56 protein-coding genes (1 of these 56 only partly in view) are annotated in these 54,697 nt (G+C 65.4%); 27 read left to right on the top strand and 29 right to left on the bottom strand.

Annotated elements, in window-relative coordinates; genetic code table 11:
* From AC0L3X_RS19845 to AC0L3X_RS19835, 3 genes are all read right to left on the bottom strand, one after another.
* A protein-coding gene (locus AC0L3X_RS19845) for a hypothetical protein (RefSeq protein ID WP_063985628.1) crosses the window boundary here: on the bottom strand, positions 1 to 716 show its 5' portion. It extends 496 nt beyond the left edge of the window; the window shows 716 of its 1,212 coding nt (coding positions 1–716); the start codon lies at positions 714 to 716; the stop codon falls past the left edge of the window.
* A gap of 143 nt (positions 717 to 859) precedes the next feature.
* Positions 860 to 2,491, bottom strand: coding sequence for a chaperonin GroEL (gene groL / locus AC0L3X_RS19840; protein ID WP_063985627.1), 1,632 nt, complete (start codon positions 2,489 to 2,491; stop codon positions 860 to 862).
* A 108-nt stretch (positions 2,492 to 2,599) separates the two neighbouring features.
* Positions 2,600 to 2,896: a co-chaperone GroES gene (locus AC0L3X_RS19835; protein WP_014491914.1), complete on the bottom strand. Its 297-nt coding sequence runs from the start codon at positions 2,894 to 2,896 to the stop codon at positions 2,600 to 2,602.
* A gap of 329 nt (positions 2,897 to 3,225) precedes the next feature.
* On the opposite strand from AC0L3X_RS19835, the gene AC0L3X_RS19830 reads away from it, so the two are divergent.
* On the top strand, positions 3,226 to 3,747 hold the full coding sequence (locus AC0L3X_RS19830) for a hypothetical protein (RefSeq protein WP_063985626.1): 522 nt from the start codon (positions 3,226 to 3,228) through the stop codon (positions 3,745 to 3,747).
* Positions 3,748 to 3,936: 189 nt separating this feature from the next.
* On the opposite strand, the gene AC0L3X_RS19825 is transcribed toward AC0L3X_RS19830, so the two are convergent.
* A complete protein-coding gene (locus tag AC0L3X_RS19825) occupies positions 3,937 to 4,716 on the bottom strand; it encodes a protein phosphatase CheZ (protein WP_063985625.1) in 780 nt (259 codons plus the stop codon).
* A 314-nt stretch (positions 4,717 to 5,030) separates the two neighbouring features.
* Here AC0L3X_RS19825 and AC0L3X_RS19820 point away from each other — a divergent pair, with 314 nt between their 5' ends.
* Positions 5,031 to 5,846: a L,D-transpeptidase family protein gene (locus tag AC0L3X_RS19820; protein ID WP_354132200.1), complete on the top strand. Its 816-nt coding sequence runs from the start codon at positions 5,031 to 5,033 to the stop codon at positions 5,844 to 5,846.
* Positions 5,847 to 5,919: 73 nt separating this feature from the next.
* Here the strand turns inward: AC0L3X_RS19820 and AC0L3X_RS19815 are convergent, their stop codons facing one another.
* The 6 genes from AC0L3X_RS19815 to AC0L3X_RS19790 all read right to left on the bottom strand — a co-directional run bounded on the left by AC0L3X_RS19815 (position 5,920) and on the right by AC0L3X_RS19790 (position 11,441).
* Positions 5,920 to 6,795 carry a DUF2076 domain-containing protein gene (locus AC0L3X_RS19815; protein ID WP_063985623.1) on the bottom strand — a complete coding sequence of 292 codons (876 nt, stop codon included), beginning with the start codon at positions 6,793 to 6,795 and terminating at the stop codon, positions 5,920 to 5,922.
* A gap of 125 nt (positions 6,796 to 6,920) precedes the next feature.
* Complete coding sequence (locus AC0L3X_RS19810; protein WP_063985622.1) at positions 6,921 to 7,766, bottom strand: ChbG/HpnK family deacetylase; 846 nt, start codon at positions 7,764 to 7,766, stop codon at positions 6,921 to 6,923.
* Complete coding sequence (locus tag AC0L3X_RS19805; RefSeq protein WP_063985621.1) at positions 7,763 to 8,809, bottom strand: glycosyltransferase family 2 protein; 1,047 nt, start codon at positions 8,807 to 8,809, stop codon at positions 7,763 to 7,765. Before AC0L3X_RS19805 ends, AC0L3X_RS19810 begins: the two co-directional genes overlap by 4 nt.
* 85 nt (positions 8,810 to 8,894) lie before the next feature.
* A complete protein-coding gene (gene hisG, locus AC0L3X_RS19800; RefSeq protein WP_063985620.1) occupies positions 8,895 to 9,872 on the bottom strand; it encodes an ATP phosphoribosyltransferase in 978 nt (325 codons plus the stop codon).
* A gap of 3 nt (positions 9,873 to 9,875) precedes the next feature.
* Positions 9,876 to 11,027, bottom strand: coding sequence for an ATP phosphoribosyltransferase regulatory subunit (locus tag AC0L3X_RS19795; RefSeq protein ID WP_028157923.1), 1,152 nt, complete (start codon positions 11,025 to 11,027; stop codon positions 9,876 to 9,878).
* A 195-nt stretch (positions 11,028 to 11,222) separates the two neighbouring features.
* On the bottom strand, positions 11,223 to 11,441 hold the full coding sequence (locus AC0L3X_RS19790) for a hypothetical protein (RefSeq protein WP_354099992.1): 219 nt from the start codon (positions 11,439 to 11,441) through the stop codon (positions 11,223 to 11,225).
* A 254-nt stretch (positions 11,442 to 11,695) separates the two neighbouring features.
* Between AC0L3X_RS19790 and AC0L3X_RS19785 the strand changes: the two genes are divergently transcribed.
* Positions 11,696 to 12,148, top strand: coding sequence for a hypothetical protein (locus AC0L3X_RS19785; RefSeq protein WP_223153845.1), 453 nt, complete (start codon positions 11,696 to 11,698; stop codon positions 12,146 to 12,148).
* A 172-nt stretch (positions 12,149 to 12,320) separates the two neighbouring features.
* Positions 12,321 to 13,169 (top strand): helix-turn-helix domain-containing protein, encoded by an 849-nt coding sequence (locus AC0L3X_RS19780; RefSeq protein ID WP_223153846.1) that lies wholly within the window; start codon positions 12,321 to 12,323, stop codon positions 13,167 to 13,169.
* Positions 13,170 to 13,225: 56 nt separating this feature from the next.
* Here AC0L3X_RS19780 and AC0L3X_RS19775 read toward each other — a convergent pair whose 3' ends face one another.
* The gene (locus tag AC0L3X_RS19775; protein WP_063985618.1) at positions 13,226 to 13,990 is read right to left on the bottom strand and encodes a 16S rRNA (uracil(1498)-N(3))-methyltransferase; all 765 of its coding nucleotides are present in this window, start codon (positions 13,988 to 13,990) and stop codon (positions 13,226 to 13,228) included.
* Between the two features lie 211 nt (positions 13,991 to 14,201).
* Between AC0L3X_RS19775 and AC0L3X_RS19770 the strand changes: the two genes are divergently transcribed.
* Both AC0L3X_RS19770 and ubiA read left to right on the top strand, forming a co-directional pair.
* Positions 14,202 to 14,861 (top strand): hypothetical protein, encoded by a 660-nt coding sequence (locus AC0L3X_RS19770; RefSeq protein WP_063985617.1) that lies wholly within the window; start codon positions 14,202 to 14,204, stop codon positions 14,859 to 14,861.
* Positions 14,858 to 15,790, top strand: a complete 933-nt coding sequence (ubiA, locus tag AC0L3X_RS19765; RefSeq protein ID WP_063985616.1) for a 4-hydroxybenzoate octaprenyltransferase — start codon at positions 14,858 to 14,860, stop codon at positions 15,788 to 15,790. The genes AC0L3X_RS19770 and ubiA overlap by 4 nt, the downstream gene beginning before the upstream one ends.
* Before the next feature lie 113 nt (positions 15,791 to 15,903).
* On the opposite strand, the gene AC0L3X_RS19760 is transcribed toward ubiA, so the two are convergent.
* Positions 15,904 to 16,422, bottom strand: a complete 519-nt coding sequence (locus AC0L3X_RS19760) for a DUF6101 family protein (RefSeq protein ID WP_063985615.1) — start codon at positions 16,420 to 16,422, stop codon at positions 15,904 to 15,906.
* 276 nt (positions 16,423 to 16,698) lie between these two features.
* On the opposite strand from AC0L3X_RS19760, the gene AC0L3X_RS19755 reads away from it, so the two are divergent.
* The 9 genes from AC0L3X_RS19755 to AC0L3X_RS19715 all read left to right on the top strand — a co-directional run bounded on the left by AC0L3X_RS19755 (position 16,699) and on the right by AC0L3X_RS19715 (position 24,269).
* Positions 16,699 to 18,102: a TldD/PmbA family protein gene (locus tag AC0L3X_RS19755; RefSeq protein WP_063985614.1), complete on the top strand. Its 1,404-nt coding sequence runs from the start codon at positions 16,699 to 16,701 to the stop codon at positions 18,100 to 18,102.
* Positions 18,089 to 18,907, top strand: a complete 819-nt coding sequence (locus tag AC0L3X_RS19750) for a 3'(2'),5'-bisphosphate nucleotidase CysQ (protein WP_063985613.1) — start codon at positions 18,089 to 18,091, stop codon at positions 18,905 to 18,907. The genes AC0L3X_RS19755 and AC0L3X_RS19750 overlap by 14 nt, the downstream gene beginning before the upstream one ends.
* Positions 18,908 to 18,967: 60 nt before the next feature.
* Entirely contained in the window at positions 18,968 to 19,210 is a 243-nt protein-coding gene (locus AC0L3X_RS19745; protein ID WP_063985612.1) for a DUF4170 domain-containing protein, read from the top strand.
* The gene (locus tag AC0L3X_RS19740; RefSeq protein WP_063985611.1) at positions 19,207 to 19,920 is read left to right on the top strand and encodes a lysophospholipid acyltransferase family protein; all 714 of its coding nucleotides are present in this window, start codon (positions 19,207 to 19,209) and stop codon (positions 19,918 to 19,920) included. The genes AC0L3X_RS19745 and AC0L3X_RS19740 overlap by 4 nt, the downstream gene beginning before the upstream one ends.
* Positions 19,913 to 21,217 (top strand): 3-deoxy-D-manno-octulosonic acid transferase, encoded by a 1,305-nt coding sequence (locus tag AC0L3X_RS19735; protein ID WP_063985610.1) that lies wholly within the window; start codon positions 19,913 to 19,915, stop codon positions 21,215 to 21,217. Before AC0L3X_RS19740 ends, AC0L3X_RS19735 begins: the two co-directional genes overlap by 8 nt.
* Positions 21,210 to 22,226: a tetraacyldisaccharide 4'-kinase gene (gene lpxK, locus AC0L3X_RS19730; protein ID WP_231143640.1), complete on the top strand. Its 1,017-nt coding sequence runs from the start codon at positions 21,210 to 21,212 to the stop codon at positions 22,224 to 22,226. Before AC0L3X_RS19735 ends, lpxK begins: the two co-directional genes overlap by 8 nt.
* 302 nt (positions 22,227 to 22,528) lie before the next feature.
* Complete coding sequence (locus AC0L3X_RS19725; RefSeq protein WP_063985608.1) at positions 22,529 to 22,864, top strand: GYD domain-containing protein; 336 nt, start codon at positions 22,529 to 22,531, stop codon at positions 22,862 to 22,864.
* Positions 22,865 to 23,249: 385 nt separating this feature from the next.
* Positions 23,250 to 23,420, top strand: a complete 171-nt coding sequence (locus AC0L3X_RS19720) for a hypothetical protein (protein WP_166083903.1) — start codon at positions 23,250 to 23,252, stop codon at positions 23,418 to 23,420.
* A gap of 534 nt (positions 23,421 to 23,954) precedes the next feature.
* Complete coding sequence (locus AC0L3X_RS19715) at positions 23,955 to 24,269, top strand: hypothetical protein (RefSeq protein WP_063986703.1); 315 nt, start codon at positions 23,955 to 23,957, stop codon at positions 24,267 to 24,269.
* A gap of 16 nt (positions 24,270 to 24,285) precedes the next feature.
* Here the strand turns inward: AC0L3X_RS19715 and AC0L3X_RS19710 are convergent, their stop codons facing one another.
* The gene (locus tag AC0L3X_RS19710; protein ID WP_014491939.1) at positions 24,286 to 24,513 is read right to left on the bottom strand and encodes a DUF2093 domain-containing protein; all 228 of its coding nucleotides are present in this window, start codon (positions 24,511 to 24,513) and stop codon (positions 24,286 to 24,288) included.
* A 194-nt stretch (positions 24,514 to 24,707) separates the two neighbouring features.
* Between AC0L3X_RS19710 and AC0L3X_RS19705 the strand changes: the two genes are divergently transcribed.
* Together AC0L3X_RS19705 and AC0L3X_RS19700 are read left to right on the top strand one after the other, a co-directional pair.
* Positions 24,708 to 25,532: a dienelactone hydrolase family protein gene (locus AC0L3X_RS19705; protein WP_063985607.1), complete on the top strand. Its 825-nt coding sequence runs from the start codon at positions 24,708 to 24,710 to the stop codon at positions 25,530 to 25,532.
* 224 nt (positions 25,533 to 25,756) lie between these two features.
* The gene (locus AC0L3X_RS19700; protein ID WP_008130160.1) at positions 25,757 to 25,906 is read left to right on the top strand and encodes a hypothetical protein; all 150 of its coding nucleotides are present in this window, start codon (positions 25,757 to 25,759) and stop codon (positions 25,904 to 25,906) included.
* A gap of 180 nt (positions 25,907 to 26,086) precedes the next feature.
* Here AC0L3X_RS19700 and xseA read toward each other — a convergent pair whose 3' ends face one another.
* On the bottom strand, positions 26,087 to 27,727 hold the full coding sequence (xseA, locus tag AC0L3X_RS19695) for an exodeoxyribonuclease VII large subunit (protein ID WP_084795308.1): 1,641 nt from the start codon (positions 27,725 to 27,727) through the stop codon (positions 26,087 to 26,089).
* Between the two features lie 118 nt (positions 27,728 to 27,845).
* Here xseA and AC0L3X_RS19690 point away from each other — a divergent pair, with 118 nt between their 5' ends.
* The 5 genes from AC0L3X_RS19690 (at position 27,846) to AC0L3X_RS19670 (ending at position 32,420) form a co-directional block, all read left to right on the top strand.
* Entirely contained in the window at positions 27,846 to 28,856 is a 1,011-nt protein-coding gene (locus AC0L3X_RS19690; protein ID WP_063985605.1) for an alpha/beta hydrolase, read from the top strand.
* Positions 28,853 to 29,407, top strand: coding sequence for a hypothetical protein (locus AC0L3X_RS19685; protein WP_063985604.1), 555 nt, complete (start codon positions 28,853 to 28,855; stop codon positions 29,405 to 29,407). Before AC0L3X_RS19690 ends, AC0L3X_RS19685 begins: the two co-directional genes overlap by 4 nt.
* A 3-nt stretch (positions 29,408 to 29,410) precedes the next feature.
* Positions 29,411 to 29,710 carry a winged helix-turn-helix domain-containing protein gene (locus AC0L3X_RS19680; RefSeq protein ID WP_063985603.1) on the top strand — a complete coding sequence of 100 codons (300 nt, stop codon included), beginning with the start codon at positions 29,411 to 29,413 and terminating at the stop codon, positions 29,708 to 29,710.
* Between the two features lie 308 nt (positions 29,711 to 30,018).
* Positions 30,019 to 31,302 carry a phosphoribosylamine--glycine ligase gene (gene purD / locus AC0L3X_RS19675; RefSeq protein WP_063985602.1) on the top strand — a complete coding sequence of 428 codons (1,284 nt, stop codon included), beginning with the start codon at positions 30,019 to 30,021 and terminating at the stop codon, positions 31,300 to 31,302.
* Positions 31,303 to 31,517: 215 nt separating this feature from the next.
* Positions 31,518 to 32,420, top strand: coding sequence for an alpha/beta fold hydrolase (locus AC0L3X_RS19670; protein ID WP_063986702.1), 903 nt, complete (start codon positions 31,518 to 31,520; stop codon positions 32,418 to 32,420).
* A gap of 142 nt (positions 32,421 to 32,562) precedes the next feature.
* Here the strand turns inward: AC0L3X_RS19670 and AC0L3X_RS19665 are convergent, their stop codons facing one another.
* Entirely contained in the window at positions 32,563 to 33,021 is a 459-nt protein-coding gene (locus AC0L3X_RS19665) for a nucleoside deaminase (protein WP_038945284.1), read from the bottom strand.
* A 119-nt stretch (positions 33,022 to 33,140) separates the two neighbouring features.
* On the opposite strand from AC0L3X_RS19665, the gene AC0L3X_RS19660 reads away from it, so the two are divergent.
* Complete coding sequence (locus tag AC0L3X_RS19660; RefSeq protein WP_231143639.1) at positions 33,141 to 35,300, top strand: pseudouridine synthase; 2,160 nt, start codon at positions 33,141 to 33,143, stop codon at positions 35,298 to 35,300.
* Positions 35,301 to 35,855, top strand: a complete 555-nt coding sequence (rsmD, locus tag AC0L3X_RS19655; protein ID WP_063985600.1) for a 16S rRNA (guanine(966)-N(2))-methyltransferase RsmD — start codon at positions 35,301 to 35,303, stop codon at positions 35,853 to 35,855.
* 103 nt (positions 35,856 to 35,958) lie between these two features.
* Here the strand turns inward: rsmD and mutL are convergent, their stop codons facing one another.
* Positions 35,959 to 37,770, bottom strand: coding sequence for a DNA mismatch repair endonuclease MutL (mutL, locus tag AC0L3X_RS19650; protein WP_063985599.1), 1,812 nt, complete (start codon positions 37,768 to 37,770; stop codon positions 35,959 to 35,961).
* A 242-nt stretch (positions 37,771 to 38,012) separates the two neighbouring features.
* Here mutL and AC0L3X_RS19645 point away from each other — a divergent pair, with 242 nt between their 5' ends.
* Positions 38,013 to 38,330, top strand: coding sequence for a ribbon-helix-helix domain-containing protein (locus AC0L3X_RS19645; RefSeq protein WP_063985598.1), 318 nt, complete (start codon positions 38,013 to 38,015; stop codon positions 38,328 to 38,330).
* A 229-nt stretch (positions 38,331 to 38,559) separates the two neighbouring features.
* On the opposite strand, the gene AC0L3X_RS19640 is transcribed toward AC0L3X_RS19645, so the two are convergent.
* Genes AC0L3X_RS19640 through AC0L3X_RS19625 form a run of 4 tightly spaced genes read right to left on the bottom strand, consistent with a single transcriptional unit; the run spans position 38,560 to position 41,534 of the window.
* Positions 38,560 to 40,128, bottom strand: a complete 1,569-nt coding sequence (locus AC0L3X_RS19640; RefSeq protein ID WP_063985597.1) for a GMC family oxidoreductase — start codon at positions 40,126 to 40,128, stop codon at positions 38,560 to 38,562.
* Positions 40,129 to 40,157: 29 nt separating this feature from the next.
* Entirely contained in the window at positions 40,158 to 40,706 is a 549-nt protein-coding gene (locus AC0L3X_RS19635) for a gluconate 2-dehydrogenase subunit 3 family protein (protein ID WP_354132203.1), read from the bottom strand.
* Between the two features lie 45 nt (positions 40,707 to 40,751).
* Positions 40,752 to 41,147, bottom strand: coding sequence for a VOC family protein (locus tag AC0L3X_RS19630; RefSeq protein ID WP_063985595.1), 396 nt, complete (start codon positions 41,145 to 41,147; stop codon positions 40,752 to 40,754).
* Positions 41,148 to 41,534 (bottom strand): c-type cytochrome, encoded by a 387-nt coding sequence (locus AC0L3X_RS19625; RefSeq protein WP_084795402.1) that lies wholly within the window; start codon positions 41,532 to 41,534, stop codon positions 41,148 to 41,150.
* A 195-nt stretch (positions 41,535 to 41,729) separates the two neighbouring features.
* Here AC0L3X_RS19625 and AC0L3X_RS19620 point away from each other — a divergent pair, with 195 nt between their 5' ends.
* Complete coding sequence (locus AC0L3X_RS19620) at positions 41,730 to 42,143, top strand: hypothetical protein (protein WP_245328492.1); 414 nt, start codon at positions 41,730 to 41,732, stop codon at positions 42,141 to 42,143.
* Between the two features lie 69 nt (positions 42,144 to 42,212).
* Here the strand turns inward: AC0L3X_RS19620 and arfB are convergent, their stop codons facing one another.
* The 7 genes from arfB to AC0L3X_RS19585 form a co-directional block, all read right to left on the bottom strand.
* Complete coding sequence (gene arfB, locus AC0L3X_RS19615) at positions 42,213 to 42,632, bottom strand: alternative ribosome rescue aminoacyl-tRNA hydrolase ArfB (RefSeq protein WP_063985592.1); 420 nt, start codon at positions 42,630 to 42,632, stop codon at positions 42,213 to 42,215.
* A 116-nt stretch (positions 42,633 to 42,748) separates the two neighbouring features.
* The gene (locus tag AC0L3X_RS19610) at positions 42,749 to 44,104 is read right to left on the bottom strand and encodes a M16 family metallopeptidase (protein WP_063985591.1); all 1,356 of its coding nucleotides are present in this window, start codon (positions 44,102 to 44,104) and stop codon (positions 42,749 to 42,751) included.
* On the bottom strand, positions 44,101 to 45,495 hold the full coding sequence (locus AC0L3X_RS19605) for a M16 family metallopeptidase (RefSeq protein ID WP_371496566.1): 1,395 nt from the start codon (positions 45,493 to 45,495) through the stop codon (positions 44,101 to 44,103). Before AC0L3X_RS19605 ends, AC0L3X_RS19610 begins: the two co-directional genes overlap by 4 nt.
* 204 nt (positions 45,496 to 45,699) lie before the next feature.
* Positions 45,700 to 46,422 carry a hypothetical protein gene (locus tag AC0L3X_RS19600; protein ID WP_063985590.1) on the bottom strand — a complete coding sequence of 241 codons (723 nt, stop codon included), beginning with the start codon at positions 46,420 to 46,422 and terminating at the stop codon, positions 45,700 to 45,702.
* A 106-nt stretch (positions 46,423 to 46,528) separates the two neighbouring features.
* Complete coding sequence (gene lspA / locus AC0L3X_RS19595) at positions 46,529 to 47,023, bottom strand: signal peptidase II (RefSeq protein WP_063985589.1); 495 nt, start codon at positions 47,021 to 47,023, stop codon at positions 46,529 to 46,531.
* A gap of 9 nt (positions 47,024 to 47,032) precedes the next feature.
* Positions 47,033 to 50,032, bottom strand: coding sequence for an isoleucine--tRNA ligase (gene ileS, locus AC0L3X_RS19590; protein WP_063985588.1), 3,000 nt, complete (start codon positions 50,030 to 50,032; stop codon positions 47,033 to 47,035).
* Between the two features lie 218 nt (positions 50,033 to 50,250).
* The gene (locus tag AC0L3X_RS19585) at positions 50,251 to 51,222 is read right to left on the bottom strand and encodes a bifunctional riboflavin kinase/FAD synthetase (RefSeq protein WP_063985587.1); all 972 of its coding nucleotides are present in this window, start codon (positions 51,220 to 51,222) and stop codon (positions 50,251 to 50,253) included.
* Positions 51,223 to 51,453: 231 nt separating this feature from the next.
* Between AC0L3X_RS19585 and AC0L3X_RS19580 the strand changes: the two genes are divergently transcribed.
* On the top strand, positions 51,454 to 51,849 hold the full coding sequence (locus AC0L3X_RS19580; RefSeq protein WP_007596883.1) for a response regulator: 396 nt from the start codon (positions 51,454 to 51,456) through the stop codon (positions 51,847 to 51,849).
* A 208-nt stretch (positions 51,850 to 52,057) separates the two neighbouring features.
* Here AC0L3X_RS19580 and AC0L3X_RS19575 read toward each other — a convergent pair whose 3' ends face one another.
* On the bottom strand, positions 52,058 to 52,912 hold the full coding sequence (locus AC0L3X_RS19575) for a TIGR01459 family HAD-type hydrolase (RefSeq protein ID WP_063985586.1): 855 nt from the start codon (positions 52,910 to 52,912) through the stop codon (positions 52,058 to 52,060).
* Positions 52,913 to 52,927: 15 nt separating this feature from the next.
* The gene (locus AC0L3X_RS19570; protein ID WP_063985585.1) at positions 52,928 to 54,403 is read right to left on the bottom strand and encodes an EAL domain-containing protein; all 1,476 of its coding nucleotides are present in this window, start codon (positions 54,401 to 54,403) and stop codon (positions 52,928 to 52,930) included.
* Between the last annotated feature and the right edge of the window lie 294 nt (positions 54,404 to 54,697).

The following is a 54,697-nucleotide window of genomic DNA, read 5'->3' as shown; positions in this document are numbered from 1 at the left end:
GCCTTGAACTTCGCCAGCAGCGCGCCGGCGCGTTCCGGATCGACCGACATGTTGATGGTCTGCTCGCCGGCACGCAGCGCGTCGCAGCCGACGGTCAGGCTCGCCAGCGTCACCTCGACGTCCTGGCCCTTCAGGCTCTTCAGGAACTCGGTCGCCGCATCCAGCTTGACCTTGACCGCGATCGCTTCCGGAGAGACGTCGGTGAAATCCTTCGGCTGCGGCGTGATGCCGTCGTCGGAGGTCTGGTTGTCCTGAAATTCCTTCTCGCTGAGATCGGAATTGTCGGGCGAGGTGACCTCGGTCACGGCCTGGCCGATCGCGATCTGGCCGCGGAACTCGAACGTGTCGCCGGACTGTTTGCGCAGCAGCTTGACGGTGACGGGCGCCTTCTCGCCGAGGCTCTGCGTCGTGCCCGTCAGGTTCTGGCCCGCGACCTGGAGATTGACGACGAAGCGGTCCTTGCGGTCGGAATTCTTTGCGACGGGATAGCAGACGTCGAGCACGGCCGCCGTCACCGTCTTGCCCTGCCGCGTCTCCTTCAGGATCACGTCGGCATTGCCGTCCATCAGGCCGTCGATCGAGGTGAAATAGCGGGTCTCCGTCCCGCCCGGCGCCGCGGCCTTCGGCGACAGCTTCATCTGGGCCGATGCGACATCGGGCGAGACGGCAAGCAGGGCCGCCAAAAGGGCTGTCGAACAAACCAGAAGCGCACGCATCGATGAATCCTCGCGCAATCGAATCGGCGCGCCACCGTAGTGGGTTTTGGCCGCCGGTTGAATTGGAAAGCAGAAGGGGCAGGGTCGGCAAAAAAGAAGGCCGCCCGGAGGCGGCCTTCGCAACATTGTAACGGAACGGAGGCTTAGAAGCCGCCCATGCCGCCGCCGCCCGGCATGGCGGGCGGAGCTTCCTTCTTCGGCGTTTCGGCGACCATGGCCTCGGTGGTCACCAGCAGGCCGGCCACGGACGAGGCGTCCTGCAGCGCGGTGCGGACCACCTTGGCGGGATCGATGATGCCCTTCTCGACCATGTCGACATAGTCCTCGTTCTGGGCGTCGAAGCCGAAGGTCTCGGACTTGTTCTCCAGGATCTTGCCGACCACGATCGAGCCTTCCACGCCCGCGTTCTCGGAGATCTGGCGGATCGGGGCTTCCAGCGCCTTCAGCACGATGTTGATGCCGGCCTGGACGTCGGCATTGGCGTTGGTGAGACGGCCCACCGCCTTCTTGGCGCGCAGCAGCGCGACGCCGCCGCCGGGGACGATGCCTTCCTGCACCGCGGCGCGGGTGGCGTTGAGCGCGTCCTCGACGCGGTCCTTCTTCTCCTTGACCTCGATCTCGGTCGCGCCGCCGACGCGGATCACCGCGACGCCGCCGGCGAGCTTGGCGAGGCGCTCCTGGAGCTTCTCACGGTCGTAGTCCGAGGTGGTCTCCTCGATCTGGGCCTTGATCTGGCCGACGCGGGCCTCGATCTCCGGCTTCTTGCCGGCGCCCTTGACGATCGTGGTGTTCTCCTTGTCGATCACGACCTTGCCGGCGCGACCGAGCATCTTCACCGTGACGTTCTCGAGCTTCATGCCGAGGTCCTCGGAGATGAGCTGGCCGCCGGTGAGGATCGCGAGGTCCTCGAGCATGGCCTTGCGGCGGTCGCCGAAGCCCGGCGCCTTGACGGCGGCGACCTTCAGGCCGCCACGCAGGCGGTTGACGACCAGGGTGGCCAGCGCCTCGCCCTCGACGTCCTCGGCGATGATGACGAGCGGCTTGCCCGACTGCACCACGGCTTCCAGCACCGGCAGCATGGCCTGCAGGCCGGACAGCTTCTTCTCGTGCAGGAGGATGTAGGCGTCCTCGAGCTCGGCGGTCATCTTCTCGGCGTTGGTGACGAAGTAGGGCGACAGATAGCCGCGGTCGAACTTCATGCCCTCGACGATGTCGACCTCGGTGTCGAGTGACTTGTTCTCCTCGACGGTGATGACGCCCTCGTTGCCGACCTTCTGCATCGCCTGGGCGATCATCTTGCCGATGGCGGCATCGCCGTTGGCCGAGATGGTGCCGACCTGGGCGACCTCGGAGGAGGCGGCGACCGGCTTGGCGCGCTTTTCAATGTCCTTGATCACCGCTGCAACCGCGATGTCGATGCCGCGCTTGAGGTCCATCGGGTTCATGCCGGCGGCAACCGCCTTGGCGCCTTCGCGCACGATGGCCTGGGCCAGCACGGTCGCGGTGGTGGTGCCGTCGCCGGCGAGGTCGTTGGTCTTGGAGGCGACCTCACGCAGCATCTGGGCGCCCATGTTCTCGAACTTGTCCTCGAGCTCGATCTCCTTGGCGACGGTGACGCCGTCCTTGGTGATGCGGGGCGCGCCGAAGCTCTTCTCGATGACGACGTTGCGGCCCTTCGGACCGAGCGTCACCTTGACGGCGTTGGCGAGAATGTCGACGCCGCGCAGCATGCGATCGCGCGCGTCTCCGGAAAACTTGACGTCTTTGGCAGCCATTTCTTCAATCCCTCGTGTTTCGTGATGTGTTTGCCGCTTGCGGAATGACCGAATGCCCGGATCGCGCGATCCGGGCATGACATTCAGCGGCTGTTCAGGCTGACGGCCTTAGGCCATGACGCCCATGATGTCCGACTCCTTCATGATCAGGAGCTCTTCGTTGTCGATCTTGACCTCGGTGCCCGACCACTTGCCGAACAGCACGCGGTCGCCGACCTTGAGGTCGATCGGGATCAGCTTGCCGGCCTCGTCGCGGCCGCCGGGGCCGACGGCGACGACCTCGCCCTGGGACGGCTTTTCCTTGGCGGTGTCCGGAATGATGATGCCGCCCTTGGTCTTTTCCTCGGCGTCGATACGTTTGACCACGACACGGTCATGCAGCGGACGAAATTTGGATTTAGCCATGACGTTTCCCTTTGGAGGCTCGCTTCGGAAGGAATGGAAGTGGGTAGGGGCGGCGTCCGTCCACCCTCTTGCCGAGGATCGAACGGCGCGCTTAGCAATCGGGCTTTCCGAGTGCTAATAGTGCGCCCGGAAATATGGCTTGGCCGCGATCCTGTCAAGCAAGGGTGGTTAAGCGATTGGTGAGGCGGATATAGGATCGTGTCTAGAGAAACTTATTGGTCGCGCTGGCGTATAAAGGACGTCATTGCTCCGACAGCGGTTTTGCGCTTGGCTGCAGGAGGGATGCGGTCGGGGTCTCATTTGGGGGACGGTTTGCTCGGGGGAATGTCATGATCAGGTCAGCTCACGCACGCACGGTTGCCAATCTGGCGGCCGCCTCCTGCCTGGCGCTGCTGCTTGGCGCCTGCGGCGGCGGTATGAGCCTGCCGTCGTTCTCGTCGTCTTCGCCGCCGCCCGAGGCTGAGCCCGGCACCGGCCCGGAAATGCCGGCGAGCATCCGCGCCGACGAGATCGTCGGCCGCTGGGGTCTCGCCTCGTTCCAGAACCCGGCCGACCGCGCCCGCACCGAGGCCGCGGCCCGGGCGCAGTGCAAGAATCCCTACGTGATCACCGCCGGTTCCTCCGGCGGCGTGATCATGCATCTCGCCGACCAGGCGACGCCGCAGGAGCTGCGGCTGAAGGGCTCGCCCAGCGGCAAGAACTACATCGGCCCGGCGGGTCCCACCCCCGGCGAGCAGGACCGCGAGATCGTCTCCTTCGACGGCCGCGTCCTGATCACCCGCTTCATCGACAAGGACGCCGCCACCCGCTACGGCAACATGGTCTACGTCCGCTGCGCGCCAAGGGCGTAGTTTCTCCTTCGTCATGCCCCGGCTTGACCGGGGCATCCAGTACGCCGCGGCCTCTCGGCTCAATCACCGCCGCCTCTGGAATACTGGATCGCCCGGTCAAGGCCGGGCGATGACAGTGGAGGGGATGGCCCCAAAAACAAAAACGCCGGCTCTCGCCGGCGTTTTGTTTTTCCGTAATGCCGCGCCCGATCAGTCGAACAGCGCGTCGATGTCGTCCTGCGAGGCGTGGCCGACGTCGCCGGCGAGCTTGGGGCCGTTGAGGAGCTTTTCGTCGTCGCTGCGGGTGTCGGCCGGCGCGGGCACATGGGCCTTGATCGCGTCGACGCCGCCCCAGATCTCCATCATCGCATTGATGTGCTGCTCGATGAACTTCATCGTGGTCATGACCTTGCTGATGCGCTGGCCGGTCAGGTCCTGGAAGTTGCAGGCTTCGAAGATCGAGATGACGCGTTCCTGGATGTCGTCGGCGAGCCGCTTCTGCTGGTCGGCCGATTGCACCTTGGACATCGCGCTGGCCGCCTGGTCGATCGATTCGGCGGCTTCGAGGATCTGCTGGGTCGCCTGCTCGGTGCCGCCGACGACCGCGCCGAGCTCGCCATTGACCTTGGCCATCTCGCCGCCGTCGAAGCTCTTGCCGTGCAGCGTCGCGATCTCGCGCTTGGTGCGGTCGATGGCGTCGTGGATGAGGTCGAGCTCGACCTTCAGCTTCTCGCACTGCTCGATCTGCGCCCGGTAAGTATCGAGCATGGTACGAGCTTCGGAGAGCTCGTGGGCGGTGGAAGCGTCGATCGCCGCCATGGCCGCGCTGCCGGACAAGGGCACGGTGCCCTTCGCCATCTGTGCGCGGATCGCACGCAGCTCCGCCATGATCTCGTTATGCATCGGCGCAGCCTCCTCAATCATTTCGGGGCTGGGCATCTCGCCGACAATAGCCTCCTCGACACGAAAACGTTTGCGGTGAATAGCCATCAGGAACTCCCCCCACCTCACTCACGCGTCTTTGTAGACAGAAGCAATTTAACACGAGGTTCACAGCGGGAACTGTTGCGCGGCCGCACGCGACGGCGCGAAAAGAAGCGATTAACCATGGGCCTGCGGCGTTCATGGAAAATAAACGCTGATCGCCAAATTGCACCCTCGCTCGCGACGTGGTGAATCGAAACGGCTGATACGTTTACCAAACAAAACGGCTTTTGCTCTTTATTGACCACGTCGCGGTCGCCGGTCAGCCATCGGCTCTGCACGACGCATGGGATCTAGACGAAACAGTACAGAGTACGTCGATGTTCAAGAAAATGTCTGTCGCGCTGCTCGGCAGCGCTTGCACCTTCATTGCCGGCGCGAACAGCGCCAGCGCCTTCGACAATAGTGTGCCGAACGATCCGCCCGCGGTGCTCTACCAGCCGCAGGTGCAGCCGGCGCCGGTGCGTGTCGCCTCCAATGCGAATATGGGCGGCGGCTTCATCGAGTTCCTGTTCGGTGACGGTCCCGGCCGCGGCCCGGCCTACGCGCCGCGGCAGCCGGTTTATCAGCAGCAGCCCGGCTATTACGACCAGCGCCGCCTGCCACCGATGGGCGAGCCGCAGATGCAGGGTGGATATCAGCAAGGCGCAGGTCTCCAGCAGGAGGCGGTCGATCCGCGCCAGCGTCCGTTCGATCCGAGATTCGAGAAGCAATCCGTCGACTATAGCGGCAAGGAAACTGCCGGCACCATCGTGGTCGATACGCCGAACAAGTTCCTCTATCTGATCGAGGGCAACGGCCGGGCGATGCGCTACGGCATCGGCGTCGGCCGTCCCGGCTTCACCTGGTCCGGCGTGAAGTCGATCACGGCCAAGCGCGAATGGCCGGACTGGACGCCGCCGGCGGAAATGATCGCGCGCCGGCCCGACCTGCCGCGGCACATGGAAGGCGGCCCGGAAAACCCGCTGGGCGCGCGGGCGATGTATCTTGGCTCGACGCTCTACCGCATCCACGGCTCCAACGAGCCCTGGACCATCGGCACCAACGTCTCCTCAGGCTGCATCCGCATGCGTAACGAGGACGTCATCGACCTCTACGGCCGCGTCAATGTCGGCACCAAGGTCGTGGTGATGTGATCGTCTGACGCTCGACATGAAAACGGCCGCCTCCCGGGCGGCCGTTTTTGTTTGTCGCGCTGATCGGGCAGCCTCACGCGTAGTCGCTGCCGCCATCGTCTCCGCCGCCGAAATCGCTGTCGTCGTCGGCTACGTCCATATTGCCGTTGTCGTGGTCGTTGTCGTCGTAGTTCTGATCGTTGTTGTTGTTGTCCCGGTCGTTCGACGCCTGGTCGGTGAAGCCCTGGCGGGAACCGTCGTCGCGGTCGCGGTTGGAGCCGATGTCGTTGAGACCGGCATCGCGCGCGAGCGAGCCGCCGGACTGGTCACTGCCGCCCCAGGGACTTCCACCAGCGCTGCGGTCGCCGAGCGCGTTGGTGTCGCCGAAGGCCTGCTGGTGCGATCCGCCCATCATGCCGCGGATGCTGGAGAGCAGCAGCGAGCCGCCGACGACGCCGGCCGCGGCTGCCGCCGCGGTGCCGAGGAACGAGCCGCCGCCACCGCCCATCGGCGGAGCGCCATAGCCCTGACCCGGAGCTTGACCGGGACCTTGACCTGGGCCTTGGCCGTAGGCCTGTCCATAAGGAGGCGGCGCGCCGTAACCGGGCTGCGTCTGCGGCATCGCCTGACCGGTGTTCCAGACCGGCCGCGCGTCACGCGGCGGCACGTTCGGAACCGAGCCGCGCGAGGGGCCTCCGCCGAACAGCGAGTCGCGCATGGTATCGAGGAAGCCGCCGGACTGCGCCTGCTCGGGCGCATGGGCCGCTTCCAGCTCCTGGATGCGGTTATGAGCACGCTTCAGCGCTTCGTCCTGCAATAGCGTGGTCTGCACCAGTGCGTAGACCGCGCCGGGCGCCTTGCGCAGCCCGTCGGAGATCGCGGCGATCGCGTCGGGATCCCGCGGTGCATTTTCCAGTTTCGAAAGCCGGTCGAAAAGCTCGTCGACGAGCTGGCGTTCCTGCGGCGTCATGATCAGTCTCCCTCGCTCAAACCAAGCGCGAGGCAGATGTAGGGTTCCATTGTGGCCCCAACAGTGCCGGCCGGATTAAATTTCGGTATGCGACAAGCTGCCCAGCGGCTTGCTTTCCGCCGGTTTCACCCCAGCGTGACGCCGCTGTCGGCCAGCAGGCGCGCAAACCCATCGCCTGAAAGATAAGCATGCTCGCGTTCGCGGACGTCGGTCATCGGATCGAGGCCGGTGAGGACATCGTCGACGAAGCCGGGGTGGCACATCACGAGGCCGCCATCGGGGAGGCCTTCCAGAAACTGCCGCATCAGCGCGCCGAAATCGGCCTCGCGCGTAAAATCATAGGCGCCGGCAAAGCCGGGATTGAAGCCGAGGCCGGCGCTGGCGGCGCGGCGGCGGAATTGCGCGCTCAGGATATCGAGCACCATGGCTTTTGGTGAGGCCAGCCGCTGCACGAGCGGCAGGTCGCGCCCGCCCTGGCGGACCCAGGCTTTCGGCGCGGCTTCGCTGACCGCATCGACAAAGCCGTCACGCACCTGCGGATACAGCTGCACATGCTGGTGGCCGTCGACGAAGTCGGGCGCGCGCCCGAATGCTTCCGCGAACGCCGCCAGCTGCGCCTTGACCTCATTGCGAAAGAATTCGCGGTCGAGCCGGCGCGCAAGGCCGGCGCGCAGCAGCTTCGGGAACGGCACGAACATGTCGCCGTCCAGCGGTCGGAAATGCATGGTGAGCGGCCGGAACGGCGCCGACAATGTCACGTGCAAGCCGATCGCGCAGCGCGGGCTCGCTTTCGCCGCCGTCTGGAGCGCCTCGATCTCGCCGCGCTCGATCGCCGGTCCCACCATCATCACCGAGGTGGCATTGAGACGCCCGCGTTCGATCAGGTCGCGGATGGCCCGATTGACGCCCGGGCTGATGCCGTAATCGTCGGCGCAGAGCCAGATCCGCCGCAGGCCCGCGGCCGCGCTCATTCGGCGGCCGTCCTCTTCGAGGCGTCGTCGGCCTTCCCGGTCTCGAAATGCTTTTCGCTGTGCTCGGCGACGAAGTAGATCGGGCGCGCCTTCAGCTCGGACAGGATCTTGCCGATATATTCGCCGACGATGCCGATCATGATGAGCTGCACGCCGCCGATGGTCATCAGGCCGATCACGAGCGAGGGATAGCCGGGCACCTGCTTGCCCGTGGTCCAGACTTCCCAGAGGATCGAGAGGCCGAACAGGAAGGCGCCGCCGGCGAGGATCACGCCGAGCAGGCTGGCGAAGCGCAGCGGTGCCACCGAGAACGAGGTCACCCCTTCGATCGAAAGACCGAGCAGGCGCGCGGCGCTGAAGGTCGTCACGCCATGGGTGCGCGGCGCGGGCTCGTAATCGACGCGGATCTGGCGGAAGCCGATCCAGCTCGCGAGGCCCTTGAAGAAGCGGTTGCGCTCCGGCAGCTGCCTGAGCGCTGCGACCGCGCGCGGCGACAGCAGGCGGAAGTCGCCGGCGTCTTCGGGGATCTTCTGGCGCGCGCCCCAATTGATCAGCGAATAGAACCCGCGCACGGCGACGCGGCGCAGGAAGGGCTCGTTGTCGCGATGCGCCTTGGCGGTATAGACGACGTCATAGCCGTCCTCGATCCAGTGCCGCACCAGCTGCTCGACCAGGGCCGGCGGATGCTGGCCGTCGCCGTCCATGAACATCACGGCGCCGAGCCGGGCATGGTCGAGGCCGGCCATCAGCGCGGCTTCCTTGCCGAAATTGCGCGACAGCGACACCACCTGAACGTCGACCGCGTCGGCCGGCAGCGACCGGGCGATCGAGAGCGTCGCGTCCGCGCTGCCGTCGTCGACATAGACGACTTCGCAACGCAAGCGATAGCGCTGCTGCAAGGTCTTGGCGAGATCGCAAATGCGCTGGTGCAGGGCGGCGAGGCCCGCCGCCTCGTTGTAGACGGGGACGACAATCGACAACCCCTTCGCGGCGGCACTGGCCGCGGTGGTCGTCATGCCGGAAACGTCAGAGCCCAGCGTCATTGATCAAGGTTCCAGAGGCGTCCATGGTTCTCAACAGCATATGGTAGCTGCCGTTTGCTGTCGCTACGCTGAACGGACCTGAGGCTCACTGCCGCAGGAATGCCTCGAGCTTGGCGAACAGCGGGTTCTCCCGGTCGAACACATAGTCGAGCGAAACCACCGAGACGGTCTCGGCGCCATGCTCGCGCAGGAAGCTCGCCAGCGCATAGAGCTGACCCGGCGGACAGTGCAGCGTCAGCATGCCCGACGAGGTCGGCCCGCCGAACGGGGCTTCGACACCGAAGCGCTCGTGGGCTTCGCCGAGCAGGGCGGCGTCGCATTGCTGGAAGCGGGTGCGGACCTCGCGGTATTTGTTGGCCCGCGCCCTTGCTGCGATGTGATCGAGGATGACGCGCGCGGTCTCCCGCGCCTGCGGCGACCAGTCGGCATCCTTCGAGGCGACCAGATTGGCCTGGCTGCGCAGGATCACGCCGTCGTCGAGCACCCGCAAGCCATTGGCGGCGAGCGTCGCGCCGGTCGTGGTGATGTCGACGATCAGCTCGGCGCTGCCGGCCGCCGGCGCGCCTTCGGTCGCGCCCGCGCTTTCGACGATGCGGTAATCGGTGATGCCGTGGCTCTGGAAGAAGGTGCGGGTGAGGTTGATGAACTTGGTCGCGACCCGCATCCGCATGTGATGCTGCTCGCGGAAGCCGGTGGTGACGTCGTCGAGGTCGGCCATGGTGCGGACGTCGATCCACGCCTGCGGCACCGCGACGACGACGTCGGCATAGCCGAAGCCGAGCCCGTCGATCAGGGACACGCGCTTGTCGGCATCCGCGATGTTCTCGCGCACCAGGTCTTCGCCGGTGACGCCGAGATGCGCGAAGCCGCGCGACAGTTGCGATGCGATCTCGCTCGCCGAGAGATAGGCGACCTCGACATTGTCGAGGCCCGCGAGCGTGCCGCGATAGTCGCGCGCGCCGCCGGCCTTCGACAGCTTGAGCCCGGCGCGGGCGAAGAACGCCTCGGTGTTTTCCTGCAGGCGGCCCTTGGAGGGAACGGCCAGGACGAATGGCGCGCTCATGACTTAAGCTCCCACCTTGCGACCGATCCGGGTCAGCGCGTCGACCCAGACCGAGAAGCCGACCGCGGGGATCGGCTCGGCCGATCCGAGCTGGGTCATCAGCCCGTCATAGCGGCCGCCGGCGACCAGCGGCTCGGCGCCGTTGCCCCTGTGATGCAGCTCGAATTCGAAGCCGGTGTAATAGTCGAGGCCGCGTCCGAACGCGGTCGAAAAGCGCGTCTGCTTCACGTCGATGCCGCGCGCGGCCATGAAGCCGACCCGGCTTTCGAACTGGTCGACGGCGGCGCTGAGGTCGAGCTTCGCGTCCGTGGTGAGCGCGCGGAGCTCGGCGACGGCATCGTCGGGATTGCCTGCGATCGACAGGAAGCGCTTGAGCACGGCGATCGCCTCGCGCGGCAGCGCGCCGCCCTTCAGCGTCGACTGCTCGAGGAAACGGTCGGCGATCTCGGCCGTGGTGCGGCCCCCGACATTGGTGGTGCCGGCGATCGACATCAGATCGGTGACGAAGGCGAGCGCCGCCTTGCGGTCGGAGCCGGCGAGCGCGGCCAGCACACCCTCATATTCGCTGCGGGTCGCGGTGGTCGCGGCCGCCAGCTTCTCCAGATCTTTTTCCAGGCTGATCTTGCGGTTGAAATCCTTGACCAGGCGGCGGCGCCAGACCGGATAGAGGTCGAGCGCATCGAGCAGGGCGTTGAACAGCGCCACGTCGCCGGTGCGAATCTCGACATCGCGGACACCGAAGGCTGCGGTCGCTTCCAGCGCCAGCGCCAGCATCTCGGCGTCGGCCGCGGCGCGGTCCTGGCGGCCGAACGATTCGATGCCGGCCTGCAGAAATTCGCTGGCCTGGCCGCTGCGGTAGCGGAACACCGGGCCGAGATAGCTGAACCCGGCCGGCTGGCCCGCGCGGCTCGAGGTGAGGTAGTCGCGGGCGACGGGAATGGTCAGGTCCGGGCGCAGGCAAAGCTCTTCGCCGGACAGGTCCGTCGTCAGGTACAGGCTCTTGCGGATGTCCTCGCCGGAGAGGTCCAGGAACGGCTCGGCCGGTTGCAGGATCGCGGGCTCGGCCCTGACATAGCCGGCCTGCGCGAACGACAAGAGCAGCGTGTCCGCCCAGGCGGCGGAGCCGGCAGCATTTGAGGTGGCAGTCGCGGTCATAACAGGGGTCCATCGTCCCGGTGGAACCGGGCAGGGCGAAAGAAGGGAGGCGAATTGGCGCAGGCCTTAGCATGGCGCGAAAGCGGTTTCGACCTCCAAAGGATCAATCGCTTAACGGCTTTGGAGGCGGGACGCAGCGATCTGTCAGAAAGTATTTTAGGTATTTTAATACCTAGGGCGGGAGGGGCCTGGCTTTCACTCAGTTTGGCCAGGGAGATCTCTGGGCGCATCGCCAAGCGATGCATCGGTCGAGGCGAAGGCAATCCCTGCGGTTTCGGACGCGGCGTGATCTGCGAGCTCCTCGGCAAGCTCGAGAATTCTCTGCCTCCTGCTCGGGTCCCTTATGCCGAGAAATGCCTTGATGAGCCCTAGCTCCTCGCGTCGCCGCCTGTCCGATGCAACATCGTCGTCCATGGCCATGTCGTCCTGCGCGACAGCCTCATTGCCCGTCGCTGATTCCTGTCCGGGCATGCGACTCAATGCAGCAACCGCAAGCTCAACGTCACATTGAGAAATTGAGGAGGACAGGCAAGTCGTCGCATACTCATATTGGGTATGGCGGATGACCCGTTCGCTGCTGCCTTCGCTTACAATGTGAATGTTGGTTTCGATTCATGCGCAATGCATCAGATGCTATCCGGACGGTCTCGCGACACACGCTGGCCTATATGCTGTTTTCGATCAGCGAGCTGTTCCGGCACTACGACGAATTCGATCCGCTGGACCTATTGATCGTTCATGCGATTCTCAACGCAAACGTGATCAATGTGATGAACGATCCGTCGCTGGACGAGAGATTCTCCAGCATTCACGCGGTCGAGCCGGATGCGATCAAGCAAGGGGTGTCCCGCGCGGCGCTCTCTCGCTTCCTCAGCCTGCCGCTCGAGACGGTTCGCCGTCGCGTGACGGGACTTAAGAGACGAAAGATTCTCGCCGAAACCAAGGCCGGGCTCATCGTGACCGAGCAGAACGCATTCAGGTTTGGAAACAATCACGAACTGCAGAAGACTAATATGCTGCTGCTCACAAAACTGCTTCGCGATCTCAAGCGCGCCGGCATCAACGGGCCGGATGATCTGCGTGCCCCCAAGGGCGCTGCATCGACAAGGAAGGCGAAGTAAGCGGCAGGATATGGATCAAAGCCTTCTCGATACTGCTCGCGATGGAACGCAAAGAACAGCATTAGACGGCTTGCTGTCGTTTCAGGGCCTCAAGCCATCCGCGGCTCTCGAGCTCCGATCGTACGACATCGATCATTTCGGAGAGAGTGAGAGATATGCCGGCGCATCCAGCATGCCGCTGTCGGCGGGGGCGACTGCAATCAAGCGTGCCCAGCTCAGCCTGCCGGTCCTGACGCTGTCTCTGGTGAAGACCTTCCCGCGGATCATCCGCGGTTATGATCTGGCGCACGCCATCGCGGTGGCGGTGCCGATGGACCATGTGACCTCCACCCGCATCAACGGGCAATCAATTGGCAGCTCCATACTCGTTCTCAAGGGGAGATCCGATTGCCTGGTCTATGAGCCGGCGGGGCGTTTGTGGGCTGTCGCCTATTTCAGCCCGCCCGAGCGCGAGCCCTGGTCTCAGCTGGATGACGGCTATCATTTGCTGAGTCCGGCATCGGAAGTACTTGCCTCCCTGCATGGCTCGATTTCCACGACGCTTGAAACCGCGGCACATGATCCAGACTTCCTGAACGAGCCGACGTCGCGAACGGCGGTCGAACAATCCCTGTTCGCCGCAATGGATGCTGCCATTCGGTCCAACGTGAAGCGCGGGCCCATGCACTCCACGACGGACAGCTATCAGCGGATCGTCGCAGAGATGGAACGATTGATCCGCCACGATCTCGCGATCTGGCACAAGACGACCGAACTGGCAGAGCGGGTGGGAGTGTCCGTTCGGACCCTCCAGAGTGCGACGCAGGCCATCTGCGGCATGAGCCCTCATCGCTACAGCCGGGTCTTGCGCCTCTGGTCGGTACGAAAGCAGCTGCGCACCGGCCCGGCTCGTCGCAGTGTGAAGGCCTGCGCAATCGGCCATGGCTTCTGGCATCTGAGCGAGTTCGCAGCGAGCTATAGGGCGGCTTTCGGAGAGCTGCCGTCCGAGACCCTGCATCGGTCGAAGCGAGAGGTCATCTAAAGCGCGAACCTGTAGAGCCGCCGCGCGTGAATCGACCTTAGGTTCGCCTGACTAGGTTAGGTGCCGCCCCAGTCGCCCAGCACCGCCTGCACCAGCGCCAGCGCCGCCACCGCGGCCGTGTCGGCCCGCATGATTCGGGGTCCCAGCGCCAGCCGCAGGATTTTCGGCTGCCGCAACAGCAGGGCGCGCTCCTCCTCGGCAAAGCCGCCTTCGGGGCCGATCAGCACGTCGATGCCAACGCTGCCTTGGTCATGTCCGGCTTCGCGCGCGTCTTGCAGGCTCTGAATGGGGTTTTGGACCTCCGCCGCTTCATCGCAGAAGATGAGCAGCCGGTCGGCAGGGCGCTGACTGAGATACCGGTCCAGCGGCACCGGCTCGGCGACCGTGGCGATGCTGAGGATGCCGCATTGCTCGGCGGCCTCGACGACATTGGCGCGCATCCGCTCGGTGTTGACCCGGGAGGCCTGGGTGAAGCGGGTCAGGACCGGCTGAAGCGTGGCAGCGCCCATTTCGATGGCCTTCTGGACCATGTAGTCCAGCCGGGCATGCTTGAGCGGGGCAAAGACGTAGGTGAGGTCAGCGAGCCGGTCCTGGGGCCGGGCCTGCTGGAGGATGACGAGGCCGTCCGGCCGCTTGCGGCCTTCGATCGCGGCCTGCCACTCGCCGTCGCGGCCGTTGAACGCCAAAACCTCGGCCCCGGCGGTAAGCCGCAGCACATTGCCGAGATAATTGCTCTGGTCGCGGTCGAGCGGAACCCTGGCGTCCTGGGCAAGGGGGACATCGACAAACAGGCGGGGGGCACGAAAATCGTGGGAGGGCATCGTTCAAAGGTCCAATTTGCCGCCGTTATTAACCGAAAGCCGCCATTTCGGGGGTAAATATTGCCAAATCGGTGCGTCGGCGCGCCGCGCTCTTGCCCTATTCGACGGGTTGTTAAGGGCCGGCGGGAATCGTAAAATCGCGAGCACGCTGGTTGCGCTTCAATTGGGAAGACGCCAAGCCCCGTAAGCTCCTGCCGGAGAGACTGCCTTGATGATCCGTCATTTGATGGTTCCGATCACTGCCGCCATGGTCACCTTGGGCGCCGCGGGTGCCCACGCGCAGGGCTTCCCTGCGCCGCTGCCTGGCCAAGCCCCAACCAGTTCCGCGTTTCCGCCCGTGAACGGCTCGGCGCCGAGCGCTTCGGTCGGTGCAGCGCCCCAAGGATCGTTTCCCGTGAACGGCGCCGCGCCCGTCGGTGGCGCAGGTGCCTTCAGCGCCGCCCCGCCGACGCAAGGCGGTCCCGGCGAGGACTGCATGAAAACCTTCATGCCGCTGCGCGAGGAAGCCGAGAAGCGCGGCAAGCTGATCAAGGCCGCGAGCGATCGTCACGCCTCGCCGGACGAAGCCTGCAAGCTGATTCGCAATTTCAGCCAGGCTGAGACCAAGATGATCAAGTACATCGAGGTCAACGCTTCGAAGTGCGGGATTCCGGCGCAGGTCAGCGCGCAGATGAAGGACGGCCACAAGAACACCGAGGCCATGGCGACGAAGGTCTGCAACGTCGCGCAGCAGATGCAGAACCAGCCGCGCGGTCCGGCCGGTCCGTCGCTGAGCGAGGTGCTGGGCTCGGGCTCGGCGCCTGAAGCCAATGCCGGCAAGAAGGGCGGCAGCACCTTCGATACGCTCAACGGCAACGTCCTCACCCGATGAGTGATACATCCGCCCGCGTTGCCGATTCCACCGGCAACTGGGTCGATACGCTTGCGCCGCAATGGGCGCGGCCTTATTTGCGCTTGTCCCGCTTCGATCGTCCGATCGGCTCCTGGCTCCTGTTGATGCCGTGCTGGTGGTCGGCGGCGCTCGCGGCGGGCATGGCGCATGATGTCCGCGGCCTGCCCCTCACCATCGTGCTGTTCTTCATCGGCGCCTTCGTCATGCGCGGAGCAGGCTGCACCTGGAACGACATCACCGACCGGGATCTCGACGACAAGGTCGAGCGCACCCGCTCGCGGCCGCTGCCGTCGGGCCAGGTGACGACCAAGCAGGCGCTGGCCTTCATGGTCGCGCAGGCGCTGACCGGTCTCGTGGTGCTGCTGCAATTCAACCGCTTCGCAGTCCTGACCGGCATCGCCTCGCTTTTGATCGTCGCGATCTATCCCTTCATGAAGCGCATCACCTGGTGGCCGCAGATCGTGCTCGGCCTCGCCTTCTCCTGGGGCGCGCTGATGGGATTTGCCGTCACCTTCGGGCGCATCGAATTGACCGCGCTGGTGCTCTATGCCGGATCGATTTCGTGGGTGATCGGCTATGACACGATCTATGCGCACCAGGACGCCGAGGACGACGCGCTGATCGGCATCAAATCCACCGCGCGGCTGTTCGGCGCGCACACGCACCAGGCGCTGATCCTGTTCTACGGGCTTGCGGTGATGCTGATCGGCGTCGCGCTGGCCTCAGGCGATGCGCGCTGGCCGGCCTGGCTCGGGCTTGCGGCGTTCGCCGTGCATCTGGCCTCGCAGATCGTGCGGCTCGATATCAGCGACCCCTTGCTCTGCAAGCGCCTGTTCTTCTCGAACAAGTATGCGGGCTTCCTGCTGTTTGCGGGATTGCTGGTCGACGCGGTGATGCGGGCGGCGTAGCCCGTAGGGTGGGCAAAGGCGCTCTTGCGCCGTGCCCGCCATCTTCCCGGGATTGAGATAAAAAAGGTGGGCACGCTTTCGCTTTGCCCACCCTACGGCACTGTGCGTGCCGTTCAATTCCTTGCGATGATCTCGCGTTCGCCCTGATGAACCGACAGCTCGCGCGTCATGGCGGTGCGCCGGCGCATCAGGAATTTCGGACGGCGGGCGCGGATCGCGTTGGCGCGACGACGGCGCGGCGTCGGCTTGCGGGCACCTTCGTCGAGCTGCGGAAGCGCAAACAGCTCGCTCCAGATCGCCCAGGCCTCGGCGAGCTCGTCGCCATCGTTGCTGACCAGCAGCGGAACGGACAGCGAGGGATCGCGATGCACGAGGACGAGGGTCTGCGCCTCGTCATTGCCGCGCAACGCAACGCCGATGAAGTCGCTGACGCGGACGTTGATCGCCATCTGCATGCCGCGGACGGCACGGCGCAGCACGACACGCTCGCGATGAAGCTCGATCTGCCTGGTGTATCCGTCGGCGCGCGGATCGTGCGCATCGAAGCGGACCGGAAGGGAAAGAGGGTCGAGCCGCAAGCTGCGGCCCGACCCGGCGGGAGCGATCCCGCTTGTTGCTGTTTGACGCCTCACGGCTTTAGTTCTCCCCGCCGGGATTATGTTCCCGGTCGATGCGAGGACCTTAGCGCGCGCCGTTCCGAAACCACTTAAAAAGGCTGGTTAATCCAGCGTCACCGCCGCTCATGATTGACAAGACCTTGGCACGCATGATTGACGAGACGTTGCGCTAGACTTGCGAATCTGAGCTTTTTGCGGGCTGAAAACGCTTGAAGTCCGTACCAATTGGGCACATCTGGTGTTCAGGGCCGGTATCGCCCCGAAACCTCCCGCCGCAACAGGATTTCGTTTGTGAACCCTTCACCAAGCTCGACGCTTTCGCCCCAGGATTCGTCCAAAGCCAATCGCGACCTGTTCGATCAGACCGCGCTCTCCGATCTCGCGCAGCGGCTGGTCGAGGCGGCCAAGCGCGCCGGTGCGGATGCGGCCGATGCCGTCGCCGTGCGCGGCGTCTCGCAGGGCGTCGAGGTGCGTGACGGGCGCGTCGAGGAATCCGAACGCTCCGAGGGCGACGATGTCGGCCTGCGCGTGCTGGTCGGCCAGCGCCAGGCGGTGGTCTCGACCAACGACGTCAGCGGCGATGCCGTGACCAAGCTTGCCGAGCGCGCGGTTGCGATGGCGCGCGTCGCGCCCGACGACAAATATGTCGGCCTGGCCGATCCCGCGCTGCTGGCGCGCGACTTCCCCGATCTCGATCTGCTCGATCCCGACGTGCCCGCGACCTCCGAGCTCGAGCGCCGCGCGCTCGAAGCCGAGGCTGCCGCGCTCGCCGTGAAGGGGGTGACCAAGTCCGGCGGCGCCTCCGCCTCCGCCGGCATGGGCGGCATGGTGCTCGTCACCAGCACCGGCTTTCATGGTTCTTATTTGCGTTCCAGCCAGGGCATTTCAGCGACCGCGATATCGGGCGAAGGCACCGGCATGGAGCGTGATTACGACTTCACCTCGGCGCCGCACGGCGCCGATCTCCTGTCGCCGGAAATCGTCGGCCGTTCCGCCGGCGAGCGTACCGTGGCGCGTTCCAATCCGCGCAAGGTCGAGACCTGCAAGGTGCCGGTCGTGTTCGATCCGCGCGTTGCGGGCTCGCTGGTCGGCCACGTCGTCGGTGCCATCAACGGCGCCTCGATCGCACGCAAGACCAGCTTCCTGAAGGACAAGCTCGGCCAGCAGCTGTTCGCCAGGAACATCCGCATCATCGACGATCCCCTGCGCAAGCGCGGCCTGCGCTCGCAGACGTTCGATGCCGAAGGCGTCGCGGTGAAGAAGATCGCGCTGGTCGACGAGGGCGTGCTGACGACCTGGCTGCTCGACTGCGCGACCGCGCGCGAGCTCGGCCTCACCACCACCGGCCACGCCCATCGCGGCGTCTCGTCCTCGCCGTCGCCCGGGCCGTACAATCTGCATCTCGAACCGGGCACGCCGACCCCGGCCGAGCTGATCGCCGACATCAAGCAGGGCTTCTACGTCACCGACCTGATCGGCTCCGGCGTCAACGGCGTCACCGGCGATTACAGCCGCGGCGCCTCCGGCTTCTGGATCGAGAATGGCGAGCTGACCTATCCCGTCAGCGAAGTCACGATCGCGGGCCATCTGTTCGAGATCTTCAAGTCGATGCAGCCGGCGAACAATCTCGAGTTCCGCTACGGCATCAATGCGCCGACGGTGCGCATCGAGGGTTTGACGCTTGGCGGACGCTGACGCGCATGCAACTGACGAAACCATCCTGACGCGCGACGCGGCGCTGCTGCAGGACGCGGTGCGGGAGGCAGGCAGCCTCGCGCAGTCGATGTTCCGCACCGAATTGAGGACGTGGACCAAGGGCGCGTCCTCGCCGGTGTCGGAAGCCGACATTGCCGTCAACGATTTGCTCGAAGCGCGCCTGCGCTCGGCGACGCCCGATTATGGCTGGCTGTCCGAGGAGAGCGCCGACGACGAGGTGCGGCTGTCGCGGCGGCGGACCTGGGTGGTCGATCCCATCGACGGCACCCGCAATTATCTCGGCGGTCATGACGAATGGTGCGTCAGCGTCGCGCTGGTCGAGGATGCCTCGCCGGTGCTGGCTGCGGTGTTTGCGCCCGCGACCGACGAGTTCTTCTTCGCGGCCCGCGGGCAGGGCACGACGCTCAACGGCAAAGCCGTGCGGGCGGCGTCCGGATCCGCGCTCGACTTCTCCCGCGTCGCCGGCCCGAAGCCGATGGTCGAGCGGCTCAATATTGCTGGCGGCGACATCAAGCTGCATCCGCGAATCGGTTCGCTCGCGCTGCGCCTGTGCCGGGTCGCCGATGGCGTGCTGGATGCGGCTTTTGCCGGGGGCAACAGCCATGATTGGGACCTTGCGGCGGCCGATTTGATCGTGCAGGAAGCGGATGGTAGGATGAGCGACCTCTCCGGAGATCCCATCCTCTATAACCGCCGGGAAGTCACGCACGGGGTGCTGGTGGCAGCGGGTCGCGATCGTCATGCGGGCATCGTCGCGCATTTTCGAAATCGTCCCTTGCCCTGAGTGCGTCCGTCGTGCTTCTCGAACACTGCTTTGCCGGGCAGCCCGTTAGGAACAGAACCCATGCCAGATAGTGCCCCGCAACAATTGCTGCATCTCGTCATCGGCGGCGAACTGCTCGATCTCGAGCACAACACCTTCAAGAACCTCGATGACGTCGAGGTCGTCGGCCTCTATCCGAACTATGCGTCCGCTCACGTCGCCTGGCGCGCCAAGGCGCAGAGCACGGTCGACAACGCGCAGATGCGCTACTTCATCGTCCATCTCCATCGGTTGCTCGACCCGAATCAAGAACCGGCGCGTTGAAAAAACTGCTTCGCAATACGCTGCGAAGCAGCTGGTTTCAGCGTGCCGTCGGGGTTCTGGCGGCCGAATATCTGCGCCTGGTCTGGCGGACCAACAAATTCACGTTCGATCCGCCTGACGTCTATGACATCGTCGAGCCGCAGATCCCCGCGATCTTCGCCTTCTGGCACGGCCAGCATTTCCTCACGCCCTTCATCAAGACCAAGGAGTCCTACCGGGCCAAGGTCCTGATCTCGCGGCATCGCGACGGCGAGTTCAACGCGATCGCCGTCGAGCGGCTCGGCATCGGCCTCATCCGTGGTTCCGGTGACCACGGCGGCGCCTTCCACCGCAAGGGCGGGGTGGGCGCGTTCAGGGAAATGGTGCACACGCTCCAGGACGGTTGTAATGTCGCGCTGACCGCCGATGTCCCCAAGCGCTCGCGCGTGGCCGGGCTCGGCATCATCATGCTGGCACGGGAATCGGGGCGGCCGATCATGCCTTTCGCGATGGCGACCAGCCGCTTCATCCGGCTCAAGAACTGGGACCGCACCACCATCAACCTGCCGTTCGGGCGGGGCGCATTGGTCGGCATCAAGGAAATCCACGTGCCGCCGGATGCCGACGCCGCCACCATGGAAGCGCTGCGGCTGGAGCTGGAAGAGACCTTGAACGAGGCGACCCGCCGCGCATACGCGCAACTCGGCCGTCCGGGGCCCCAAGATGGCTAATTCGCTGCCGATAACGCTGCGGATGTACCGGCGCCTGGCCTCGGGCCTGGTGCCGCTTGCGCCGGCGCTGATCAAGCGGCGGCTGAAGCAGGGCAAGGAGGATCCCGCCCGCGTCGGCGAGCGGCGGGGCCTGTCCCGGGACGTGCGTCCGCACGGCCCCCTGGTCTGGATTCACGGCGCCAGCGTCGGTGAGGTGCTCGCCGCAGCCGCGCTGATCGAGCGCCTGCGCGACCTCAATCTGCGCATCCTGCTCACCTCGGGCACCGTCACCTCCGCCGCCGTCGTCGCAAAGCGCTTTCCGCCCGACGTCATCCATCAATACGTGCCGTATGATTCCCCGCGCTATGTCGCGCGCTTCCTCGATCACTGGAAGCCGTCGTTGGCGCTGTTCATCGAATCCGATTTGTGGCCGAACCTGATCCTGGCGGGCGCCGCGCGCCGCCTGCCGATGGTGCTGATCAACGGGCGGATGTCACCGCGCTCCTTCCCGCGCTGGCGGCGGATGTACGGCACCATCTCGGCGCTGCTGTCGCGGTTCGACATCTGCCTGGCGCAATCGAAGACCGATGCTGAACGTTTCTCCGCGCTCGGCGGCCGCGACGTGGTCACCACGGGCAATCTCAAGCTCGACGTGGCCGCGCCGCCGGCCGATCCCGCCAAGCTCGAGCGGCTGATGGCGATAACGCGCGGCCGCCCGATCATCGTCGCGGCCTCGACCCATCCGGGCGAGGACGAGATGCTGGTCGCGGCGCATCGCAGCCTCGTCGGTTTCTTCCCGCAGCTTCTGACCGTGATCGTGCCGCGGCATCCGGATCGCGGCACCTCGATCGCGGGCCTGATCACGGCGTCGGGCCTGAAGCCGGCGTTGCGCTCGCGCGAGGAATTGCCGACGGCCGCGACCGACGTCTATGTCGCCGACACCATGGGCGAGCTCGGCCTGTTCTACCGCCTCTCGCCGGTCGTGTTCATGGGCGGATCGCTGATCCGCCATGGCGGCCAGAATCCGATCGAGGCGATCAAGCTCGGCGCCGCGATCGTCCATGGTCCGCACGTCTTCAACTTCGCCGATGTCTACGAGGCGCTCGACGGCAGCGGCGGCGCGCGCCAGGCCGACACACAGGAGGCGCTGGTCAAGCAGCTCGGCCAGTTGCTGGCCGATGCCGCCGTGCGCGACGGGATGCAGCGCGCCGGCGCAGGCGTGGTCGAGGAGCTCGGCGGTGCGCTTAATCGCACCATGACGGCGCTCGAGCCCTATCTGTTGCAGCTTACCATCGAGATGGGGGCCGCCAATGCGTGAGCCGGCCTTCTGGTACCGGCCGCGTTCCTTCAAGTCTCATGCGTTACGGCCGTTGGGCTTGCTCTATGGCGCGATCACCGAACGGCGCATGCTGCGCCAGGGCTTTGACGCCGGCATCCCCGTGATCTGCGTCGGCAACTACCATGTCGGCGGCGCCGGCAAGACGCCGACCGTGCTCGCATTGACAAAGCTGTTGCGCGAGCTCGGCGAGACGCCGGTGGTGCTCAGCCGCGGTTATGGCGGGCGCCTCAAGGGTCCGGTCATGGTCGATCGCGAGCGTCACACCGCTTCCGACATCGGCGACGAGCCGCTGATGATGGTGCGCGACGTTCCTGTCGTGGTCGCGCACGACCGTCTCGAAGGCGTTGCGCTCGCGAAGTCGCGGGGCGCGACCGTGGTCCTGATGGACGACGGTTTCCAGAACCCGCGCCTGCTGAAGGACGCCTCCCTGATCGTGATCGACAGCGAGCGCGGCCTCGGCAACGGCAAGGTGTTTCCGGCCGGTCCCTTGCGCGCGCCGCTGAAGGCGCAGCTCGCGCGCACCGATGCGCTGGTGCTGATCGGCAATGGCCATGCCGCCAACGATGTCGCGGCGGAGCTTGCGAAGCGCAACAAGCCGGAGCTGCGCGCGCGCCTGAAGCCGGATGCGGCCTCGGTCGCGCAACTCCTCGGCAAACGAGTCTTTGCGTTCGCCGGCATCGGCGATCCCGCGCGTTTCTTCCGCAGCTTGCGTGCCTGCGGCATCGAGGTCGCGCGCACGCGCCCCTTTGCCGATCACCACATGTTTTCGCAGAACGAGATCGCGGCGCTCGCAGCGGAGGCGCAGCGCGAGCAGCTCACGCTGGTGACGACGGAAAAGGATCTTGCGCGCCTGCGCGGCCGCGAGGGCGTGCCCGACGGCATCGTGCCGTTCGCGGTGCAGCTCGAATTCGATGATCCGGCAGCGCTCCGGCAATTGATCAGCGATCATCTCTACAGGGCGCGCGAGCGGCGGTTCGGCAGGCGATGATGTCTTGATGATTTCTTGGCGTGGGCAAAGCGCTCCGCCGTAGCCCAACACCGCGCGCCATGCGATATGCGACAATTGACCGGGGCGACATGTCGCGGCGGATGAATTGTCTTCCGCACGTTCGGGAGTTGATGTAGCCTCGCATGAGAGCCGTCACCGGGACGTGCCGAACTCCCGGCAATCATCGGCGGCGTTTATGCCCACGGCGGGCAACGTACCATCATCATTTCAGATGCGAGACCGTTACGATCAGTTCGGAACGGCCGGAGAGTTATTGCCAAAAGCTCAGAGGAGAACATGCCATGCATTTTTGCCTCACTGGACAATATACACCACGCGCTCTCAACGCCATTTTGGAAAACCCCACGATCAATCGCCAGGAGGCGGCGACAAAACTCATTGAAGCGGCCGGCGGCAAGCTGATTTCGATGTACAGCGTTGCTGCCGACGGTCCGGGCGTTCTGGTGATTTTCGATGTGCCTGATCCGAGCACGGCTCCGGCCATCTCCGGTCTGACCGTCACGGTGGGCACCCTGCAGAACGTGAAACTGACCCGGCTGTTCACGCAGGACGAGATCAAGCAGGTCCGCCAGAACGCGGCGAAGCTGCGCTCTTCGTATAGTCCGCCCGGAGGCTGACATCCGGATCTCAAGCGATGCCGCCGCAATCGTATCGGGCGGCGGCAACGCTTACCTCACAGCAAAAAGCAGGTCTGCGCGCTGAGGCGAGGCGAAGGCCTTCCGGCGTCTATCGACGGACGATGCGGAGGGCGCGTGCTGTGTCCGGCGCCACAGGTCCGACTGAACGTGCTTGCCAGCGGACCCGTCAAGGGCATGCAATCCCGGCTCAGCGGTCAGTCCCCTCACCAGGCTCCAACAGCCATCATTCCGATGATGGTCAGGCACGAGACGCAGGCCACCATGACAGTATAGCATTCGGGTGTATTCATCGCTTGCTCCCAAACTGCCGCCAATTGCTTGGTCACTGCTACGCGGGAGAGTTCGCCGGTCTCGGGCCGCTTCAATGCGGCACGCCGCGACCGGTCTTGCGTTGTGCGTCCGTCCTCTCATCGTCACCCTGATCCGCAAGATGATGATGCGCTTCGGAAGCTTCAGAGCGTTGAGCTATGATCAGAAGCTGTTTCCGCATTTCAGCGAGGCGGGCGCGGCAATATTCACGATAGAGCATGTCTAGTATGGTGGGCATGATCACCCCCATCGTTGACTTTCGATTTAAAAAGTATCCACCGCGAATTTTCGAGGTGATCGTAGCCCGTCAGATGGCTCTTCCGATGTGAGCCCGTTCACAGACTGCATCAATTCCAAAGCTCAATGGTCGTTTGGTTGACTTGATGGTCTGTGCGGCAAAGCAGCAGGGCTAATTACCTAACGCGCACTTTAGCAGCGCTCTGTTTCACCAAGACTTCGTCAAACAACTTGAGGGCGCCGAACCGCAGCGAAAAATCCAACTACAGCGCGAAGTGACTTACCACGGAGTGCAAGCGCGATTCGATGCAACGCAGATCGGCACGACGGAGATCATTTCGGCGGTAAGGCCTGCAGTTCAGGTGCGCACGAACATCGTCTCCATCCTCATGCTGCGCGAAAGGCTGTGCCGCTCGTGCGATGCCGGCAGGACAGCTACACTTTGCTCACCCTGCAGCAGCCTGCCATTCAGCCGACATTCATCGCAAGACGCCTATCGGTTCCAGACGATCAGGAGAATCCGATGAAACTGCCATCCGCAGCCGTCGCTGCCAGTCTTGTGTGTCTGATCATTGCGCCCGTGTTTGCGCAGACGGCGCCGACGACGGCTCCCGCTGCTCCAACCAGCACGGTGCCAGTCCCCGCGACCAAGCGCGTCACATGTCTTGCGACGACGCAAAGCCTGAAGGGCCAGGACAAGCGCGACCAGATGCAGCTCTGCATGGCGCAGGCGCGGGTCGATTGCCTCAAGCAGGCGATCGATCAGAAGGTCGTCGGCGAGCCCAGGAAGACCTTCATCAAGACCTGCGTGGGCGGAGATGCCACTGAACAGCAATAGAAGCGCAGGCGCGGCCTCACGGCTGCGGCTTCAGCGCGCCGGGGAAATGCCGCTGCAGCACGGCGGCGGGCGTGGCGTAGGCCTCTTGCAGGTCCACGCTCCAGTACTTCAATTCGTCGAGCGGTATCCGCGTGTCGGTGATCGCGCAGCGCACGAAGGTCCCCGGCGAGATCACGCGGAAATCGCCGTCGAGATATTGCACCTGCGCTTCGCCATGGCCCGAGGGGCCGAACTTGTTCAGCACGGTCGAAAGTCTCCGTGGAAGGCCTCTCCGTGGAAAACCCTGGAGGGCACGATGTGTTGGACGGGATTTAGCATAGATAGGGTGGCTTGTCCGCCCGGTAAACCCACCGGTTTGTGATGTTTTGCCGCCGTTTCCGCATGATAGTGCTTCGCGCGAGGGATGGCCGGTTCCGGCATCTTCCACGGCAGAATCCGATGCGCCTTCGACTGACCGCCCTGTTCCTGATGCTGCTGATGTCGGCCGCGCACGCCGCGCCGGCGCCGCAGCAGGTCGACATTCCGCTGTCGTCCGGAATCCTGCATGGGCAGCTCTACAAGCCCGAAGGCGAGGGGCCGTTTCCGACCGTGATCGCGCTGCACGGCTGCGGCGGCCTCGGCAATCATTCAGAATCGGTGCTGCCGCGCTATCGCGACTGGGCGCTGCAATTGCTGAAGGCCGGCAATGCCGTGCTGCTGCCCGACAGCTACGGCTCGCGCGAGCTTGGGCCGCAATGCCGCGTCAAGGAGATGCACATCAAGGCACGTCGCGAGCGCGTCGCCGACATCGCGGCCTCGCGCGCCTGGCTGATGAAGCAGAGTTGGGTCGCGCGCGACCGCGTCAGCCTGATCGGCTGGGCCAACGGTGCCAGCGCGCTGCTCTGGGCGGTGCGTCCGCAGAGCGCCGCGCGCGAAGCCGGGCCGGATTTTCGCGCGGCGATCGCGTTCTATCCGGATTGCCGGATCTCCGCCGGCCTCGGCTGGAGCGCGCGGGTGCCGACCCTGGTGCTGATCGGCGCCAATGACGACGTCTCGTCGCCGCCGGCCTGCCGCCAGATGGTCGATGGTGCGCGCGGCCGCAGCGCGCTCACGCGCATCGTGGTCTATCCCGGCGCCTATCACGATTTCGACCGCGCCAATACGCCGCTGCATGCAGCTGCCGGTACCACCGACGCCGCCGCGCCCGAGCACGGCCATCTCGGCACGGACGCAGAGGCGCGCGCGGAGTCGCAGCGGGAAGTCGCGGAGTGGCTGGCGCGGTGAGGGCGGTCCTGTAGCCCGGATGGAGCGGGCTTGTCCCGCCGTAGCTCGATAGAGCGAAGGCGGAAGCGGGGCCGCCCGAGGAACAAATCTGGCGGACAGCCCCGCATCGACCACCGCCCTGCACGGAGTATGGCCGACCGTGAATCTACGTATCGCGTGTCGCGGCGGTTTCAGCAGGTGACGGCGCCTTAGTTCGACCACGATGTCGATTAAACGCAGTCCTCATGCGCAACCGCTTCGTCCTGTTCTCATCCGCACTGATCGTCTTCACCGTCGCGATCTTCCTGTTCGAAGCCCACGCCGGCGCGCCGATGATCGCGCCGGAACATTGCGGCTTCTGGACCACGATCGACGCGGGATTGTCCTGCCGGTAGGACGGGCTGCAATGACGTGGTTGGGGCTGCATGCGTGCACCACACAGTCGGTGTCGTCGCCCGGCTTGACCGGGCGATCCAGCACTCCGAGACGTCCGTGAGTCACCGAGAAGCCGCGGCGTACTGGATTCCCCGCCTGCGCGGGGAATGACACCGAGGGCGGAACGCCGCCCTCGCGCCTCAGAACAAATTGCCCTGATCCACCGGCTTCGCCACGCGCTTCGGCGCCGGTTTTGCGTCTTGCGCGGCCGGCTTTGCTTGCGCCAACGCACGCTTTGCCGTCGGAACTGCACGATCCGCATCCGCCGTCGCACCGACACGGCCGTCCGCAAACTCGATCTCGACGCGTGCGCCGGGACCAATCGCGTCGGCCGAATGCAAGGGATGGCCGGCCTCGTCCCGTACCAGAGCAAAGCCGCGGGCGAGCACGCCGCGATACGACAACGCCGAGAGCAGCTTGCCGCTGTTCTCGATGCGGGCATCCAATCGCTGCAACAGCGTGACAAGCGCGCGGTTGGCGCGTTCGGCCAGACGATGCGTGCGCTCGCGCTGGCGGGCAATTGCGTTGCGCTGCGCCTGTGCATTCGAAAGTTTCGAGGCGCGCAAGCGCACCTCCAGCCCGGCGAAACGGTCGCGCCGTTGCCGCAGCAGCGAGCGCGCGGACAGGCCGAGCCGCTCGCCGCACACGGTGAGGCGGTGATCGGCCTGCGAAATCTGCCCGTGCAGCACCCGCAGCGTCAGCTTTGCGCTCGCCGCGGTAAACCGGCGGAAATGCGCATGCGTGTTGGCCTTGAGGCCGCGGGGTAGCGACGCGCCCGCCGAATCCAGCCGTTGCCGCGGGATTGCGAGCAGATCGCCCGCCGCGGGCAGGGCGCGCGCGGCGGCGCGCAGCTCGCTGCGGCGGCTCTCATGGGCACGCTGCCAATAGGCGCGGGTGCGCCGCGCGAGATCGGCGACCTCGACGAACAAGTCGCTGCGCACCGGCACCGCCATCTCGGCCGCTGCCGTCGGCGTCGGCGCGCGCTTGTCGGCGACGAAGTCGATCAGCGTGATGTCGGTCTCGTGCCCGACCGCCGAGATCAGCGGGATCATGCTCTCGGCTGCCGCCCGCACCACGATCTCCTCGTTGAACGACCAGAGGTCCTCCAGCGAGCCGCCGCCGCGTGCCACGATCAGCACATCGGGCCGCGGAATCTTGCCGCCCTCGGGCAGCGCATTGAAGCCGCGGATCGCGGCTGCGACCTGCTCGGCCGAGCCTTCGCCCTGCACCTTGACCGGCCACACCAGCACGTGGCGGGGAAAGCGGTCCTCAAGCCGATGCAGGATGTCACGGATGACGGCGCCGGTCGGCGAGGTCACCACGCCGATCACCTCCGGCAGCCAGGGCAGCAACTGCTTGCGCGCCTCGTCGAACAGGCCCTCGGCGGCGAGCTTCTTCTTGCGCTCCTCCATCAGCGCCATCAGCGCGCCGATGCCAGCCGGCTCCAGCGCCTCGATCACGATCTGGTATTTTGAGGAGCCCGGATAGGTCGTGAGCTTGCCGGTGGCGATGACCTCGAGCCCTTCCTGGGGCTTGAAGCGCATCCGCCCGTGCACGCCCTTCCAGATCACCGCCTCGATCTTGGCGCTCTCGTCCTTGAGCGCGAAATAGCAGTGGCCGGAGGAGTGGGCGCCGCGGAAACCGGAAATCTCGCCGCGGACCCGGACATGGCCAAAGGCGTCCTCGACCGTCCGCTTCAGGGACTGCGAGAGCTCGGAGACGGTGAATTCGGGGGCGTTGAGCAGTGGTTCCGCAGGCGGCATCGGCAAACGATTCGGCATTTTGGGGTCAGACCCGACGTTAAGGATTTTCGCGGCGCAGCGCCAATCCGGGGATTGATATGAAGAGTACTCTGTAATATAGAGTTCTCTATCGATGATCAGTTCGAGGGAGTTTGCGATGGCGATGCGGCTGCTGCGGGGTTCTCTAAGCCTGTTGAAATGGGGCCTGTGCGCGGTTGGCGCAGTCGCGCTGCTGCTCACCGCCCTGATCGCGACGCCGCTGGAACGACCTGCGGAGATGCGCTCAGTCTCGGACTCCGCCAAGGGGATCGACTGGTCCACCCTCCCGCCGCTGGAGCGGTTCCAGGCCCGCGACGGTACCTGGCTTGGCTTCCGGCACTACGCGCCGAAGGGGACGGCCACCGACCGCGGCGCCATCTTCATCCATGGATCGTCCGGTTCCTCCGGCACCGTGAACCATGCCCTGACGGCAGCATTCGCCGCGCACGGCGTCGAGACCTGGGCACTCGATACGCGCGGCCACGGCGCCTCCGGCACGCGCGGTGATATCGGCTATGTCGGCCAGCTCGAGGACGATCTGGTCGACTTCGTCGCCCATGTCCGCAAGAGCGCGCCCGATTTGCCACTGACCTTGATCGGCCATTCCGCCGGCGCCGGCTTCTCGCTGCGCGTTGCCGCGACGCCGATCATGCAGGACCTGTTCGTCCGCACCGTCCTGATTGCGCCCTATCTCGGCTACGACGCGCCGACCAACAAACCGCACGCCGGCGGTTGGGCCAATGCTGACCTTCCGCGCTACTTCGGGCTGGCGGCGCTGCGCAAGCTCGGCATCGACTGTTGTTCGCAGCTTCCAGTGCTCGCCTTCGCCGTGCCGCCGAACTCGGAGCGGATCCTGGTGCCGACCTATTCCGATCGCCTGATGCGCAACTTTGCGACGCGCGGCTATCGCCTCGATTTTCCGGCGGTGACTCATTCGATGACGATTTTCGGCGGTGCCGAGGACGAGATGATGATCTCGGACAAATATGCCGAGACCGTGCAGGCGGTGAAGCCGTCGGTCGACGTCAAGATGATCGACGGCGTCAATCACATGGGCATGGTCACCAACCCGAAGGCGGTCAATGCAATCGCCGAGGACGTGGCAACGCGCGGAGCAGGCCAGTCATGATCGACAGCAAGGAGGCGTCTGCAGCGTTGGCCGACATCGACGACATCGTCCAGCGCGTGAAGCAATCGCAGCTCTACGAGCTCGCAAGCCTCGCAGCGGTCTGGTGGGGAGTCCTGGTGTTCGCAGGCAATCTCGTGACCTGGCTCTGGCCGGTCTACGCGGTCCACGCCTGGGTTGCCGTGGACGTTCTGGGCGTCGGCGGTCTGGTCGGAATCCGGTTGCTCAATCCATCACCCCGTCCGCATGGTGCCGCCTTCGATGTCAGGCTCGTTCTGGTCTTCGTGCTGTTCTTCGCCTTCGGCTATCTCTGCACCAACGTCGTCGGCCATTTCGGTCCACGCCAGCTCGGCGCGTTCTGGCCGCTCTACTTCATGCTGTTCTATACGCTGGCGGGTCTCTGGTTCGGCTACGCCTTCGTCGCGATCGGTCTTGGCATCGCTGCGCTGACACTGATTGGGTTCTTCTACATCGGAGAGGCGTTCCCGCTCTGGATGGCGTTCGTCAATGGCGGCGGTCTGATCCTCGGCGGCCTTTGGATGCGGCGGATCTAGCGCATGGCCGAGCTCGACGACATCATCCACCAGCCGCTGCGGCTCAAGATCATGGCGGCATTGAACGCGCTGCCTGCGACTGCAGGTCTGGAATTTTCGAGGCTGAAAAAGCTCACCGGCGCCACCGACGGCAATCTCGGCGCACACATCGAGACGCTGGCGAAGGCGGGCTACGTCTCGGTCGACAAGGCCTTCGTCGGCAAGAAACCGCAGACCACGGTCACCGCCACCGCCGCCGGCCGCGGCGCCTTCGCACGCCATGTCGCGACGCTGCAGGAGATCATTGCGGGGAAGCAGGTGTAGCGGCGATTGTCGTTCTCGGGCGTCGCTGACGCGGTGCAGATTGTTGTGCCCTCTCCCCTTGCGGGAGAGGGCATCTCCGCCGGTGGACGCAGGCTCACTCGGGTGAGGGGGCTGCCTCCACGAGCTTTTATGCGTGTGGATAGATACCCCTCATCCGGCGCTTCGCGCCACCTTCTCCCGCAAGGGGAGAAGGAAAGCGGGCTTCGCCGCGCCCCCGGAATGACGGGGAGTTCGGGGCGTTTCCCCTTGAGACCCGCGGCGATTCGTGCGACCTCCGGCACCAGCAAACCCCTTATTCTGAGCCCTCGATGCACATTCTCCTGCTCGGTTCCGGCGGCCGCGAACATGCCCTGGCGTGGAAAATCGCAGCCTCCCCCCTGGTGACCAAGTTCTGGTGCGCGCCCGGCAATGCCGGCATCGCGCGGGAGGCGGAATGCGTGGCGCTCGATGTCGCCGACCATGCCGCGGTGATCGACTTCTGCAAGACGAATGCGGTCGAGCTCGTGGTGGTCGGCCCGGAGACGCCGCTGGCCGCCGGCATCGTCGACGACCTCACCGCCGCCGGCATCAAGGCGTTCGGGCCGAGCGGGGTGGCGGCGCAGCTTGAAAGCTCCAAGGGGTTCACCAAGGCGCTGTGCACCGAATTCGGCATTCCGACCGGCGCCTACAAGCGCTTCACCAACGCCAATGATGCGCGTGCCTACGTGCAGAGCCAGGGTGCGCCGATTGTGGTCAAGGCCGACGGCCTTGCCGCCGGCAAGGGCGTCGTGGTCGCCAAGACCGTGCGCGAGGCCGAGGACGCCATCGCCATGATGTTCGAGGGCGCCTTTGGCGATGCCGGCGCCGAGGTCGTGATCGAGGAATTTCTGCCGGGCCGCGAGATCAGCTTCTTCGCGCTGTGCGACGGCGAGACCGCCATCCCTCTCGCTTCCGCGCAGGACCACAAGCGGGTGTTCGACCACGACGTCGGCCCGAACACCGGCGGCATGGGCGCCTATTCGCCGACGCCGCTGGTCACGCCCGCGATCCACGATGCGATCATGGCAAAGATCATTTTGCCGACGGTCGCCGGCATGAAGCAGCGCGGCACGCCGTTCCGCGGCATACTTTACGCCGGGATCATGCTGACCACCCATGGCCCAAAGCTGTTCGAGTTCAACGTTCGCTTCGGCGATCCCGAGTGTCAGGTGCTGATGCTGCGGATGATATCCGACATCGTGCCGGCGTTCCTCGCCTCCTGCGACGGGGAGCTTAAGCACTTCGACCTGCGCTGGCATCCGGACTCCGCGCTCACCGTGGTGATGGCGGCGAAGGGCTATCCCGGCGACTATCAGAAGGGCACGCGCATCGAAGGGCTCGATGACGCCGCCAAGGTCGAGACCGCCGAGATATTCCATGCGGGCACGGTCGAGGAGGACGGCGCGATCCTCGCCAATGGCGGCCGCGTGCTCAACGTGTGCGCGCTCGGCAAGACCGTGACCGAGGCGCAGGCGCGTGCCTATCAGGCCGTCGACCGCATCAACTGGCCGGAAGGCTTCTGCCGCCGCGACATCGGCTGGCAGGCGGTGGAAGCCGAGAAGGCCCGGGGCTGACAGGCTTTTTTCCGGAATACACGCATGGTGGCATCAAGATTGCCGCGTGCCTCCGCCCCGCCACATCGACATTCCAAAATTGCGCAATCGCCTGTTGGGGTTAGCAACCCTCACAGGTGACGACCGTGCTACTGTGCATGGGGTTGTTTTCGACATTTTTGTTTGAGGCGGCCCAGGACTGACCAGACAGGACTGACCAGATATGGATGCAGAAGATGTCCGATCTCGCCGACCTCTATCCGGGCTTTGGCTCCGAGTGGGTCAACACCTCCTTCGGCCGCATCTTCGCCCGCGTCGGCGGCAAGGGGCCGCCGCTGCTGCTGCTGCACGGCTTCTCCGAGACCAACGTGATGTGGCACCGCGTGGCGCCGCAGCTCGCCGACAAGTTCACGCTGATCATTGCCGATCTGCCGGGCTATGGCTGGTCCGACATGCCCGAGAGCGATGCGCAGCACATCCCCTACAGCAAGCGCGCGATGGCCAAGGCCATGGTCGAGGCGATGGAGCAACTCGGCCACGTCCACTTCGCGCTTGCCGGCCACGACCGCGGCGGCCGGGTGTCGTATCGGCTGGCGCTCGATCATCCCGGCCGGCTGTCGCGCCTTGCGGTGCTCGATATCCTGCCGACCTATAATTACTGGGAGCGGATGAACCGCGCCTACGCGCTGAAGATCTATCACTGGACCTTCCTCGCCCAGCCGGCGCCGCTGCCGGAGACGCTGATCTCGGGCAATGGCGAGTTCTTCCTGCGCTTCAAGATGGCGAGCCAGACCAAGTCGAAGACGCTGGACGCCATCGACGAGCGCGCACTGGAACATTACATCGCCCCGTTCCGCGATCCCGCCCGCGTGCATGCGATGTGCGAGGACTACCGCGCCGGCGCCTATTTCGATTACGACCTAGACAAGACCGATTTCGAGGCCGGCAAGAAGATCACGGTGCCGATGCTGGCCCTCTGGGGTGGCGCGGGCATCGCCCAGGCCGCCGCGACGCCGCTCGATACGTGGAAGCAATGGGCGACCAACGTCGACGGCATGCCGGTGGACTCCGGCCATTTCCTCACCGAGGAGAACCCGGACGCCACCGCAAAGGCGCTGCGCGAGTTCTTCGCAGGCTGAACTAAGCTGTCGCGACACACACAACTGTCATCGCCCGGCTTGACCGGGCGATCCAGTACTCCGAGACGGTGGTGGTTGATCGATAGGCCGCGGCGTACTGGATGCCCCGCCTTCGCGGGGCATGACGGCGGAATATGTGAATCTACCGCCGCTCCCGAAAGAAGTCCCTGAGCAGCCGCGCCGCCTCGCTCTCGCCGACCCCGGAATAGACGTCCGGCGCATGATGGCAGGTGGGCGAAGCGAAGAACCGCACGCCGGACTCGACCGCGCCGCCCTTGGGATCGGCGGCGCCGTAATAGAGCCGCCTGACCCTTGCAAAGGAGATCGCGCCCGCACACATGGTGCAGGGCTCCAGCGTCACGTAGAGGTCGCAGTCGACCAGGCGCTCGCTGCCGATCTTTTTGGCGGCCTCGCGCAGCGCAATGATCTCGGCATGGGCGGTCGGGTCGTAATCGGTCAGCGTCCGGTTCGCCGCGGTGGCGATGACCTCGTAATTGCGGACCACGACGCATCCGATCGGAACTTCGCCCGCCTTTCCGGCATTTTCGGCCGTTTTGAGCGCCAAATCCATGAAAGAGGGGGCTTTCAAGCCTCGTATCATCGTCAGAAACCTGCTAGTAGCTCCGCCTTCAGCAAGAGTGAATACCGGATTTGCCTGAGCATGCGGCTCGAAACGAGCGCGCACAATGCTTTCTGGCCACCCCCTAAGTGAGATTATTCATGCCTCGCGACAGCGACAAAGACAACGATTCCCGCGGCCGGCGTGATCGAGGCCCGGCAAGGGGAGGCCCGCCCAAGGGCCGGTCCGGCAAGCCGCGTGGCCCTGAGAAGAAATTCGCCAAGCGCGGCCCTGAGGGCAGGGGCGACGCCCGCCCGCCCCGTGGCGACCGCGACAGCCGTCCGCCTCGCGCCGACCGCGGGGATCGTCCGTTCCGCCGCCGCGAGGAGGGCGATGCCCCGCGCCGCGATTTCAGCGACCGTCCGAAATTCAAGCGCGACGACCGTGGTGGTGAGGAGCGCGGCGAGCGCAGCTTCAAGCCGCGCGGCGACCGCCCGTTCTCCGATCGCGGCTCGCGCGATGGCGAGAAGCGGCCATTCAAGCCGCGTGGTGATCGTCCGTCCTATGGCCGTGACGACCGTCCGCCGCGCAGCCGGGATCGCGACGATTCCCGTCCCGCCGGCCGGTTCGGTGACAAGAAGTTCGGCGACAAGCGGCCCTACGCGCCGCGTGGCGACCGCCCGGAACGCAAGTTCGACGGCGAGCGGAAGTTTTCGCGCGGCGCACCGGATCGCGAGCGCGACCGTGGGGATCGCAGCGACCGCCCGCGCGACTTCGGCGACCGCCCGCGCGATCGCGGCGAGCGCAGCGATTCAAAGCCGTGGCAGAAGCGCGACGCGGGTCCGCGTGGCGATCGTCCGCCGCGCAAGGACTTCAGCAAGGGTCCGCGCAAGGATTTCGGCGGCCGCGACCGCAGCGAAGACAAGCCCTGGCAGAAGCGCGACGATCGGCAGGGTGGCGGCGATGACCGTCCGCGTTTCTCGCGCTCGCGCGACGATCGCGCGTCCGGCGATCGTCCGTTCCGCGAGCGGCCCAAGTTCGATCGACCCAAGTTCGATCGCCCGCGCGACGACCGTCCGAAATTCGATCGGCCCCGTCGTGATGGCGATGGCGAACGCGGCGGTGACCGTCCCAAATTCAATCGTCCGCGCGAGCGCTCTGAGGGCCGCTCCGACTGGCACGAGCATCCGCGCAACGAAGGCCGCTTCGGCGACCGTCCGCGCCGTGAAAACGAGGATGAGAGCAGGATCTTCGAGAAGCGCCCCGCCTTCGGCGGTCGCGGCGCCTATCGTGACCGTGATCGGGATTTCGAGGGCCGTCCGCGCCGTGACGAAGCACCGAAGCCGAAGAAGGCCGGCGAGCGTATCGCAAAAGTGCTGTCGCGTGCGGGCCTCGCCTCGCGCCGCGACGCCGAGGAGATGGTCACGCAGGGGCGCGTCTCCGTCAACGGCCGCGTCATCAATTCACCGGCGCTCGACATCACCTCGAACGATGTCGTCACTGTCGACGGCAAGCCGTTGCCGGAGCGTGAGCGCACGCGGCTGTTCCTCTACCACAAGCCGCGCGGCCTGATGACCACGCATGACGACCCTGAGGGCCGTCCGACCGTGTTCGACAATCTGCCCGAAGGCCTGCCGCGGCTGATCTCGATCGGCCGCCTCGACTTCAACACCGAAGGCCTGCTGCTGCTCACCAATGATGGCGGGCTCGCGCGCACGCTCGAGCTGCCGGACACCGGCTGGCTGCGCCGCTACCGCGTTCGCGCCCATGGCGACGTCACGCAGGCCCAGCTCGATCAATTGAAGGAAGGCATCGAGGTCGAAGGCGTCAAATACGGCCCGATCGAGGCGACGCTGGAGCGTGATCAGGGTGCCAATGTCTGGCTGGTGTTCGCGATCCGCGAAGGCAAGAACCGCGAGGTGCGCAACGTCTGCGCCCATCTCGGGCTCGAAGTGAACCGGCTGATCCGCGTGTCCTACGGACCGTTCCAGCTCGGCGAGGTCCCCGAAGGCCAGGTCGAGGAGATCAAGTCGCGCGTGCTGCGTGATCAGCTCGGCGACAAGGTGATCGAGAAGTCGGGCGCGCAGTTCGACGTGCCGAAGAAATCTTCTTCACCCGACGGCGAAGCGCCACGCGAGAAGAAGCCCGCCAGCAAGCGTGACGTGATCAACGATCGCAAGGGCCGCCGTGTGCTGGTACAGCGCACCGGCAGCGAGGAAGCGCGCGAGCGCAACGAGTCCGAGGCCAACGGCTACGGCCCGCCGCGCCGCCCCAAGCGCGGCTATCACGGCAAGCGCGATTTGACGCCGCGGGAGGACTGATTGCGCGTCGTCGGCGGTCGTTTGAAGGGGCGCAATCTCGCCTCACCGTCCTCGCGCGACATCCGCCCCACGGCGGACCGCCTGCGCGAGTCCGTGTTCAACATCCTCGTGCACGCCTATGACGATCCGATCGAGGATGCGCGCGTGCTCGATCTCTTCGCCGGCACCGGCGCGCTCGGCATCGAGGCGTCCTCGCGCGGCGCAAAGTTCACACTGTTCGTCGACAACGGCGCGGAAGCGCGCGCGCTGTTGCGCAACAATGTCGAGACGCTCGGCCTTGGCGGCGTGACCAAGGTCTATCGCCGCGATGCGACCGATCTCGGCCCTGCGCATCCCGTCGAGCCGTTCTCGCTGGTGTTCCTCGATCCGCCCTATGGCAAGGGATTTGCGGAGAAGGCGCTTGCGAGCTTGCGCGATGGTGGCTGGCTCACGCCGGGCGCGCTGCTCGTGGTGGAAGAGGCTAAGGCTGCGGAGTTCGTGACGCCGGAAGGTTTCGAGGAATTGGAGCGGCGGGCGTATGACGACACGGAGTTCGTGTTTTTGAGGAAGCCGTAGTCTCGCTGCCGTAGGGTGGGCAAAGGCGCAACGCGCCGTGCCCACCAACTTTCTGCGATCGCGATAGGTGGTGGGCACGCTTCGCTTTGCCCACCCTACGAAATCATCGCCGCCCGAACAGCTTCTCCACATCGCTCAGCTTCAGCTCGACATAGGTCGGCCGGCCGTGATTGCACTGGCCGGAGTTCGGGGTGTCCTCCATCTCGCGGAGCAGGGCGTTCATTTCCTCCGGCCGCAGCCGGCGGCCGGCGCGCACCGATCCGTGGCAGGCCATGGTCGCGGCGACGTGCATCAGGCGGCGCTCCAGCGGCAGCGCCTCGTCCCATTCGGCCATATGCTCGGAGAGATCGCGGAGCAGCCCGCCCGCATTGGTCTTGCCGAGCAGCGACGGCGTCTCGCGCACCGCGACCGCGCCGGGGCCGAAGGATTCGATCGCCAGCCCAAACGACGCAAGCTCCTCGCTGCGCTCCAGCAGGCGCTCGACTGTCGCCTCGTCCATCTCGACGATCTCGGGAATCAGGAGGATCTGCCGCTGCACGCCATTGGCGGCGAGCGAGGCCTTCAGCCGCTCGTAGACGATGCGCTCATGCGCGGCATGCTGATCGACGATGATCAGGCCGTCGCGGGTCTGCGAGACGATGTAGGTCTCGTGGATCTGCGTGCGCGCCGCGCCGAGCGGACGGTCGACCAGGTCAGCCGTCGGTTGCGTCTCGAACCGCACGTCCGCACTAGGTGCGCCGACGTCGAACGCGGCCTGCGCGCGCTCGGCGAAGGCGGGTGCGGCCGCACCTTCGAAGGACGGCATCGGCGCGACCGGGGCGGATGGCGAAGCCCGCCAGTCCCAGCTCGCAGGCCGTGGCGTGAAAGCGGGCCGGAACGAGGACAATGCGCTCTCGCCACTGTTGGCGGCCGTGCGCCGGCCCTCGCGCGCGAGCGCGTCCTTCAATCCGTGCACGATCAGCGCGCGCACGAGGCCGGCATTGCGGAAGCGCACCTCGGTCTTGGCCGGATGCACGTTGGCATCGACCTCGCGCGGATCGAGCGTGACGAACAACGCCAGCACCGGATGGCGGTCGCGCGGCAGATAGTCGGCATAGGCCCCGCGCACGGCGCCGAGGATCAGCTTGTCGCGCACCGGGCGGCCGTTGACGAAGAGATATTGCCCGAGCGCGTTGGCCTTGGTGAGCGCCGGCGCCGCGGCATAGCCGGCGATGACGACGCCCTCGCGCTCGGCGTGGACCTCGATGGCGTGGCTGCGGAATTCTGCGCCGAGGATATCGCCGAGCCGCGTCAGCCGTCCGGCGGCGCCGGGCAGCGCGGCGGTCCAGGTCACCGGCGCGCGCTCCTCGCCCGCGAGCGTGAAGGCGACGTCGGGCCGCGCCATGGCGAGGCGCCTGACCACCTCGCGGATCGCCTCCGCCTCGGTGCGATCGGTCTTCAGGAATTTCAGCCGCGCGGGCGTTGCATAGAAGAGGTCGTTGACCTCGACGCGCGTGCCATGCGCCAGCGCGGCCGGCATGATCTCGGACTTGTCGCCGCCCTCGACTGACAGCGCCCAGGCATGCGGCTCGCTCGCGTGCCGCGTGGTGATGGAAAGACGCGCCACGGAGCCGATCGAGGGCAGCGCCTCGCCGCGGAACCCGAGCGTGCGGATCTGGAGCAGGTCCTCGTCGTCGAGCTTGGAGGTGGCATGGCGTTCGACCGCGAGCGCGAGGTCCTTCGCGGTCATGCCGCTGCCGTCGTCGGTGATCCCGATCCGCCGCCGCCCGCCGCCATCGGTGAAGACGTCGATCCGGCTCGCACCGGCATCGATGGCGTTCTCGACCAGTTCCTTGACCACGCTTGCCGGACGTTCGACCACCTCGCCGGCGGCGATGCGGTTGACGACTTGCTCTGGCAGCTGGCGGACGGGCATGGGGCTTTCGATCTGGATTCGCTGACGGCGCTATTCTAGGCCGTGTTGCGTCAAAAGCATGTGTTGGGCAACAGCCGTGTGGCGGGCTGGGGAAGAGGGATGCCTATCACATTGAAGGGATTGGACGTTCGAGAAAATTGCGCAACCGGGACGGAGCGGTCGCCCTGCCTGCCGTCCTGATTGTGGGGGCACGGGCAGCGGTGTAGCATCGTGAAAAAATGGCAACAGGACGGGAGGACGCCATGTGCAATTTCTTCGCGCACCAGCCCCAACGCAACTACGAATCCCAGACCCGCTCGTTGCGGATCGGCGGGCACTGCACCTCGATCCGGCTGGAAATGGCGTTCTGGGACACGCTGGAGGAGATCGCGGCCAAGGAGAGCATGAGCGTCGGCAAGTTCCTGACCACGCTCTACAATGAGGTGCTCGACCATCACGGCGAGGTCAATAATTTCGCCTCGCTGCTGCGCTGCTCCTGCCTGATCTACCGCTCCCGGAGCGTGACGCAGGTGCAGGAGTTCAAGGCAACCGTCGCGCCCATCCTCGATGCGGCCGAGTAGCCGTTGCTGTGGCGGCCCGCATCCGCATTCTCAATGCCATCATGCCGAACGTTCTTGGCCTGCATGGTTCGAGACGCCCGCCTCGGCGGGCTCCTCACCATGAGGGTCTGATATCTCGCCGCGCAACACGACCTCATCCTGAGGGCCCGCCGTAGGCGGGCGTCTCGAAGGATGGCCGCAAGCGAAATGCCTGCCACGTTCTTCCAATCAGACGGGATAACGCCCGACGTCAGATCTCCTTTTTCTGCATCGCGCCGGCGATGTAATCAGCCTGCCGGATCGCGAGCGCGACGATGGTCAGCGTCGGATTGCACGCCGCCCCGCTGGTGAACTGACTGCCATCCGAGACGAACAGATTCTTGACGTCGTGGCTCTGTCCGAACTTGTTGACCACGCCATCCCGCGGTTTCTCGCTCATCCTGTTGGTGCCGAGATTGTGCGTGCTCGGATAGGGTGGCGTTGGATAGGTCACGGTGGCGCCGACGGCGTCGTAGACGGCCGCACCCTGCTTGTAGGCATGTGCGCGCATCGCGAGGTCGTTGGGATGGTCGTCGAAATGGACGCTCGCGACCGCTTGGCCGAACTTGTCTTTGACGACGGGGTCGAGCGTGATGCGGTTGGTCTCCTGCGGCATGTCCTCGCCGACCAGCCACATGCCGGCCATCCTGGGATAGCCGTCGAGCGCCGCGGTGAACGGACGGCCCCAGGCGCCGGGATTGAGGAAGGCCGCCATGAACGGCAGGCCAATCGACAGCGTCTCCATCTCGTAGCCGCCGACGAAGCCGCGCTTCGGATTGTTGGCGGATTCATCACGGATAATGCCGGCCATGGTGGTGCCGCGATACATGTGCACCGACTTCTCGAACACGGCGTAGACGCTGCCGGTCATGTGCCGCATGTAGTTGCGGCCGACCTGGCCCGATGAATTGCCGAGGCCATCGGGGAACATGGTCGAGGCACTGTTCAACAGCAACCGCGGGCTTTCAATCGAGTTGCCGGCCACCGCGACGACGCGCGCCTTCTGGCGCTGCATCGCGCCACTCTCGTCGGCATAGACAACGCCGGTCACCTTGCCGGAGGCGTCGTGCTCGATCTTGACCGCCATGCTGCTCGGCCGTACTTCGAGATTGCCGGTCGCCTCGCCCTTGGGGATTTCGGTGTAGAGCGTCGACCATTTCGCGCCGGATTTGCAGCCCTGGAAGCAGAAGCCGATCTGCTGGCAGGCGCCGCGGCCGTCACGCGGCTGGCTGTTGATGGCCATGTTGCCGGTGTGCACGGTTTTGTAGCCAAGCTTCTTCGCACCGGCCTCCAGCACCTTGAAATTATTATTGCCGGGCAGTCCGGGAATGCCGTTGGTGCGGGTCACGCCCATCTTGTTCTCAGCCTTGGCGTACCACGGCTCGATTTCCGCGAGCGTCACCGGCCAGTCCAAAAGATTGGCGCCGGGAATGTTGCCGTAGGTGCTCTTCACCTTGAACTCGTGCTCGTCGAAGCGCAGCGATGCGCCGGCCCAGTGTGTGGTCGAGCCGCCGACCGCCTTGACGATCCAGGCGGGCAGGCCAGAGAAGTCCTTGGCGACGCGCCATGTCCCCGACGTGGTGCGGGCATCGGTCCAGGCGAGCTGGGAAAAGCTCTCCCACTCGTCGTTGACGAAGTCCTGGTTCTCGATGCGGGGACCTGCTTCGAGGATCACCACCTTGACGCCCTTCTGCGCGAGCTCGTTGCCCAGCGTGCCGCCGCCGGCACCGGAGCCGACGATCACCACAACGCTGGAGTCGTTCAGATCGAATTTTGCCATATGCGTTCTCCTGAACCGTTGGGTGAGCCTTAAGCCTTCGGCAGCCAGTCGATGTCGGCAAAGCCGCGGTTGATGTAGCCGCCGTGCTCTGCGGAGGAGCCTTCGTAGCCGAACCGCGGCCAGACCTCTTTCTGGTTGTAGAGCGACACCACGAGGTCGCCGCGCACCTTCTGGAAGAAGTCGCTCTGCTCGATCTCCGTCAGCAGCACCACGCGGTCGGCTTCCCATGGCATTTCGGCGTAAGCCACCTTGTGCCGATCCCGCGCGTTCTGATCGAGCCGCGTGATGCCGTCGCTGATCAGAGACTTGACGGCGGGGTCCTTGGCCGCCTTGCCGTCCCACGGCTTGATCGCGGTGATGTAGTAGCTGTCGCCGAGGACGTCGTGCGGATAGATGTCGCGCGCGACCTTCAGCAGCGTCTTCATCGTTGCGGGCGAGAGCGTGCTGGCATCATCCGCCCAGGCATCCTCGATGCTGACGGCGACGCTGGTCGCGACAGCGACGACCGGAACGGCGGTCGCCGCGCCCTTGAGAAAGACGCGGCGGCTGTGCTTGCTTCGACGATCGACTTCTCTCATGGCATTCCTCCGTAGATTTTGTGATTTGGATTTTTGTGATTTTGATCAGCCGAAACGACCCCCTCGCTGGATCACCTCGATCTTGTAGCCATCGGGATCGCTGACGAAGAAGAAGCGCGCCAGCGTCTTGCCGTCGTGCTTGAAGTCGTGCAGCGGTCCCGGTGCGAGCTTCTCGCGCTCGAAGCGGGCATGTTCGGTATCGAGATCCTCGACCACCACGGCAATATGTCCGTAGCCGTCGCCGAGCTGGTACGGCTCCTTGCGATCGAAATTCACCGTCAGCTCGACCTCGAAAGGTGAGGAGGGATGACGCAGATAGATCAGGGCAAAGTCCGAAAATTTCAGATGGTCGGCGACCTCCAAGCCGAAGGCGCGCTTGTAGAAGTCGAGCGAGCGGGCCTCGTCGAGCACGCGGATCATGGAATGAACGGGCTTTGCCATTCAGTTCAGCTCCTTCAGGTAGGTGATGATGGCGGCGCGCGTCTCCGGCTTCGCCTGCCGGTAGACCATGGTCACGCCGGGAATGACGGCTTGCGGATTGCTCAGCCAGGCGTCGAGCCTGGTCTCGTCCCAGGCGAAGTCCACTTTCGACAGCGCCTCCGAGTATTTAAAACCTTCGGTCTTGCCGGCGGGACGGCCGACGACCTTCACCAGCGGTGGGCCTTGCCGCGCCGGCTCTGACAGGCTTGTCGTGTGGCACACCGCGCATTGCTGTTTGAACAGCGTCGCGCCATCCGGCGGCTTGGCGGCCGGCAAGGGCATTTGCGCATCGGCAACCCGCGTCACCAGCACCATCGCGGTGCACAATCCCAGCACGATTGCGCGCATCGCCAAGAATCCGCCCATCCACATCAACGTGCGCAAACTCTAGGCGGCGTCAAAGATGCGGTGGTAGTAGCGGGCTGTTTCGATGCGCGCGGAGACACTGGTGGCCGCGTGTGTTCCGCAATGCCTTATATGCGGAGCACAATTCCGCGAAACCGCCGTCAAATCCCTAAACGATCACCACACCATGCGCATTGCATGACGACCGCGCCGCTTGAACTCTCTACGCGATGCAATGACCCGGTGCAGGTGAGCGGCGCAGGATGCAGCCGAGCCATTCGTCGCGGAAAAATCCAGGAGAAATGGATGAAGTTGGTGAAGACCTCGATGATCGCATGCGCTCTGTCGGCTCTCATTGCGACGCCGGTTCTCGCGCAAGGCGCGCCACCCGCCAAGACGGGCGGCGCCGTGCAAGGCAAATCGATGCAGGGCAGCACAATGGGCAGCGGGGATGAGGAGATGAATGCTCAGCCGGGCGCGGCGGGCGAGAAGACGGGCATGAAGTCGACCAAAGGCACCAGGGGCACGGTCGGCACCACCGGTAGCGCTGCGCATAAGGGAACCGCCGACGATTCCGCGACGGGCGGTGCAGCCCCGGCCAAGCGTTACTAGTCCCGCCGGGTGAAGCAAGCAGACTCCGGTCGCCCCGCGGCCGGAGTTTTTTTGACTGGGTCTGCTTTGCTAGTCGTCGAAGCGGCCGCCGCCGCGCCCTGCCTTGATGTCGCTGCGGCGCTTCTTGCCGTCGAGCCGGCGCTGCTTGGAGCCAAAGGTCGGCCGTGTCGCGCGGCGCGGCTTTGGCCGTATCATCGCTTCGGTCAGGATCTCGGTGAGCCGGTCGATGGCGTCCTGACGGTTACGCTCCTGGGTGCGGAAGCGCTGGGCGTGGATCACGATCACGCCGTCCTTGGTCATGCGCTGGCCGGCGATGCGGGCGAGCCGGATCACCGCATCCTCCGGCAAGGTCAGCTTGCGCGTGTCGAAGCGCAGCTGGGCCGAGGTCGAGACCTTGTTGACGTTCTGCCCGCCCGGGCCGGAGGCGCGGACGAAGCCGATCTCGATATCGTCCTCGTCGATGACGAGATCGCGGGATATCCGCAGCATGCTGGCACCATTCGTGATGTCCGGACATATCGCGGACGTCCACGTTCGGCAATGGCGCATCCTGGAAACGCAAATGGCCGGGCGAGCCCGGCCATTTCAGGAAACGTCAGGGGACGTCAGTTCGACTTCGTCGCCGGTGCCGCGGCCGCCTGTGGGGCGCGGCCGACGACGACGGTCAGGAGGCCCTGGCCCCAGAGGCGCTTGGCGGCGGCCTTGGCGTCGTCCAGTGTCACCGCATCGACGATGGCGTTGCGCTTCTCGATATAGTCGATCGGCAGCTTGTCCTGCTGGTATTGCAGCAGCGCCTGCGCGAGCTTCGAGGAGGTATCCAGCGCCAGCATCTGCGAGCCCTTGAGGTAGGACTTGGCTTCGTCGAGCTCCTTCTGCGTCGGGCCCTCCTCGGCGATGCGGCGCACTTCCTTGTCGATGGCGTCGATGGTGTCGCCGGCCCGGTCGGCGCGGGTGCCGGTGTTGCCGATGAAGACCGCCGAATGCTCCATCCAGAGCAGCGATTCGAACACGGAATAAGCCAGCCCGCGCTTCTCGCGTACCTCGCGATAGAGCCGGGAGGACAATCCGCCGCCGCCCAGGATGTGGTTGACGACATAGGCGGCCATGAAGTTCGGATCGCTGCGCTTCACGCCGGGGCCGCCGAAGGTGATGACGGTCTGCGGCACGTCGAGCGGCACGAAGGCGCGCTGCGGCGGTTTTGCCGCCTCGACGTCGGCGACCGGCGTGAGATTGGCTTTTGCGGGCAGGCTACCAAAAGTGTGGTCGAGCAGCTTGCCGAGGGTGGCCGGATCGACGTCGCCGACCACCGCGATCTTCAGCCCGTCCTTCGCAATCACGCGGCCGACATAATCCTTCATGTCGGCGACCGTGATGGTCGGCACGCTGTCCAGCGTGCCATTGGTCTGCCGGCCATAGGGATGGTCGCCGAACGCGACCTCCAGGAATTTGCGGCTCGCCAGCGACGACGGATTGGTGGTCTCGCGGCGCAGGCCCGAGATCACCTGTGAGCGGATGCGCTCGACGTCGGCGGTGTCGAAATGCGGCGAGGTCAGCGCGCTCCTGAGCAGGTCGAAGGCCTCGTCCTTGTTGTCGCGCAGCATCCGCAGGCTGCCGCGGAACGTATCGCGGGTGGCGCTGAAGGAGAGCTCGATGGCGCGGCGGTCGAGCCGCTCATGGAAGGTCTTGGAGTCGAGATCGCCGGAGCCTTCGTCGAGAAGGTCGCCGACCAGATTGGCGACGCCGGACTTGTCCTTGGGATCCTGCGCCGAGCCGCCGGCAAAGGAATATTCCATGGCGATCAGCGGCACCGTCGCATCCTGTACGAACCAGGCTTCGATGCCGCCCGGCGAAGTCAGGTGCTGGATTTTTGCAGCCGCCTGTGACGGCGACACCGTAGCCAGCGCGAGTGCCGCGCCGGTGGCAAGCGAGAATGCAACGCGTCGAAGGAAGGGATAGGTCACGAACGCTTCTCCTCGCGCTTGGCGGCACTGGTGTCCTTGATCAGATAGCCCGTCACCGATCGCTTCTTCTCGAGCCATTTCTGCGCGACAGTGCGAACCTGCTCGGCGGTGACCGCGCGAATGCGGTCGGGCCAGCTCCTGATGTCCTCGATCGAGAGGCCCGTGGTCAGCGCGCCGCCATACCAGCGCGCCAGCACCGCCTGGTTGTCCTGGGCGTAGATCGCTTCCGCAATGAGCTGGGTCTTGACCCGCTCGAGGTCCTCGGCGCGGATCGGGTTCTGTGCGATGTCGGCGATGACGCCGTCGACCACTTGCTCGACATCGGCAAAGCTGACGCCCGGTTTCGGCGAGGCCGAGATCGCGAACTGGGTCGGGTCGAGCGAGATGCTCGAATAGCTGGCGCTGGCGGACACCGCGAGCGGCTTGTCGACCACGAGCGCGCGGTAGAGATAGGAATTGCTGCCGCTGCCCATCAGCTGCGCCAGCACGTCGAGGGCGGCGCTTTCACCTGCGGCGGCGGTCGTCGCCGACGGTACGAGATAGTAGCGGCGCAGGCTCGGCTGCTCGACGCGCGGGTCGGCCAGCGTGACCGTGCGCGGCGCCGCCGGCTCCGGCTCCTGCGGACGGATGCGCCGCTCCGGGATCGCGGGCTGGGCCGGAATGGAGCCGAAATTCCGCTCGACCAGCGGGCGGATGTCGGCGGCTTCCACGTCGCCGGCGATCACGAGGATCGCGTTGTTCGGCGCGTAGAAGCGGCGGTAGAAGGCGAGCGCATCCTCGCGGTCGAGCTTCTCGATCTCCTGGTGCCAGCCGATCACCGGCCGGCCGTAGGGATGATTGAGATAGAGCGCGGCCATGATCTGCTCGTTGAGCCGCGCGTCCGGATTGTTGGCGACCCGCATGTTGTACTCTTCGAGCACGACGTCGCGCTCGGGCAGCACGTTCTCGTCCTTAAGGATCAGGCCGGTCATGCGATCGGCCTCGAACTCCATCATGGTCGGCAGCTGCTCTTTCGGCACGCGCTGGTAGTAGTTGGTGTAGTCGACCGAGGTCGAGGCGTTCTCGTTGCCGCCGACGCGGAGCACGGTCTGGGAGAATTCGCCGACCGGATGCTTCGAGGTGCCCTTGAACATCAGATGTTCGAGGAAGTGCGCGAGCCCGGACTTGCCCGGCGTCTCGTCGGCCGAGCCGACCTTGTACCAGATCATCTCCGTGACCACGGGCGTGCGGTGGTCCGGGATCACCACGACCTGCATGCCGTTGGCGAGCGTGAAGCTGGCGGGCGGGGCCGATGTCACCGTGGTCTGGGCGAGGGCGGCGCTGGCTGAGAGGACACTCGTCGAAAGCAGCGCGGCAAGGAGGCAGGCGGCCGATCGGTAAGAGGACATCATAATCCTTATGAAAAGGCCGAACCCGGATGTCCGGCTCGGAGGCACTGCATGCTACACCGTGCGGCTGAGGCTTCGCGTCACGAAGCAGAGAACTCAACGCGCTGGCAAGTTACTGATAAGCAATATGCAGACTGCGTCCGGCGTGCGTAAGCCGCCGGTGCCAGGATGCGCCTGTCAGGATGTCGCGGTGGGGCAGGAGCGCTATTATTCCTTTTCCTTGCCCGACATGATGTCGAAATAGGTCCGGCGCGACTTGTCCGGCCCGGCGCCATAGGCGTAGTTCGGGGACGGCGTCTGGTAGCCCGGCGGCGGCTCGACCAGCGACGAGCGCGGCGGCTCGCTGGTGAATTTCTTCTCTTCGGAGCTGTTGCCGCCCTTCATCATGTTCCAGAGACCACCGGCGTAACCGAGCTCGGTGGGGCTGAGCGACGGGTTGCCGTTGGTGCCCGGCTGGATCGGGTCATTGCTTGTACGGGGGGCTGCGGCGACCTCGCCGGCCTTCATCTCGGCGGGCGTCAGCGGTTGGGCCGCCTGCCAGTTCTCCGTCGCCTTGGTCGCCTTCTTGCGCGCTGCGATGGCTTCCTTGCGGCGCTTCTCTTCGGGGTCCTTCGGCCAGTTCGGAGCATTCTTGGCCTGGGTTGCCGGAGGCGGCAGGTCGAGCTTGGGCGGCACGACGAGCGGCGAGCGCTCGCGGTATTCGATGCCGGGCTTTTCCATGCTCTTGGCGCCGATGCCGGACATCAGATTGTCGATGATCTTCTCTTCGAAGGTCATCCCGTCATCATCATCGTCGTCGTCACCGGCACGGACCGGGCCTGCCGTCATGACGAGGCCGATGCCGAGCGCGACAGCGGACAATTTCAACGCCCGCCAGAACCCTGCCTTGGGGTCTCGAACCATCGAACCGCTGGTCTCGGAGCTGCGCATCACTGTACCTGTTCCATATTGTGGCAGATTGCTGCACTTTGCCGCTCGCACGCGGCCAATCCTCGCAAAAAGCAGGGTTCCACCTGCCGGTCCGTATCGGCCGGGATCAGGGCGCTTTTGCGGCGGGTACCCCCAGGAAGGAATCATACAATAGCGCCGCCACCCCGACAACGATGGCCACGTCCGCGAGGTTAAACACATACCAATTATAGGTATTTCCGCCGAGCTCGATGTGGAACAGGGCGAAATCGACCACCGCGCCGTAGGCGAAGCGGTCGATGCCGTTGCCGATCGCGCCGCCGATGATCAGCCCGAGTGCGACCGTGGCGAGCAGGGTGTGCGAGCGGGCCATCCAGATCGCCAGGGCGACCACGGCGACGACCTTGACCGCCATCAGCGCGATCTGCGCCGACTGGCCGTCGTTCTGGAGCCAGCCGAAGCTGATGCCGATGTTCCAGGCCAGCACCAGGTCGAAGAACGGCGTCACCTTCACTACGCCGCGGCGGGCGAGGTCGAACACGTTCAGGAGCCAAAGCTTTGAGGCCTGGTCGGCCACCAGCGTGACCACGGCCGCGAGGATGCCGGCGCGAAGCGGGGTCATGGCCGGGGATCAGACCCCCACCCCCAGCGCCTTCCATTCGCGCAGCGCCTGGGCGTCGCGCGGGCTGACGTCGGGGTATTCAGGGTCTTCACCGACCAGGGGCGAGATCTTCCAGGAGCGGGCGCATTTGGTGCCGACCGCCTTCTCGACGACGACCGCGACGCCGGGCACCGCATCGAGACGGAACGCGCCCGCAGGCGCTTCGCCCTCACGCACCTCGTAGTTCGAGGTGATGCAGACCTCGGCGAGATCGGTGTCGAACAGCGTCGCCAGCATGTCGCGGTCGGCGACATAGATCACTGGTGAGGCCTCGAGCGACGAGCCGATGTTCTTGGCGGCGCGCTCAAGCTCCAGCGCGCCGGTGACGACGCGGCGGACGTTGCGGATCGTCTCCCATTTCGCGGCGAGCTTGTCGTCGCGGAGCGTCTCGATGCCTTCGGGAAACAGGGTCAGATGGACCGAAGGCTCCGCGTTCGGCCGGAACATGCGCCAGGCTTCATCGGTCGTGAAGCTCAGGATCGGCGCAAGCCACTTCAGGAGCGCATCGCACAACAGGTCGATCGTGGTGAGCGCGGCCTTGCGCGCCGGCGAGGACGGCGGGTCGCAATAGAGCGTGTCCTTGCGGATATCGAAGTAGAACGCCGAAAGCTCGGAGTTCATGAAGGCCGCGAGGCTCGCGACGACGGTCTTGTAGTCGAAGGCGGCATAGGCCTTGCGAACGGTTTCGGCATGGCCGGCCAGTTCGTGCAGCATCAGCCGCTCGAGCTCGGGCATCTCGGCATAGGCGACCTTCTCGCTCGCCTTGAAGTGATGCAGCGTACCGAGCATCCAGCGGATCGAGTTACGCAGCTTGCGATAGGTCTCGATGGTGTTCTTCAGGATCTCCGGGCCGATGCGCTGGTCGTCGGCATAGTCGGTGGCGCAGACCCACAGGCGCAGGATGTCCGCGCCCGAATCCTTGATCACCTTCTGCGGCTCGACGGTGTTGCCGAGCGACTTCGACATCTTGCGGCCGTTCTCGTCGAGCGTGAAGCCGTGGGTGAGCACGATGTCGTAGGGCGCGCGGCCCCGCGTGCCCGCGCTTTCCAGCAGCGAGGAATGAAACCAGCCGCGATGCTGGTCGCTGCCTTCCAGATACATCACGGTGTCGTTGCCGCCGTCGATCTTGCGGACGATGTTGCCGAGCTGCGGGAAGTTCTGGCGATCCTCGAGCACGAAGGCGTGCGTGGAGCCCGAATCGAACCAGACGTCGCAGATGTCGTCGACCTTCTTCCAGTCCTCGCTCGCGCGGGACCCGAGGAAGCGCTCGCGGGCGCCGTCCATGTACCAGGCGTCGGCGCCTTCCTCCATGAAGGCTTCGGCGATGCGCTGGTTGACGATCTCGTCCTGCAGGATCTCTGCCGAGCCGTCGCTCTTCTCGCGCACGAACACGGCGATCGGCACGCCCCAGGCGCGCTGGCGCGAGATCACCCAGTCCGGACGGTTGGCGATCATGCCGTTGATGCGGTTCTCGCCCGACGGCGGCACCCATTGCGTGACCGAGATCGCGTGCAGCGCGCGGGCGCGCAGCGTGTCGCCCTTCTTCGCATGGCCGTCATCGTTGATGTCCTTGTCCATCGCGATGAACCATTGCGGCGTGTTGCGGAAGATCACCGGCTTCTTCGAGCGCCACGAATGGGGATATTGGTGCTTGAGGCGGCCGCGCGCGAGCAGCTTGCCGCCTTCGATCAGCGCCTTGATCACGGCCTCGTTGGCATCGCCCTTCTCGCCCTTGTCGTTGAGCACGCGCTTGCCGGTGAAGCCGGGGGCCTGCGCGGTGTAGGCGCCGTTCTCGTCGACGGTGTAGGGGATCGCGGTCGGGATGCCGCGCGCATCGAGCTCGCGGGTGTTGGCCGTCCAGACGTCGAAGTCCTCGCGGCCGTGGCTCGGCGCGGTGTGCACGAAGCCGGTACCGGTGTCGTCGGTGACATGCTCGCCGGCGAGCAGCGGCACGATGAACTCGTAACCGCCACCGAACCCGCGCAGGGGATGGGCGCATTCCACGGCATCCAGCGTGTCGCCGGGAATGTCGCGCACCTTCTCGTAAGACGTGACGCGCGCCTGCTTGAACACTTCTGCGGCGAGCGCATCGGCCAGGATCAGGAGATCGCCAGTCTTGGCCCAGTTGTCGGCGGGCGCATCCGTCACCTTATAAAGGCCGTAGGCGATTTTCGGCGAGAACGAGATCGCGCGGTTGCCGGGCAGCGTCCAGGGCGTGGTGGTCCAGATCACGACCGAGGCACTGGCGAGTGCGCCATGCGCCGGTGACGTGACGGGAAACTTCACCCACACCATGTCGGAGGTGTAGTCCTCGTACTCGACCTCGGCTTCCGCAAGCGCGGTCTTCTCGACCACGCTCCACATCACCGGCTTGGAGCCGCGATACAGCGTGCCGTTGGCCGCGAACTTCATCAGCTCGCGGGCGATCTGCGCTTCGGCCGGATAGCTCATCGTCTGATAGGGATGATCCCAGTCGCCGATGATGCCGAGCCGCTTGAACTCCTCGCGCTGCACGTTGATCCAGTGCGTCGCATAGGCGCGGCATTCCTTGCGGAACGCCACCATCGCGGCGGAGTCGCGGAAATCGGGCTTCTGCTTGCCCTTCTTGCGGTAGTTCTCCTCCTCGATCTTCCATTCGATCGGCAGGCCGTGGCAGTCCCAGCCCGGCACGTAATTGGAGTCGAAGCCGAGCATCTGCTGGCTCTTGGTCACGACGTCCTTGAGGATCTTGTTCAGCGCGTGCCCGATATGGATGTTGCCGTTGGCGTAGGGCGGGCCGTCATGCAGCACGAATTTGGCGCGGCCCTGGGCTTCCCGGCGCAGCTTGTCGTAGAGGCCGATGTCGTTCCAATACTTCAGCAGTTCCGGCTCGCGCTGCGGCAGGCCGGCGCGCATCGGGAAATCCGTCTGCGGCAAATAAAGGGTCTTGGAATAGTCTTTGGCGTCGGACTTTTGCGGCTTTTCGGACATGGGGCTGACTGGCTCGGAAGGGCGCGGAAACGGATAGCGACTGGAATCGCGGGGTGAAACGACGAAATCCCGGTCTTGCGCCGAGCCTTCAGGCTCAGGCGGAAGCCGGGCCGCTAATCCCTATGATGCACCGCGCAAACATGGGCTCTCCATAGCAGGGGGCCAAGGGAAGCGCAAAAGGTAGAAGCGCAAAAGGTACGGCGGGCCGGATTTGGGCCTCAATCGATCACGCCAAGCCGCGGAAACGCGTCCGGGGCGGCGGCCAGCACGGCGCGGGCGCGGGCGGAATCGTCGTCCATCTGGCGGATCAGGGCCTCCAGGCTGTCGAATTTCAGCTCCTCGCGGATGAAGCCGACGAAGGCGCAGTCGAGCGCTTGTCCGTAGAGGTCGCCCTTGAAGTCGAACAGGAAGATTTCCAGCAGCGGCGCACCATTATCAAAGGTCGGACGGCGGCCGAAGCTTGCCACCCCGTCCAGCCGCTCGGCGCCGCGGCTGACCCGCACCGCATAGATGCCGTGCTTGAGGCCACAATTGGCATCGAGGCGGATGTTGGCGGTGGGATAGCCGAGGTCGCGGCCGCGCTTCTCGCCGTGGATCACCTCGCCGGTGATGAACCAGGGCGCGCCCAGCATGGTGGTGGCCTCGTCAATGAGACCCTCGGCGAGCGCGATCCGGATGGCGCTGGAGGAGACCGGCCGCTCGTCGATGTCGACATGGGCCTGCACGTCGACCTCGATGCCGAGCCGGGGCGCCTCGTTCACCAGGAGGCTCGGCGAGCCGACGCGACCCTTGCCGAAATGAAAGTCGTAGCCGACCGCGATGCCGCTGACGCCGAGGCGCCCGATCAGGTCATGGTGAATGAAGTCTTGCGCGCTGGTCCCGGCCCTGGCCTTGTCGAAGGTCATGACCACGGCGCCGGCGAGCCCGGTGCCGGCCAAAAGCCGCAGCTTGGCCGGCTCGTCCGTCAGGCGGAATTGCGGGGTGTTCGGGCTGAAAAACCGGCGCGGATGCGGCTCGAAGGTCAATGCCAGCGCAGGGCGGCCATGCGCCCGGCCCATTTCCAGCGCGGCTGCGATCACCGCGCGATGGCCGAGATGAACGCCGTCGAAATTGCCCATGGCGACCACGGCGCCCCTCAAAATCGCGGAATCCGGCGTTGTGTCGCGGATAACGGTAAAATGCGGGACCATCAGGGGAATTCTCGAAGCGGCAGGACCTGCGGACCGTGGCTTGACCGGCCGGACGAAGTCAAGCGGCAGGGAGAGCGGCCGCATTGAACGTGATTTCAGTCCTTCGGAGGCGCCCCCAGTTAACGCGCTGTTTAACGCCTTGGTGCTAGTCCTTGAATTGTGGAACAGCGGGGCTCCGGCCCCGGCGGGTCCGATCGTAATATTTCCTGGGTTTGCGTTGGGGGAGTCGAGATGGCGGTTGATTTGTCGATGTCGGTTCTGGTGGTTGATGACTACAGCACCATGATCCGTATCATCAGGAATCTCCTGAAGCAGCTTGGCTTCGAGAATATCGATGATGCAAGCGACGGTTCGGCGGCGCTGAACAAGATGCGTGGCAAGAAGTACGGGCTCGTGATTTCCGATTGGAACATGGAGCCGATGACGGGTTACGACCTGCTGCGCGAAGTGCGCGCGGATCCGAACCTCGCCACCACGCCTTTCATCATGATCACCGCGGAATCGAAGACCGAGAACGTGATCGCGGCCAAGAAGGCCGGCGTGAACAACTACATCGTCAAGCCGTTCAACGCGGCGACGCTGAAGACCAAGATCGAAGCGGTCTTCCCGGACATGGCGAGCGCGTAAGCGCGCTCTTCGCCGGACAATTATCTTCCATTTGGAACGTCGTGCCCGGGCTTGTCCCGGGCATCCGCGTTTGCGGGTGCCAAAAGCGTGGATGGCCGGGGCGTAGGTGCGCGCGAGCGCCGCCGTCCTTCGGCTGGCTATGCCCGGCCATGACGACGACCGGGGCTTAGCAATTCGTCTAAGCCGGCGTCGGTTCAAGCCGCAACCGTCACCACTTCAATTCGCGCATCAGCGCCTTCGGCGGGTGGCCGAACAACTCCATCACCGAATTCGGGTCGAGCTGGTCGAGGCCCTCGAACTCCTCGGCATGGATGCCGCGGGTGACGAACAGGCAGTCGATGCCGAATTCGCGCGCGCCGGTGAGGTCCGTGCGGACGGAATCGCCGATCGCCAGCACCTTTTTCCGGTCGATCATGTGACCCTGGCGTTCGCCGGCGAGCATCATCGCGCGCTCGTAGATCGGGCGATGCGGCTTGCCGTAGAAGATCACCTCGCCGCCGAGTTCGCGATAGAGTTCCGCGATCGCGCCGGCGCAATAGATCAGCCGGTCGCCGCGCTCCACCACGATATCGGGATTGGCGCAGACCAGCGTCAGCTTGCGCTCGCGCGCCTTCAGCATCATGCCGCGATAGTCTTCCGCCGTCTCGGTCTCGTCGTCATAGAGGCCGGTGCAGACGATGTAGTCGGCTTCTTCCAGCGGCGCGGTCGTCGCATCGAGGCCGCGATAGATCGAGTTGTCGCGCTCGGGTCCGAGCCAGAACATCTTGCGGCCGGGATGCTCGGCGACATAGAGCCGCGTCAGGTCGCCCGACGAGACGATCGCGTCATAGGTCTCGTCCGCGACGCCGAGCTTGCGCAATTGCCGTTGGACAGAGTCGGCCGGGCGCGGGGCATTGGTGATCAGGATCACCGTACCGCCGCGGCTGCGATAGGTGTGCAGCGCCTCGCAGGCCTCGGGGAAGGATTCCAGGCCGTTGTGAACCACGCCCCAGATGTCGCTGAGCACAACGTCAACGCCGCCCACGAGCTCGCGCAGGCTTTCGGCGAAATGCAGCGTGGTCATGATGCGTGCGGCCGATCAGATCCGGCGCGCGAGCGCCGCGTTGCCGGTGATACGCTGGGCTGGAGGCGCTGAAGACGTGGCGCCTGGGCTGGGAGAAGCGGAGCCATTGGATCCCTGAATTTCCTGCGCCGGGTTCGGCGAGGCCCCGCCGGTAGCAGATGCCCCTTCAGGCCGCAATGGCCGGGGTGGCGCGAACAGGAACCCCTGACCGAACCGCACGTCAAAGTCGAGCAAATCGACCACTGCGCGCTCGCCCTCGATCCGTTCGGCGATCAGGTCGATGCCGAAGCGGCCGAGCAGGTCGGAGAGGTCGGAAGGGTGGATGTCCGAGGTCGAGGCCTGCCTGGGGTCGAGCAGGAGGGACGCCGGCACCTTGATGAAGCGCACGCCGCGATCGGCGAGCTCGCGCGGCTCGATCCTGAGGTCAGTGACATGGTCGATCGAGAAGCGGAAACCGCGCTGGGCGAGCGCCGCGAGGTTCTCGGTCTCGGCCGGGCCGAGATTGCGGAAGGTCGACTGCTTGAACTCCAGCACCAGCGAGGGCGCCAGCGCCCGGTTGGCTTCGAGGAAGTCGAGGCACTGCGCGAAGGTGGTGGAATTGCCGAGCGTGGAGGCCGCGACGTTGCAGAACACGCCGACATCCTTGTTGCGCACCATCAGGCGCCGCAGCACCTGCACACAGCGCAGCATCACCATGTTGTCGATGCGTCCGATCAGACCCGAGGCTTCGGCGATGCTGATGAATTCCTCGGCGGCGATCAGCTGGTCGCGCTCGTCGCGCAGGCGCGTCACGGCTTCGTAGAACCGCACCTTGCGCTGCGGCAGCGTCACCATCGGCTGGAGGAAGATGTCGATGCGGTTCTCGTCGATGGCGTTGCGCAGTGTCGCCAGTAACTGGGTCGGGTTGCGGCCATTGGCCGTCTGAACCGGAACGGCGGTGTGGGTCTGGATCGCCGGTGTTGGCCGCGGCGGCGGTGCGGGCAGCGGCGGAGGGGCGGCCGGCCGCTCCTCGAAGGCCGCAATCAGGTCGAGAGGCGCCTCCGGCTCTGGCCGGGCGACCGGAGCGGGGGCGGGGGTCGGCGCGGCCCCGGCCAACAGGTCTTCATGGGCTGACACGGTGGTGGCGAGCTGCCTGACCAGCCCACCGAGCTCGTTGATCTCGCCGACCACTGACTGGATGCGGTCGGAGTTGGTCGAATTGGCCGAGGCGATGCGCCCCTCCATCGCCGCGAGCCGGCGGCCGAACTCGGCGACCTGGCGGGCGAGGTCGGCGGTGCCGCGCGAGAGGTCGGCGATCTGGCCGCCGACGTCACTGCGATCGCGCAGCCGCATCGAGACCGCGTTGTAGAGGATCAGGAAGGTCAGCGCGGTCAGCGCCACGATGGCGGATTCGGTTCCGCTGATGCCGGCGACCGAGTAGAGGACAAGCCCGAGCGAGGCCGCGACCAGAACCATGCAGATGGCGATGAAGATCGTCGAAATGCGAATCATGCCGCGCGTTACGCCTCAAAGAGCTGACTGCCTCATCCGGGAAAACACGGGTCAGTGTGCGAACCCGTCACGCCTCATGCTCCCCCAAGCAGGGCGACCTTAACATCATTGTTGATTCGAGGGGATAGCGGCCTGTTCGCGGCGCCGGAGCATGATCCGGAAAGTGTGCAACGGTTTTCCCCCGCGGCAAAAACCGGACGCGGTTGTGGCGGGGCTAGATGCCCCACCCGAGTTGGGAAGCCCCGCCCGCGCAAAGCGTCGGGGGAGTGGACGCCGTGGGCGGCGGGCGATGTT

The sequence above is a fragment of the Bradyrhizobium sp. MI1.7 genome, from assembly GCF_055811795.1.
This window is presented reverse-complemented; position numbering and strand designations above follow the sequence as displayed.

Coding starts and splice junctions, on each gene's coding strand:
- groL (WP_063985627.1), bottom strand. CDS start 2,491: ATGGCTGCCAAAGACGTCAAGTTTTCCGGAGACGCGCGCGATCGCATG.
- AC0L3X_RS19835 (WP_014491914.1), bottom strand. CDS start 2,896: ATGGCTAAATCCAAATTTCGTCCGCTGCATGACCGTGTCGTGGTCAAA.
- AC0L3X_RS19830 (WP_063985626.1), top strand. CDS start 3,226: ATGATCAGGTCAGCTCACGCACGCACGGTTGCCAATCTGGCGGCCGCC.
- AC0L3X_RS19825 (WP_063985625.1), bottom strand. CDS start 4,716: ATGGCTATTCACCGCAAACGTTTTCGTGTCGAGGAGGCTATTGTCGGC.
- AC0L3X_RS19820 (WP_354132200.1), top strand. CDS start 5,031: ATGTTCAAGAAAATGTCTGTCGCGCTGCTCGGCAGCGCTTGCACCTTC.
- AC0L3X_RS19815 (WP_063985623.1), bottom strand. CDS start 6,795: ATGACGCCGCAGGAACGCCAGCTCGTCGACGAGCTTTTCGACCGGCTT.
- AC0L3X_RS19810 (WP_063985622.1), bottom strand. CDS start 7,766: ATGAGCGCGGCCGCGGGCCTGCGGCGGATCTGGCTCTGCGCCGACGAT.
- AC0L3X_RS19805 (WP_063985621.1), bottom strand. CDS start 8,809: ATGACGCTGGGCTCTGACGTTTCCGGCATGACGACCACCGCGGCCAGT.
- hisG (WP_063985620.1), bottom strand. CDS start 9,872: ATGAGCGCGCCATTCGTCCTGGCCGTTCCCTCCAAGGGCCGCCTGCAG.
- AC0L3X_RS19795 (WP_028157923.1), bottom strand. CDS start 11,027: ATGACCGCGACTGCCACCTCAAATGCTGCCGGCTCCGCCGCCTGGGCG.
- AC0L3X_RS19790 (WP_354099992.1), bottom strand. CDS start 11,441: ATGGACGACGATGTTGCATCGGACAGGCGGCGACGCGAGGAGCTAGGG.
- AC0L3X_RS19785 (WP_223153845.1), top strand. CDS start 11,696: ATGCTGTTTTCGATCAGCGAGCTGTTCCGGCACTACGACGAATTCGAT.
- AC0L3X_RS19780 (WP_223153846.1), top strand. CDS start 12,321: ATGCCGCTGTCGGCGGGGGCGACTGCAATCAAGCGTGCCCAGCTCAGC.
- AC0L3X_RS19775 (WP_063985618.1), bottom strand. CDS start 13,990: ATGCCCTCCCACGATTTTCGTGCCCCCCGCCTGTTTGTCGATGTCCCC.
- AC0L3X_RS19770 (WP_063985617.1), top strand. CDS start 14,202: ATGATCCGTCATTTGATGGTTCCGATCACTGCCGCCATGGTCACCTTG.
- ubiA (WP_063985616.1), top strand. CDS start 14,858: ATGAGTGATACATCCGCCCGCGTTGCCGATTCCACCGGCAACTGGGTC.
- AC0L3X_RS19745 (WP_063985612.1), top strand. CDS start 18,968: ATGCCAGATAGTGCCCCGCAACAATTGCTGCATCTCGTCATCGGCGGC.
- AC0L3X_RS19735 (WP_063985610.1), top strand. CDS start 19,913: ATGGCTAATTCGCTGCCGATAACGCTGCGGATGTACCGGCGCCTGGCC.
- lpxK (WP_231143640.1), top strand. CDS start 21,210: ATGCGTGAGCCGGCCTTCTGGTACCGGCCGCGTTCCTTCAAGTCTCAT.
- AC0L3X_RS19725 (WP_063985608.1), top strand. CDS start 22,529: ATGCATTTTTGCCTCACTGGACAATATACACCACGCGCTCTCAACGCC.
- AC0L3X_RS19720 (WP_166083903.1), top strand. CDS start 23,250: ATGCGGCACGCCGCGACCGGTCTTGCGTTGTGCGTCCGTCCTCTCATC.
- AC0L3X_RS19715 (WP_063986703.1), top strand. CDS start 23,955: ATGAAACTGCCATCCGCAGCCGTCGCTGCCAGTCTTGTGTGTCTGATC.
- AC0L3X_RS19705 (WP_063985607.1), top strand. CDS start 24,708: ATGCGCCTTCGACTGACCGCCCTGTTCCTGATGCTGCTGATGTCGGCC.
- AC0L3X_RS19700 (WP_008130160.1), top strand. CDS start 25,757: ATGCGCAACCGCTTCGTCCTGTTCTCATCCGCACTGATCGTCTTCACC.
- xseA (WP_084795308.1), bottom strand. CDS start 27,727: ATGCCGAATCGTTTGCCGATGCCGCCTGCGGAACCACTGCTCAACGCC.
- AC0L3X_RS19690 (WP_063985605.1), top strand. CDS start 27,846: ATGGCGATGCGGCTGCTGCGGGGTTCTCTAAGCCTGTTGAAATGGGGC.
- AC0L3X_RS19685 (WP_063985604.1), top strand. CDS start 28,853: ATGATCGACAGCAAGGAGGCGTCTGCAGCGTTGGCCGACATCGACGAC.
- AC0L3X_RS19680 (WP_063985603.1), top strand. CDS start 29,411: ATGGCCGAGCTCGACGACATCATCCACCAGCCGCTGCGGCTCAAGATC.
- purD (WP_063985602.1), top strand. CDS start 30,019: ATGCACATTCTCCTGCTCGGTTCCGGCGGCCGCGAACATGCCCTGGCG.
- AC0L3X_RS19670 (WP_063986702.1), top strand. CDS start 31,518: ATGTCCGATCTCGCCGACCTCTATCCGGGCTTTGGCTCCGAGTGGGTC.
- AC0L3X_RS19665 (WP_038945284.1), bottom strand. CDS start 33,021: ATGATACGAGGCTTGAAAGCCCCCTCTTTCATGGATTTGGCGCTCAAA.
- AC0L3X_RS19660 (WP_231143639.1), top strand. CDS start 33,141: ATGCCTCGCGACAGCGACAAAGACAACGATTCCCGCGGCCGGCGTGAT.
- mutL (WP_063985599.1), bottom strand. CDS start 37,770: ATGCCCGTCCGCCAGCTGCCAGAGCAAGTCGTCAACCGCATCGCCGCC.
- AC0L3X_RS19645 (WP_063985598.1), top strand. CDS start 38,013: ATGTGCAATTTCTTCGCGCACCAGCCCCAACGCAACTACGAATCCCAG.
- AC0L3X_RS19640 (WP_063985597.1), bottom strand. CDS start 40,128: ATGGCAAAATTCGATCTGAACGACTCCAGCGTTGTGGTGATCGTCGGC.
- AC0L3X_RS19635 (WP_354132203.1), bottom strand. CDS start 40,706: ATGAGAGAAGTCGATCGTCGAAGCAAGCACAGCCGCCGCGTCTTTCTC.
- AC0L3X_RS19630 (WP_063985595.1), bottom strand. CDS start 41,147: ATGGCAAAGCCCGTTCATTCCATGATCCGCGTGCTCGACGAGGCCCGC.
- AC0L3X_RS19625 (WP_084795402.1), bottom strand. CDS start 41,534: ATGCGCGCAATCGTGCTGGGATTGTGCACCGCGATGGTGCTGGTGACG.
- AC0L3X_RS19620 (WP_245328492.1), top strand. CDS start 41,730: ATGACGACCGCGCCGCTTGAACTCTCTACGCGATGCAATGACCCGGTG.
- arfB (WP_063985592.1), bottom strand. CDS start 42,632: ATGCTGCGGATATCCCGCGATCTCGTCATCGACGAGGACGATATCGAG.
- AC0L3X_RS19605 (WP_371496566.1), bottom strand. CDS start 45,495: ATGATGTCCTCTTACCGATCGGCCGCCTGCCTCCTTGCCGCGCTGCTT.
- AC0L3X_RS19600 (WP_063985590.1), bottom strand. CDS start 46,422: ATGCGCAGCTCCGAGACCAGCGGTTCGATGGTTCGAGACCCCAAGGCA.
- lspA (WP_063985589.1), bottom strand. CDS start 47,023: ATGACCCCGCTTCGCGCCGGCATCCTCGCGGCCGTGGTCACGCTGGTG.
- ileS (WP_063985588.1), bottom strand. CDS start 50,032: ATGTCCGAAAAGCCGCAAAAGTCCGACGCCAAAGACTATTCCAAGACC.
- AC0L3X_RS19585 (WP_063985587.1), bottom strand. CDS start 51,222: ATGGTCCCGCATTTTACCGTTATCCGCGACACAACGCCGGATTCCGCG.
- AC0L3X_RS19580 (WP_007596883.1), top strand. CDS start 51,454: ATGGCGGTTGATTTGTCGATGTCGGTTCTGGTGGTTGATGACTACAGC.
- AC0L3X_RS19575 (WP_063985586.1), bottom strand. CDS start 52,912: ATGACCACGCTGCATTTCGCCGAAAGCCTGCGCGAGCTCGTGGGCGGC.
- AC0L3X_RS19570 (WP_063985585.1), bottom strand. CDS start 54,403: ATGATTCGCATTTCGACGATCTTCATCGCCATCTGCATGGTTCTGGTC.